The following is a 50,779-nucleotide window of genomic DNA, read 5'->3' as shown; positions in this document are numbered from 1 at the left end:
GCTCGGCGACGACGAAGTCGTAGTCGCCGAGCCGCAGCGCCCGCCGCCACGCGGCGCACGACGTGAAGTTCGTGAACTCGTGGTGCGCCCGGAATTGTCCGAGATACTCGACGCGTGTTTCGAAGTGCGGTCCGGTGAACGGATACTGGAGCGCGAGCCCGACGAGCGCCACCCGCGTGTGCGGCGGGACGAACCGTCCCCATGCGAACAGCTTCGCCCGCGGCGTCGACACGTCGGCGAAGCGGTTGCGCTCGAAGGCGTGTATCACGGGAAGACCCGCGATTAGCGCGACGACGGCGAGCCCGGCCAGGGCGCCGCGCCGCATCGCCGCCGGCAGCGAGACCGCCAGCAGCACGACGGCGACCAGTAGCGCGGCGACGGCGAGGGCGCGCAGTTCCACTCGCGGCGTGCTCAGCAACGCCGCGGCCACGAGGGCCACGCCGACGGCGGCGACGGCGTCCTGCTTGTCCCGCAGGAGCGGGAGCCCGGGCAAGAGGACGAACGCGGCGATAAACGCCGGCAGCGCGTAACGCAGGTTGTAGGCGAACAAGAACGCGTGCCCGGTGGTGTCGCCCGCAGTCGTCGGCGTAACCACATACGCCGCCACCGACGCCGCGATCGTCAGCGTGACCCCGACGAGCAACGCGCGGTGCGGGGTCGCGGCGTCGCTTCGGAGCGCGACCAGCCACGCCACGATCGCGAACCCGACGAGCAGGAGCACCACCGGCCACGCGACGCCGAAGAAGCGCAGGAGTCCTTGGGGTGCGCTGTGGAACACGAAGGCGTGCCGGCTCAGATTGTCGGCCACCGACGGGGCGGTGAGCTGCAGCAGCGTCATCGGCGGCGCGGGCAGGATGCCGGTGTGCAGCGTCGGCACGGGATTGCCGACCTGCACGAGATTGCGGACGAACCAGAACGCCCCACCGACGACGAGGCCACCGGTGAAGAGCGACGCGTCGACCAGGCGACGCCGGGTGAGCCACCAGATGGTCACCGCGAGACCGCCCACGGGGGCGACCATCGTCAGCTTGGTGCCGAGCGCGAAACCCGCCGCCAATCCGGCGAGCGCCAGTGCGGCGGGTGCCTCGGGCTCGTCGAGTCGGAACGCGAACGCGAGCGCGGCGACGAACAGCGTGATCGCCGTGAAGTCGCTGAAGGCCGACCCACCGATGCCGGCGGCGAAGAGCGGCGCCAGGAGGAGGATGCTGTAGCCGATGACCGCAGTCGCTCCGGCGGCGACGCGGCGGCCGGCGCAGTACGCGGCCAGGAGGCCGAGCACCATGGAGAAGAACGTGATGAAGGGCGATAGCACGTCGCTGCGCAGCGTCACCATGGCGATGGCGTGCAGCAGCTCGGAGTTGGCCGGGTAGTAGGCGGTGCCGGCGTTGGCGCTGGCGTAGGCGAGCGACGTCGTGCGATGGTCCTGGACGAACCGCACCGCCTGCGGGAGGTGGTACGACACCGAGTCGACGTCGAGGATCCCGTGACGGAGTGCGGTCCAGGAGCCGAGCGACCATTGCGCCGCGGCGAGGCAACCGGCGACGACCGCCAGTTTGGCGGCGAGGGGCAGGCCTTGCCACACGACGGTGCGCGGGCGCGCCGCTACGGGCCGCGCCGGCGCGGCGAAGCGGCGCGCGAGCACCACCGTCGCCGCCGCGGCCGCGACGCACGCGAGCGCCAGCGGTACGCGGCGGAACTGCCCGACGCAACCCACGGCTTCAGCGGTCACGACGAGGCCCGCGAGGGCGACAACGCACGCCGCGAGCGCGCGGTCCGCCGTCGGCCACCGCCCGCCGACCGTGCGCGCCACCGTCCGGCCTGCCCACGCCCACGGGCCAACGACGAGGAGGAACGAGGCGACCCCGGCGGCGTAGGCGGCGACGCTCACGCGGCGGCGTCCGCAGCGGTGGGCGTGGCGACGACGAGCATCCGATCACGGAAGTCGGGAGCGACGAGCCGTTCCGCCCAGCCGAAGCGCGTCACCGCGCCGACCGCGGCGCGGGCGACGGCGTCGGAGTAGCCGCCGAGACGCTCGACGTAGTAACGCAGCGAGAAGACCTTGGCGTGAGTGGTGACGAGCCGCACGTCGAAGCCGTGGCGCCTCAGGAGTTCGGTGAGCGAGGCGCGGCTGAAGTACTGCACGTGCATCGGCAACACCGACCACCAGCGGCGGCCGAGCACGCGCGCGACGCGGCTGCCGGCGTCGGGCAGCGTCAGCAGCAACGCGCCCTGCGGATCGAGCAGTTCCCTGACGGTGGCCAGCGCCGCGCCGGGGTCGACGAGGTGTTCGATCACGTCGCACATCGCCACGAGCCGGAACACGCCGCGGGGGAGTGCGAGGTCGTGCAGGTCCGCGGTGACGACGTCGAGCCCGCGGGCGCGCGCCCGCTCCGACGCCCAGCGCGACGGCTCGACGCCGGTCACGTCCCACCCGCGGGCGCGGGCCGCCACGAGCAGGGAGCCGGTCCAGCATCCGAGGTCGGCGAGCCGACCCGGCGTCACAAACCGCTCGGCGACGGCGAGGGCGCGCCGTGCGGTTTCCACCTGGCCGGCTTCCTCGCGCAGCGACACCGGGTCGGCGGTGTCGCCGTACGACTCGGCGAGCACCTCCTCGGCGGGCGCGGCCGCGAGACTCACGTGCCCGCACGACCCGCACCGCAGTGTCGCTGCGAGCGTGGCGCCGAACTGCTCCGAACTCGGGCGCAGGTCGTCGGCGGCCGCAGTAGGTAGGCCGGTCCAGCGCGTCGCTGCGTCGGTCCCGTGACACACGGGGCACGCCCACGTCATGCCGGGCGCGGCGCGTGGGCGCGGGCGCGCGCGATACCGGCGGCCACCAAGCCGGTGCGGATCGCCTCGCTCATGCCGCGATCCTGCGGGTAGATCTGCGCGGTCGTGCTGATCGTCAGGCCGTCGAGGTGCGTCGCCGCCGGCGGGATCTTCGACGCGTATCCGCGCGTGACGACGGGCGCAGCGTACGGCGTCTTGAACGGGTGCGCGGCGAGTACGTCGCGGCGATCGAAGCCGGGGAACGTCGCGGCGAGCGCGTCGATCCAGCGCTGTGTCTCTTGCGCCGGGTCCGCGTGAGCCAACGGCTCTTCGGCCGTGAAGTAGCGACTCAGGTACACGACGTGGCGCCCGCCGTAGTCCGCCGCCGGGATCATGTTCGTGTGTTCGATGATGCCGCCGAACGGAAGGCGGGCGTCGCAGACGTTGGTCCAGTAGGCGTCGGTCAACGGCCGCGCGAGCTCGAGCACGACGCACTGCACGCCGAGCGCGTCGATCGCCGTCCATCGCGCGTCGTGATGCTGCGCCGGCACCAGAGACGCGAGCCCGTTGAGCGTCCCCGCGAAGACAACGTGATCGAACGCGAGCGTCTCGCCGCTGACGCGCACGCCGACCACGCGCGTGCCCTCGACCACGATCGACTCCACCGCGCAGCCGAGACGGACGTCGACGCCGCGCGCCCGCAGATCGGTGTCGAGTGCGTCGAAGAGGCGACGAAAACCCCCGCGGAGGTATCCGAGCTTCTCGCGGCCGGCGCTGCGCGCCGCGGCGCGTTGCTGGAAGCGTCCCCACATCCACGCTGCCGGGACCGCGGGCGCGGCGGAACCGAACTTGGCGCGCAGCAGCGGATCCCACACGAGTGTGCCGGCGCGCGGGCTGGTGTAGGCGGTGAGCCAGTCGCGCGCTGCTACGTCGTCGAGCGCTTGCCAGTCCTTGACGCGCCCGAGCCGGAGCGCGCCGACGCCGGTGCGCAGGCGGTCGACAAACGGCAGCGGCCGGAAGCGCAGGAGGTCGAGCGGCGACGTGAAGGGCCACGGCTTCCCGTCGACGAATACGCCCATGTTCGTGGCGTGCCAGTCGAGGTCCGCGCCGAGCCCGAGTTCGTCGATAAGGCCAATCACGTGGTGCTCGTGCGGGAACACGTGGTGGTAGAAGCATTCGAGCGGCGTGCCGCCGACGGCGAAGCTCACGACGAGCCCGCCGAGCGTGGGCGAGCGCTCGAGCAAGGTGACTTCCGCTCCGTCTCCTGCGAGCCGGCGCGCCGCCGCGGCACCGCCGATGCCGCCGCCGACCACCGCCACGCGCCACGTCACGAATCGGGTCTCGGCTGCATGAGGTCGCCCGCGCGACCCGGTCCGACGCCGCGCAGGCGGCCCCGCATGCGCACCAGTTCGTACAGGGCCCGCGCCACAACCTTGGGGTGGGCGCCGCGGGGCGATCCGGCCAGGCGGGGGTAGTGCCGCACACCGAGTTCCACGATGCTGCGCCCGGAGCGCCCGACCTTCACCATCAGCTCGGTGTTGACCATGGCACCGACGCTCTCGAGGTCGATGTCTTCGAACACGTCGCGGCGGAACAGCTTGAAGGCGCAGTCGATGTCGCGCACGGGGACGTAGAACACCACCCGGACCAGGTGATTCCAGGCCCACGCCGCGAGGCGCCGCAGCGGCGGATCCTGACGGTTGATGCGGTAGCCCGCGACCACGTCGACGGTGGCGGCGAAGGGCAGGAACGCCTCCAGCTCGTTCAGGTCGAACTGGTTGTCGGCGTCGGTGAAGAACACCAGATCCATTGTGGCGGCGCGGAACCCGGTTCGCAGTGCTTCGCCGTACCCACGGTTGAACGGATGAGAGAGCAACTTGACGCGGGTATCGGCCGCAGCCGCGGCGCGCACGACCGTCGCCGTGCCGTCGGTCGACCCGTCGTCGACGACGAGGATCTCGTGGTCGCGGCAGAGGCGGTCCGCCACGGTGGTGGCCGACTTCAGCGCTTGTTCGATGTTTGCCTCCTCGTTGAGGGCGGGCAGCACAATCGAAATCGAGAACGAGGAGGGCCCCGGCGTCGTGTTCGCCACCGGTAGGACACTAAACGGCTGGTGTGCCCAGTTGCGCGTCCTCTGGCTCTGTGGTGAGAGCGTCCGCCCGCGTCACACATTCGTCACGCTAAGTTCACGACAAAACCAAACGGGCTGGGGCGACAGGAGAGAGCAACTATGAGTGCTACGTCCCGAGCAAGAACCGTCGCGAAGGCGATGGCCGCGATCCTCGCTCTTTCGCTCCTCGCTGCCGGGTGCGGCTCGGACAACAAATCCAGCAGCGACGGCGGAGGTGCTTCGGTCTCGACCGAAACGCCCAAAGCGGGCGGCAAGCTCGTGATGGGTGTCGAGGCGGAAGTCGACGGTTTCGATCCGACGCAGAACCGCATGGACGTCACCGGTCTGACCTACGCGTCGATCGTCTACGACTCGCTCGGGACCTTCGGCAAAGACGGCAAGGTGCACCCGTACCTCGCCGAGTCGATTGACCACAACGCCGACTACTCGGTGTGGACCGTCAAGCTGCGCCCGAACGTGAAGTTCAGCAACGGTGACCCGCTCACGGCCGACGACGTCGTGGCCGACTGGACCGCCCACCTCAAGTCGCCGCTCACCAGTCCCGCGATCGCGGGCTACCTGAAGTCCGTCACCAAGGTCGACGACCTGACGGCGCAGTTCACCATGGCGGGCCCGTGGGTGCCGTTCCCGAGCTACCTCACCGGCCAGTTGGGCTTCGTGTTCTCGCACAAGATGCTCGACGACCCCAAGAACGCGCCCCGCAACCCGATCGGGACGGGCCCGTTCATCCTCAAGGAGTGGGTCCCGGGCAATCACATGATCGCCACCAAGAACCCGAACTACTGGCAGAAGGGCCTGCCGTACCTCGACTCCGTCGAGTTGCGCCCGATCGTCGAGACCCAGTCGCGTGAATCCAGTCTCAAGGCCGGCACCATCGACCTCATGCACTCGTCCGACGTGCAGACGATCAAGGACCTCAAGGGCAACGGGTCGATCGCCTCGATCACCGACGAGAAGGTCGCCGGCGAAGGCGAAGAGCACTTCATCATGCTCAACACCGCCAAGGCGCCGCTCGACGACGTGCGGGTGCGCCAAGCGCTGGCCTACGCCACCGACCGCAAGCGGGTGAACGACACCATCGACTTCGGTCTCACCCCCGACTCGACGGGCCCCTTCGGCAACGTCGGCTCGGCGTTCCACGGCGACACCGGCTACCCGAGCTTCAGCCTCCAGAAGGCCAAGGATCTCGTGGCGGCGTACGAGAAGGACAAGGGCGTCAACACGATTTCGTTCGAACTCGGTACGACCAACACGGGCCGCAACCTCCAGGACATGTCGCTCATCCAGTCGATGTGGAAGGACGCCGGCATCAACGTCACCATCAAGCAGGTCCAGCAGAGCGAGTACATCCTGAACGCGCTCAACGGCGCCTACGACGCCTACGACTGGCGGCAGTTCGGCGAGCCGGATCCTGACGCCGACTTCGTGTGGTGGACGTCCAAGACGGCGTCGCCGATCGGTCAGCTGGCGCTCAACTTCGCCCGCAACAAGGACCCGCAGGTCGACGCTGACCTGCTGAAGGGCCGCACGTCGCCCAACGACGCCGACCGTAAGGCGGCGTACGAGGACATCGCCAAGCAGTTCGGCACGAAGGACTTCCCGTACCTGTGGCTCGGCGAGACGGCGTGGCAGATCGCCTTCAAGCCGAAGGTGAAGGGCGTGACCAACTGGACGTTGCCCGACGGCGCCGCGGGCGTCGACCACACCATCGGCGGCTTCTTCCTGCTGACGCACGTGGGCGTCAACTAACCAGCCTTCGTGCTGCGCTCATTCGCCGGGAAGGTCCTGTACCTCATCCCGGTACTGATCGCGGTGACCGCGCTGTCGTTCCTGCTGCTCAAGCTGCTGCCGGGCGACCCGGCGGTCAACATTCTCGGACCCAGTGCAACGCCCGCCGCCGTGCGGGCGTTGCACAAGTCCCTGGGTCTCGACAAGCCGGTGCTCTCGCAGTACTGGCACTTCGTGTGGAACGCGCTGCACGGTGACTTCGGTCGCTCGTACCAGAACAACCAACCGACGCTCGAGGCGCTGCGCCAGCGCTTGCCCGTCACCCTTGAACTGCTGGTGCTCTCGCAATTTTTGGCGCTCGTCGTGTCGATTCCGCTGGCGATCCGGGCGGCAACTCGGCCCGACGGCTTGCTCGACCGCATCTCGACGGGCGTGTCCTTCGGGTTCCTGGCGTTGCCGTCCTACGTCGTGGGCGTCGTGCTCGTGCTGGTGTTCGCCGTGCAGTTCCACCTCTTCCCGGCGACGGGGTACGTGCCGCTGACGCAGAACCCGGTCGAGAACCTGCGATCGCTCACCCTGCCCTCGATCACGCTGGCGGTCGCAGAGTTGGCCACGTACATGCGGCTGTTGCGCGCCGACATGATCATGACGCTGCAAGAGGACTTCATCACCATGGCGCGGGCCAAGGGCATGCCACCGTGGCGGATCTTGTGGCTCCACGCGTTCCGCCCGTCGAGCTTCTCGCTGGTGACCGTCGCCGGTTTGAACTTCGGCCGCCTCATCGGCGGCACCTTCATCGTCGAGATCCTCTTCGCGCTGCCCGGCATCGGCGAGTTGACGGTGCAATCGATCTTCAGCGCCGACTACCTCGTCGTGCAGGGGACGGTGCTACTCGTGGCGGTGGGCTACGTGATGGTCAACTTCCTCGTCGACTTGCTGTACGTCGTCATCGACCCGAGGGTGCGTCATGCTGCCAGCGCCAGTTGACACCGACGCCACCGGCGTCGAGGCGTCGGCCAAGAAGCGGGTCCGCCTCGGCGTCATGTTCTGGCTGTCGATCGGATGGGTCGTCCTCATCATCTTCCTGGCGGTGTTCGCCGGGGTGCTGCCGCTGCCCGATCCGAATGCGCAGAAGGCGGCGATCAACCTCAACCCGTCGATCCATCACCTGCTCGGTACCGACTCGTTGGGTCGCGACATGCTGTCGCGGGTCATCTACGCGTCGCGGGTGTCGCTCACCGTCGGCTTCGCGTCGATCTTCCTCGGGCTCCTGGTCGGCGGTTCGATGGGTGTCATCGCCGGCTACTACCGCGGGCGCGTCGACCGGTTGCTCATGGGCATCGCCGACGTGATGCTGGCGTTTCCGGCGCTGGTGTTCGCCCTCGCCATCGTCACGTTCCTCGGTCAGAACCTGCGCAACGTGACCATCGCCATTGCCGTGATCTCGATCGCGCCAATCGCGCGGATCGTGCGCGCCAGCACCCTCACCTTCGCCCAGCGTGAGTTCGTGACGGCGGCGCGCACGCTCGGCGCCACCAACTGGCGCATCATCGTGCGCGAGATCCTGCCCAACGTCGCGATTCCGGTGGCGTCGTTCTCGTTCATTGCCGTCGCCCTGGCCATCGTGGGTGAGGGCGGGCTCGCGTTCCTCGGGTTGTCGGTCCACGCCCCGACGCCGACGTGGGGCGGCATGATCAACGACGGCCGCAGCTTCTTGCAGGATCACCCCAACCTCAGCCTTATCCCATCGACGGTGCTGTTCGTGACCGTGCTGGCGCTCAACTTCGCCGGTGACGCGCTGCGAGCCCGCTTCGACACCAAGGACGTGAGCGTGTGACCGAACCGCTGCTCGTCGTCGAGGATTTGTACACGCACTTCCGGACCGACCGCGGCATGGTGCGCGCCGTCGACGGCGTGTCGTTCACGCTCGAACGCGGCCAGACGCTCGGCATCGTCGGCGAGTCCGGTTCCGGCAAGACGGTGTTGTCTCGCTCGGTGATGCGGCTGCTGCCGCCCAAGAACGTCGAACACGGCGGGTCGGTGCGCTTCGAAGGTCGTGACTTGACGACGCTGTCGACGGAGCAGATGCGCGAGGTGTGGGGCGCGGAGATCGGCATGGTGTTCCAGGACCCGATGACGTCGCTCAACCCGGTCATGAAGATTGGCAAGCAGGTGACCGAAGGGCTGCGTGTCCACCTCGACATGGACAAGGACCGCGCCAACGAAACCGCCGTGGCGCTGCTGCGCAGCGTCGGTATCCCGGAGCCCGACCGGCGCATGAAGCAGTTCCCCTTCGAGTTGTCCGGCGGCATGCGCCAGCGCGTGACGATCGCCATCGCGATCGCGTGCGGCCCGAAGCTGCTCATGGCTGACGAACCCACCACCGCCCTCGACGTCACCGTGCAAGCGCAGATCCTGAATCTGCTCCAGGACAAGCAGCGCGAGCGTCACATGGCGATGATCCTCGTGACGCACGACCTCGGCGTCGTGGCCGGCCGCACCGATCACATCGCCGTCATGTACGCCGGCAAGATCGTCGAGAAGGCGCCGACAGCCAAGCTGTTCACCGAGATGCGCATGCCCTACACCGAGGCGCTCATCACCTCGATCCCGAAGACGGATCAGCCGAGCCACACCCGGCTGCCGGCGATCGGCGGTCGCCCGCCGGACCTCGTCAACCCGCCGCCGGGCTGCAACTTCGCGCCGCGCTGCCCGTACGCGCAGGACAAGTGCCGCGAGGAGGAGCCGCCGCTGGCGTCCGACGACACCGTGGGCGACGACCACGTCTTCGCCTGCTGGTTCCCGGTCGGCACGAAGAAGCAGAAGGCGCGTACGAAGTGACGTCGCTGCTCGAAGTCCGCGACCTCACCGTCGAGTTCCCGGCCGGACCGGGACGCAAGGTGCACGCCGTGTCGGGCGTGAGCTTCGACGTGCACCAAGGCGAAACGCTTGGCTTGGTGGGCGAGTCGGGCTGCGGCAAGTCGACGACGGGACGCGCCATCCTGCAGCTTCCCAAGCCGACGGGCGGATCGGTGCGCTACGACGGGCGGGAGCTGACCGACCTGCACGGCAACGACCTGCGGGCGGTGCGCCGCGAGCTGCAGATGATCTTCCAGGACCCGATCTCATCGCTCAATCCGCGCCGGCGCGTCCGCGACATCATCGCCGAGCCGCTCAACATCTGGAACATCGGCACCAAGGAAGAGCGCGAGGCCAAAGTGCTCGAACTGCTCGACGCCGTCGGCCTCGATCCCCGCGCCGCCGAGCGCCGGCCGCACGAGTTCTCCGGCGGCCAGTGCCAGCGCATCAGCATCGCCCGCGCCCTGGCGCTCGACCCGAACCTCATCATCTGCGACGAGCCCGTCTCCGCCCTCGACGTGTCGGTCCAGGCGCAGATCCTCAACCTGCTCGAGGACATGAAGCAGCGCTACAAGCTGACGCTCGTCTTCGTGTCGCACAACCTCGCCGTCGTGAAGAACGTCAGTGACCGCGTCGCCGTGATGTACCTCGGCAAGCTCGTCGAGCTGGCGCCGGCCGACGAGCTCTACAACCAGCCGATGCATCACTACACCGCCGCGCTGCTCGAGTCGATACCGGTCCCCGACCCGACGGTGCGTCCCGGCGCCGCGCCCGACGTCGTCGTGGGCGACCCGCCGTCGCCGATCGACCCGCCGTCGGGCTGCCGGTTCCGGACGCGCTGCCCGCGTGCCGAAGCGAAATGCGCCGAGGTGGAACCGCCCCTCGAAGAGTTGCGGCCCGGACATTTCGTCGCCTGTCACTTCCCGCTAGGAGTCACCGATGGCACCTGACAAAGCAACCGTCGAGCGCCTCGGCGCCATCGACCTGTTCCGTCGCTGCAGCAAGAAGGACCTCGAAGCGCTCGCCGCCATCGTCGAGGAAGTCGACGTTCCCGCCGGCACCGTGCTGTGCGACCAAGGGCGAGTGGCCGACGCCTGCTACGTCATCGTCGAGGGCGAGGCTGACGTGGCCGTCGGCGGCAGCGTCGTGTCGAGCGCCGGGCCCGGGCGCCCGATCGGCGAGATGGGCCTCGTCGACCACCTGCCGCGCTCGGCGACCGTGACGGCGCGCACGCCGATGCACCTCTACAAGATCAGCGCCGACCGGTTCGAAGACGTCTTGCGGACTTCGACGGTCGCCCGCGGTCTACTCGAGCACCTGAGTCGACTGGTGCGCGACCTGCAGGCCGGTCGCGGCAGCGTCGACATCTGAGTCGCCCCGGCCGCTCGCGGCGGCCACGATGATCTCGACGATCTCGTCGCCGATCAGTTCGTCGCGCTGGAGCAGCGCGTCGCGCAGGCCTTCGACGAGATGGCGATGGCTCTCGAGCGTGGCGCGCGCATCGTCGTGCAGTTGGCGCAGCAGCGCCTCGATGCGCTCGCGGCCATCCTCGGTCGACGACACCTTGGCCACGATGTTGGCCTGCGGCGTCTGGATGGCTTCGTAGGAGAAGAGGCTGCCGTCCATGCCGAGGCTGCCGATCATCATCGCCGCATAGGTGGTGGCGGCCTTGAGGTCGCTGCTCGGGCCTGACGTGATCTCACCGAAGAAGATTTCCTCGGCGACGAGGCCGCCCATGGCGATCATGATGAGCGAGCGCAGTTCGGACTCCGACTTCAAGAAACGCTCTTCCACGTCGGAGTGGGCGAGCAGGCCGAGCGCTTCCTTCCGCTTGATAATCGAGAGCACCTCGAGCTTGCGGCCCTTGCCCGCCAGCCAGGCGACGACCGCGTGGCCGGCCTCGTGGGTGGCGATCGTGCGCCGCTCGGCCTCGGTGTACTCGACGGGCTGGGCGAGGCCGATCTCCTCGGCCATCTTCGCCCGCTGCACGTCGGCCCACGACAAGCGATCGGCGCCGCGGCGCAGGGCCCACACCAGTGCCTCGTCGAGGATGTGCTCGATCATGACGGGGGAGTAGTGCGATGTCATGGCGGCGAGCGTGTCGCGCCGCGCCGGATCGTCGAGTTCGGCGTCGTGCTGCTTCTTCGACAGGTAGTAGTCGATGATCTCGCGCCGGCCGGTGCGGTTGGGCAGGTCGAAGTAGATGGAACGGTCGAAGCGGCCGGGCCGCAGGAGCGCGGGGTCAAGGTCGGCGGCGCGGTTGGTCGCGCCGATGACGAGGATGTTGGCGGGGACCGACCTGCGCTTGGCCATCTGTCGGTGTGGCGGCAGGAAGCGGTTGAGCCGCTCGACGAACCAGTTGTGGATGCGCACGCCGTTGGGCGGCGTGTCGAAGGACTGGAGCTGGATCAGCAGTTCGTTGACAACGCCCGTGACGCCTTCGCCACGGCCCTGGCCCATCCCAGCGCGGGATCCACCGACGGCGTCGATCTCTTCGATGAAGCCGATGGCGCCGCCCTCGCGCCGCGCCATCTCGCGCAACGCCTTGAAGTAGGAGCGGATCTTACGGTTCGTCTGGCCGTAATACATCGACTGGAACGCGGACGACGACACGAACAGGAACGGCACGCCGGCTTCCTTCGCCATCGCCTTGGCCATGTACGTCTTGCCGGTGCCGGGCGGGCCCTCGAAGAGGATGGCGCGGCGGGGCGTGCCGCCCATCGTCTCCTTGAAGGTCTTGTGGGCGAGGAACAGGTTGAGCGTCTTGACGACTTCTTCGACGAGGACGCCGGCGCCCTTGACGTCGTCGAAGGACGTCTCGATTTCGGTCGAGCGGAACAGCACGTGGGGCGAGCGCCCGGCGGTCAACAGGGGCGCCAACACGGCGACGCCGAGGATGACGACGAGCAGCAGCAGCGGCAGCGCCGCGCCGATCGTGGGTGGCAGGTGGAAGCGCGGCCACGGCGGGTTGCCCTCGACGATGCGCGACCACAACCAGACCAGGACGATGCCCCCGATGAAGGCGACCTTGCCGAGACGGCGGCCGCGGGTGCGCTCGCGGGCGACGGCCACGTCGGCTGTCCCGTCGGCGATGACGCTGCTGTTCGAGAGCAACTGAAGATCCACCGTTAGCCCCTTTCCGCGTGACGTGCGCGCCGCGCTACAAGAACCCGTCGGTGTGGTGCCCACTCAATTTAGGCGTCAGTCATCACATTTCGTGTTCCGGCGTCGATAGGACGGAATGGACAGATTGCGGGTCCGTCTGATTGTCGCGCTCGCCGTGATGGCGCCCATCCAGGTCGTCGGCCTGGGCCGAGCGGTTTCGGGTCGGGTTGCGCAGGGTCCCGCCTCCGAACTGGCGACGGTCAAAGCGGCGCCCGCCCAGCCGGTCGCGAAGCTCCTGCCGACGAGTCTGCCTCCCGGTTTCCGCGCGGTCGGGGCCGTACAGCCCCTGACAGTCCGGGACATAACGGCCAACACGGCCGATCCAAAGGCTGCCAGCGCCGAGTTGGCGCGCCTGGGCTTTCGCGCCGCGTCAGCGGCCACGTGGCTCGACAAGAACTCGCATCAGTTCGTCATCGTCGGCGTCACCGAGTTCAAGACGCCGGCCGGAGCGGCGGCGCACAAGTCGGCCGTCGCCCGGTCGTGGACGCAGGAGAAGCGTGCGCGGGTGCCCATCGCCGGCGTGACCGGCGCCGTCGCCGCCGAATACCACCCGGCGCAGCTGCCGGGGAAGTACCCGCAAGCCGGCTACTCGGTCGAGTTCCGGATCGAGCGCTGGGAGTTCAACCTCATCGTGGGCACGAACGTCGGTGCCTCCGGGGCCGTCGCCACGACGTCTGCGTTCGTGCAGGACATCGTGAACCGAGAGGTGGCCGCCCTGCGCCCGCGTCTGGGCCCTTACTTCCCAGCTCCGGTGACGGCGTCAGGCCTCGTGCTGCGCGATCGCATCTGCGCGTGTGGATTCATCGCCCCGGCGACGTTCGAACCACTCGCGCTCGACAAGAACCTGGCGGCCTCACTCGTCGACGACAAACTCGGCCTGATCTTTTCTGTCGCCGACACCGCGACCGACGGGGCCACGACTTTCAGTCTGTTCCGCACGCCGCGCACCGCGAGCGCCCGCACCACTGTGACGCAGGTGGCGACGCGCGCGGGGACGCCCGCGTCCGCCGTGCAAACCGTGCGTCTGTCGGTGGGCACGGCGTACCAAGTAGCGCACCGTCCCAACGCCGCCGGCCTCGGCAAGAACGCCGTCGAGACGTTCACCGCGTTCGACCGCAGCGGCTGGACGTACTTCGCCGTCGCGCTCTCGCTGCACCCGGCGGCCGACCAGGCGACGCTCGACGCGATCTTGCGGTCGGTGCGCGTGTCCTAGCGGCGGAAGGCCGCCAGATGCGGCCACAGTGCGTCGCCGGTCGTGCGGTAGTCGTACACCGAGCCGCCGATGGCGTTGCGTTCCGTCGCGGCGCGGCGGAACCCGTCCACGTCGGCTTCCGTCGTCGCGTCACCGATGCCGCCCACCGGATGCACGTAGGCGTTGGCGTTGCCCAAGTCGGCGCGGAGGCGATCGATGTTCTCGGCGGTGTAGCGGTAGCCATCGTGGTAGCCCGACGCCACGGTGCGCGACGTCCAGTAGTCCATCGGCATCCACGCGTCGAAGGCGGGCGCGAGATCGCGGTACGGGAAGCCCGGCCAGAACGCGGGGTTCACGACTTCCATCTGGACCGCCGGCATGACGACCGCCGCGAGCGGCACCTGCGGGAGGTGCTGGCGTAACGCGACACTGAGGTCGACAAGACGACGATTGCGTTCCGCGGTGTCGCTCACGACTCGGCTCTCGATGTCGACGCCGATGCCCTCGACGCCAAGCGCGTGCATGGCGAGCATTTTGCGCAGGTCGAGCAGCGGATCTTCGAAGGACGGCGCATACCAGGCGATCACGCCCATGCCGTCGGCGTGGGCGCGGTCGATGAGCGGGTGGAGGAGCTGCGGGTCCACGATCAGCGTCTGCGACTTGGTCTTGGTCGCCTGGATGTAGAGCGTCTGCACGCCCAGCTTCGCCATGCGGTCGACATCGTCCGGACCGACCGTCGGCTTGCCGCCCGTGTACTCGTTGCTCCAGTCGTAGACGTCGACCCACGCACCGAAGCCGGCGAAGGCCATGGGGTTGCCGGGGACCAGGGGTGCATTCGTACGCAGGATCGGCGGCAGGGTCGTGGGTGGCGTCGTTACGGCGGCGGCTTGGACGGGCGCGGGCGGCGGAGGAGGTGCGGTGGTGGTCGTCGTGGGCGGCAGCGTGGTGGACGTCGTCGAGGTGCTGGTCGTGGTCGTGCGCCCGGGTGGGGCGGCCACGACCGGAGTCGAACGATCAGCGTGGAAAACGGCCCCGGTCACGCCGATCAACGTCAACGCGACGGACGCGGCCAACAGTCGCGTCTTCACGGCATGGCAGGGTGCCATGTTCGCGTCAGGTTGTCGTCGCGGGTGGGCGAACTTTTGCCAGAGATTGCTCGATCCAGCGGCGATCTTCGTCGTGCAGCGGTGTGGCGGACCACGCTTCGAGTTCCAAAGCGCGCACGATGGGCGTAAATGCATCACGTTGCACGCTGGGCAACGTCGCCAGCCAGCCCGGCAGCGTCGCGGCGCGGTCGATGGGCACACCGGCGCACGCTTCGAGGCGCGCCAGTTGCACTTCGAGCCACGAGCGGCGTCGGCGACGACTGGTGCGGCGTAGTAGCAGGGCAACGCCGATGACGGCCACCATCACAGCGGTCGCCGCCGCTGTCGCGGTGGTGCTCGGCAGCGCGTGCGCCACGAACGTCGCCAGTCCGCTGCCGGCGAAGCGCGGGAACGCGCCGCTGTCGCCGGCGAACGGGACGTTGGCGGTCGGGTCGAAGGCCTGCCATCCGATACCCGGAAACAAGACTTCGGTGTACGCGTGCGCGTCCGACGCCCGCACCTCGTACATGCCGGTGAAAGGATTGCGATGCCCCGGAGCGTAGCCCACAGTCGCGCCGGTACGCCCACCGACCGCAGCATCACGACGAGGGACGACGCGATCTGCTCGCAGAAGCCTTTGCGATCCGCGAAGAGGAATCGATCGACCGCGTCGTCTCCACGATGCAAGCGCGGCGGGTCGAGCGAGTACCGCGTATGCGCGGCGATCCATTGGATCATCGACTGCACGGCGTCGTAGGTCGTCGGTGCGGCGTCGTTCAGCTGCTCGGCGAGGGCGCGGACCCGCGTCGGGATCGGCGGCAAAGACGTGTAGCGCGCCGCCGTGTCGGCGTTGACGAAGCCGCGCCGCGGATCGGCGTTGCGCAGCGCCTGGGCCGTGATCGGTAGGCGCCGGCTGATGACGGAGTACACCGTGCCCGGCGCCATGGTGTCGCCGGCGCGCAGTGTGCCGTCGGAGAGTTCGTACGCTTGGTCGAAGGGCCAGAACACTTCCGACGGCGTGGCCGCGGCGAACACGACGTTGGGTGCCATCTTGGCGATGTAGAAGGTTTGGATGAACTCCTCGCCACCTTGGGTGGGGCGGTCCTCGGGCGTCAGCACGGGGCGGAGTCCGTCGCTCGTGGCGAGGCGGTGCAGCCTCGTGTCGCTGTTGGACCAGTGCTGCCCGTCGTAGGTGTCGAAGCTCTGGGCGCGCCAGAAGGCGGGGCCCGGAGCGCGCACCCGCATGACGATTGTGTTGTCCGGCCGACCGCGGAACCCCAGGTCAAGGTCGTCGGTGTAGCCGAAGTATCCGAACGTGCCGGTGGTGTTCGAGCCGGTCTTGCCGCGAGCGGTAGGCAGACTGTTGAACCCCGGGTTGAGCAGTTGCCCGCCAGTGCTGATCCCCCCGCTGCCGGCGCGCGACGGCAAGCCGAAGGCGAACACCCTTGCCGGCGGCAAGACGGAGAAGACCAGGACACCGACGGCGAGGGACGCCACCATCGTCGTCGGGATCGAGCGGGCGTAGCGCACGCGGCCCAAGACGACACCGGCGTCGTCGAGGTTGGCGATCACGATCGCCACGAGGGCGGCGGCGAACCACAGCGCCACCGTGACCCCGAAGTCGGTGGTGGTGGCGAGCGTGGCGCTGACGATCAGCAACGCGCCGCTCGTGCCGAGGGAGAACAGCACGTCGCGGCGCCCCGGCAGGTCGAGCGAGTGCAGCACTTGGACCCACAGCAACAGCTCGATCAGGCCGGCCTGGAGGCCGAACACCTGGCCGCCGAGCGCCGGCGCCAGCAACGCCAGGAACTGCACGAAGGCTGCGACCGCACCGACGGCGAGCAACGCCTTGAGCCAGCCGCGGCTGCGCTGACGCAGCCGATGCGACAGCACGTAGCCGGCTGGGATGCCGATGACGCACGCCAGCTGCAGCGGGACGCCACCGATGCCGAGACGCAACGCGCCCTGCGTTGCGATCATCACGGCGACGAAGACCGCGACCCGCAGCGGCACCGAGTCTTCCACCACGGGCGTGCGGTTGGCCTCGCGGATCCGCCCCAGCAACGTGGCCGTCACGTCACGTCCACGACGCGCACGCGGTCGCCGGCGCGTCCCGCCGGCAGTGGACCGGGGACGGCGGCGGCGAGGCAGCGGCCGACGTCGCGCCGCGTGCTGACGGCCGTGCGCTGGGGCCCCCGAGCGTCACGCGTGTCGAGCCGGACGCGTAGGCCAGCGTCGAGCGCGACGCAGGCAAGGCCGGCGGCGCGGCTGGCGATCGCTTCCGCGTTGTCGGCATCGTCCCCGAGAGCGACGCGGAACACCAGCAAAGTCCCGCGCACCTGGTCGGCGGCCTCGAGTTCGCGCACCATCAACTCGCCGCGCCGCGCCGTGCTGCGCCAGTGCACGAGCCGCACCGGATCGCCGGCGACGTAGGAACGGACCGAACGCACGTCGGCGGCGGCATCGAAGCCGATGGCGTCGGACAGGGTGGCGGGTGTCGGGCGCGGCGCGATCGCCAACGGCGTGGGCAGTTCGATCGTCCGGCGGGCGACTGGTCGCAAGAGGCCGAGTGTCACGCCGCTTGACACCTCGACCACGACCGCATCTACCAAGCCCCGTCGCCGCGCCTCCGCATGAATCGTCGCGTGTCCTCGCGCGACGGGATAGGTGGAGCCGTCGAGATTCCAGAATGTGAGCGTTCGCAGCTGCCGCACCGCTGCGTGCAAGTGGACCTCGATCGGGATCCGCTCGCCCACGGTGGCGTCGGTCGGCACCAAGAGCTCGACGCGCACGTCGGCCAGGCCGACGACGGCCGTGACGACGCCGATCACGAACACGCCGATGAAGGCCGCGGCAATCACGACGAGCCAACCCGAGCCGGCGCCGCGTGACAGGAGCATGGCGATGCCGGCCAGGCCAACGGCCGCGACCGCGTACGGCGTGGCGCCGACGCGACGCAGCAACTCGCGCACTACTGGCGCGGAACTGGGACGCGGCCGACGAGTTCGTTCACGATCGCCGCTGCAGCATCGACGCCGGCGCCGTCGCGCAGCACCAGCCGGTGCGCCAGGACGGGCACCGCCAGAGCTTGGACGTCGTGGGGCGTCACGTGGTCGTGTCCGTCCATGGCGGCGTGTGCCTGCGCGGCGCGCAGGAGGGCCGTCGCGGCGCGGGGGCTCGCACCGAGCGAGATTGCGGGGTGCGCCCGCGACGCCGCCACGAGGGCGACGACATACTCCGCCACCGCCCGCTCGACGTGGAGGCGGCGCACCGCGTCGATGGCGTCGGCCAGCCGGTCGACGGTGACGACCTGCGTCACGGAGTCGAGGGCGGTGACCCCGCCCTGGCCCAGCAGCACGTCGGCCTCGTGGGCCGGCGCCGGATACCCCATGCTCGTGGTGAGGGCGAAGCGATCGAGCTGGCCGTCGGGGAGCGGGAACGTGCCGGCGTGCTCGCGCGGGTTCTGCGTGGCGATCAAGAAAAACGGTTCGGGCAGGGCGCGGCTCACGCCGTCCACGGTCACCTGGCGTTCTTCCATCGCCTCGAGCACCGCCGCCTGCGTGCGCGGCGTGGCGCGGTTGACCTCGTCGACGACGACGACGTTGGCGAAGATCGGCCCGGGGTGGAACTCCCAGATTCCGTCGACCGGCTGGTACACCGAACTGCCGGTGATGTCAGAGGGCAACAGGTCGGGCGTCGCCTGCACGCGGTTGAACTTGCCGCCCACGGCGGTGGCGAGCGACTTGGCCAGCAGCGTCTTGCCGACGCCCGGCACGTCTTCGATCAGCAGGTGCCCGCCGCTGAGCAGCGCCACCAGCGTGAGCGCCACCACCTCTTCGCGGCCGCGCACGACCGCGTTGACCGCCGACTCGACGTCGCGGGCCAGTTCACGTACTGCCGCCCCGGCAGCCCCTCGCGCCATCTCCGCACGATACAAAGTGCGGATGGCCGAACCGCTGAGCCTCTACGACGGACTGGTGACGACTCGGGCGATTCGCCGCTATTTGCCCGACGACATCCCGCCCGATGACCTGAACGCGATCATGTTTGCCGCCACCCGCGGCCCGTCGGGCCACAACAGCCAACCGTTTCGTTTCGTCGTATTGCGCCGCACACCCGAGGCGGCGGCAGCGCGGGCGTTGCTGGCCAAGGGATTCGCGTTGTCGTGGCAGGGCGAGCGGCAGGACCCGCCGGCGGACGACACCAGCCGCCGCGCCCGCATGGCGCGCACGATGAACGCGTTCGTCGACTCGATCGAGGATGCACCCGTCATCGTCATCGCCTGTAACCGCGATCGCCACGGTCGCACCGACATCACCGCCGGCGCGTCGGTGTACCCGGCGTGCCAGAACCTGCTCCTGGCGGCGCGGGCGCTGGGCTACGGCGGGGTCATGACGCAGTGGCATCACCCGGTGCGCGACGAACTCGCGCGCGTCCTCGAGCTGCCCGACGGCGTGCTCATCGCCGGAGTCATCCCGCTGGGCAAGCCGGCGGGCGGGCACGGACCGGTGCGGCGACGGCCGCTGCCCGAACTCGTCTACGAGAACACCTACGAAGCGCCGGCGCTCTGGGCAGTGGACCCGGAGGGTACGCGCTACACCGGCGGCTGATCTCTACATTGACGGGCGATGTTCGACTGTCCCCGCTGCGGTGCGCCCGAGATCGACACGCCGTTCTACGGCCCGTGCCCGACGTGTCGCGAGGCGCTCAACGCCGCCATGTTCCGCGAACCAACCGAGCGTGGTGAGGCCGAGGTCTACGTGCCGAAGATGAACGTCACTCCGAATGCGGTCGCCCTCAAAGCCGACGACTAAACCGTTGCCGTGCCGCCGCTGCCGCTGCGCTTCGTGCTGTCCGCGCCGCGGCTGCAGGACCTCGCGCCGGCGGCCGCCGAAGTAGCGATCATCGGGCGCTCCAACGTCGGCAAGTCGTCGCTCGTCAACGCCCTCGGCGGTAGCGCCAAGCTCGCAATGGTGTCCAAGACTCCGGGTCGCACGCGCCTGCTCAACCAGTTCAGCGTGGACGACGGGCGTGGCGGGGGCCGAATGGTGGTGGATTGCCCGGGTTACGGCTACGCGAAGGCGTCGGCGACGCTGCGCCATGCCTGGCAGCACATGGCCGAGGAGTACCTGCTCGAGCGCGACGAGCTGCGCAATATCCTGGCGCTCGTCGACGGCGAGATCGGGCCGACGAAGCTCGACGTGCAGCTCTTCGAGTGGCTCCGGGCGCACGAGCGCCCCTTCACCGTGATCGCGACGAAGCACGACAAGGTGAAGTCGTCCCAGCGCGAGAAGCGCAAGCGCGAGCTCGCTGCCGGGTGCGGAGTGGCGCCATCCGAGGTCGTGTGGGTCAGCGCCGCCAAGGGAGTTGGCATCGACCGGTTGCGCGGCTTGATTCTCGAATGGCTAGCCGCATGAGCGTGGCCATCGTCACCGGCGGCAGTCGTGGCATCGGCGCCGCCACCTGCGAGCTGCTGGCCGCCGCCGGCCACGACGTCGTGGTGGGCTACCAACGCGACGCGGCGCGCGCCGACGACGTCGTGCGCGCCTGCCTCATGCATGGCGTGCGCGCTCTCGCGGTGGCGGGCGACGTGTCCACTGACGAAGCCGTCGCCGCCCTGTTCGCGGCCGCCGACGGCCTGGGCGCGCTGGGCGTCCTCGTCAACAACGTCGGGATCGTCGACGTTGCCCAGCGAGTCGACGAGATGTCGACGGAGCGGGTGCGGCGGATGTTCGAGGTCAACGTGCTGAGCGCGTTCATGTGCGCCCGGGAGGCGTCACGGCGGATGGCGCACAGCCACGGCGGGGCCGGGGGCGCCATCGTCAACGTCGGTTCGGTGGCCGCCAGTGTCGGCAGCCCGAACAACTACGTCGACTACGCGGCGTCGAAGGCGGCGATCGACACGCTGACGCTCGGGCTCGCCAAGGAGTTGGCCGCCGACGGCGTGCGGGTGAACTGCGTGCGCCCGGGCATCACCGATACGGAAATCCACGCCAGCGGCGGCCAGCCCGACCGCGCCCAGCGCCTTGCCGCCCAGATCCCGATGCAGCGCGCCGGCGAGCCCGTCGAGATCGCGCGCGCCATCGTGTGGATGTGTTCGGATGAAGCGTCGTACGTGACAGGCGCAATCCTCGATGTGAGCGGAGGTCGGTGATGGCGCGATGACCGCCCGCCAGAGCAAGGCCAGCCAGCGGCGCAACCGGATGCACAACGCCGCGCCCGGCCCGGTGAAGCGGAAGCAGCCGGCACACGTGTCGCTCCTCACCCGCCTGCGTTACCGCTTCGACAACGCCATGGCGCGCGGGCCCCTCGTCGTGATCTTGTACCTCGCGGCGTTGAGCATCCTCGTCATCGTCGTCGCCGCGGCCATTGCCACCGTGGCGAACCTGGCGTTCGCCGGCGGAGCGCAGCACACCTTCGGTGAGGAGTTGTGGCAGGCGATGCTGCGCACGCTCGATTCCGGCTCGTTCGCCTCCGACACCGCGTGGCCCACCCGCATCGTTGCGCTGATCGTCACGCTCGCCGGCATCTTCCTCGCCGGCTCATTGATCGGTCTTATCGCCAATGCGGTCGACCAAAAGGTCGAAGACTTGCGCAAGGGGCGCAGCACCGTCGTCGAAGCGCGCCACACGCTCATCCTCGGCTGGTCCGATCAGGTCCCGCGCATCGTTGCCGAATTGGTGGAGGCGAACGCCAGCGAGCGCGACGTGGCCATCGTCGTGCTGTCCGACGTCGACAAGACCGAGATGGAAGAGACGCTGCACGATCGGGTGCGCGACGCACGCACGACGCGCCTCGTCTGCCGTAGTGGCAGCACCAGCTCGCCCGCCGATCTCGAGCGCGCCGCGGTGCACCACGCGCGCGCCATCATCGTGGTGCGCGGGACCGACGGCGACGCCGGCGTGGTCAAGGCCATCCTGGCGGTGCGCGCCGTCGATCCAGGTCTGCTCGACACCCACGTCGTTGCCGAACTGGCCCAAGGCGACACGGCGCGCATCATTCGTGATGCCACCGACGGGCGGGTGCTTACGGTGTGCAGCGACGAAGTCGTCGCCGAGGTCACGGCGCAGGCGTGCCTGCAACCGGGCCTCGCCGCCGTGTTCAGCGACTTGCTCGACTTCGCCGGCGACGAGATCTACTTCACGCCCGTGCCGCAGCTGGCGGGCCGCACGTACGCCGAGGCGCTCGTGGCTTTCGAGGCGTCGAGCGTCATCGGGCGCATGCGGGCGACGGGGGAGGTGGAGTTGAACCCGGCGCCCGACACGGTTCTGGCCGTCGACGACCAGCTGATCCTGGTCGCGGCCGACGACTCGGCGGTGGCCTTCACCGGGGTGCAGGCATACGACGCCCCGGCGGTGCCGGCTACGGGTGCACGGCCTCGGCCGCCGCTCGACGTGGTGCTCGTCGGCTGGAGCCGGTTCGGTCACACCGTTTTGCGCGAGCTCGACGAGTTCCTGCCACCGGAGTCCCGGGTGACGGTCGTGGTCGACGGCGAACTGGTCGACGGCGCCGAGCTCGACACGGTGGCGCTGACCAACGCCACCCTGACCGTCACGGTCGGCGATGGCGGGCCCGACGACTTCCACGCCCTCGCCGACGGCGCACCCAAGCGCGTCATCGTGCTCGGCTACCGCGATGCGTTGTCGGTCGACGACGCCGACGCCCGCACCCTCGTGACGCTGCTGGCGCTGCGATCGCAGTGGCCGGCCAACGGCGATCACGGTGTGCGGATCGTCGCCGAGCTGCTCGACCAGCAGAACCTCGCGCTCGCCGTGCCCGTCGGTGTGGACGACCTCATCGTCAGCAACGCCCTCGCGAGCCTGCTGATGGCGCAGCTGTCGGAGAACCCGGCGTTGCTCCCGGTCTTCGACGACTTCTTCGACGCCGAGGGCGCGGTGATCGAGATGCGCCCGGCTAACGCCCTGGTGCCCGCCGAGGCGTTGCCGTTCGGGGCAGTCGTCGCCGCGGGTGGGCGACAGGCGATGTCGGTGTTCGGTTACCGCGTCGCCGCCAGTGGCGAGGTGGTGCTCAACCCGCCGAAGTCGACGGTGGTGACCCTTGGCGCCGAAGATTCCGTCGCGGTGGTCGTGAACGCGTAAAGCTGCGCCCGTGGGCGACGGTCTGACTCTCTGGTACCGCGCCTGACGTGACCGCGCTCAGTGTCCCGACGCCGTGCCTGGTCGTGCTCGTCGGCGTATCGGGTTCGGGCAAGTCGACGTGGGCGGCGCAGAACTGCGAGCCGGGCGAAATCGTCTCGAGCGACGCGCTGCGGGCGCAGGTCGGGGAGTCGGCCTTCGACCAACAAGCCAGCGCCGACGCCTTCGCCGTCCTCGAAGACATCGTGCAGCGTCGATTGGCCCGCGGACTCTTCACCGTGATCGACGCCACTTCGCTGGAGGACGCCAGCCGGCAGCGTTACCGCGACTTCGCCCGGGCCGCTGGCGTGACGTGCGTGGCCATCGCCTTCCCTACCGACGCGGCGACGTGCAAAAGCCGCAACCGCGCTCGCGCCACGCCCGTGCCCGCGCCGATCCTGAACAAGCAGCTGAAGGACTTCGCCCGCGTGCTGCCGTTGCTCGACGCCGAAGGCTACGACTCGGTATTCCACGAGCCGGCGCCGCTGCGGCGACGGGCCGCGAACGAGACAGCGCTGCGCTTTGGACTGCAACTGCCGCGTCACGGCTGGGAGGGGAGCCGCGCCGGGGCGCTGCGAGACGTCGCGGTGGCCGCCGAGGACGCCGGCTTTTCCAGCATGTTCTTGATGGATCACTTCATCCAGATCCCACAAGCCGGCCGCGAGTGGGACGACATCCTCGAGTGCTACACGACCCTCGGCTTCCTCGCCGGGGTGACGACGCGGGTGCGCCTCGGTGCGCTCGTCACCGGCATCACGTACCGCAACGTCGCCCTGCTCGGCAAGATGATCGCGACCCTCGACGTGCTCTCCGAAGGCCGGGCGATCGCGGGTCTCGGCGCCGCCTGGTACGAGCGCGAGCACGCGGCGTACGGCTTCGCGTTCCCACCGCTGCGGGAGCGCTACGCGCTGCTCGAAGACGCCCTCCAACTGCTGCCGCTCATGTGGGGCAAGGGCGCGCCGGCATTCACCGGGCGGGTCATCGAGGTGCCCGAAGCGATGAGCTACCCACGTCCGGTGCAGGAGCGCATCCCGATCCTCGTCGGTGGGTCCGGCGAGCGAAAGACCCTGCGACTGGTGGCGCAGTACGCCGACGCGTGCAATCTCTTCGGCAACGCTGCGACGCTGCGGCGCAAGCTCGCGGTGTTGCACTCCCACTGCGCGGCGGTCGGGCGCGACCCATCGACGATCGAGGTGACGCACCTCGGCACCGTGGCACCCACAGCCGATCCGATTCCGCACTACGCCGGTCTCGCGGATGCGGGCGTGCACACCGCCATCGTCAACTTCCGCGGCGAGCCGACAGCCGCTGACGTGGCGGCGTTCGGCCGCGTGATCGGCGCCTTCAACCACTAGGTTTCCGGCCCATGTTCGAGTGGTCCGATGAGCAGAAGATGATCAAGGACGCGGTGCGTCAGTTCGTGGAGAAGGAGATCGCGCCGCGCCGCGACGAACTCGAACACGGCGACACGCCGCCCTACGACGTGCTGCGTCTCATGTTCAAGACCTTCGGCATGGATGCCATGGCCGCCGCCGGCTTCGACCGCCGCATCGCCAAGGAGGAAGCGGGCGAAGCGCCCAAGCCGCTCACGCTGGAAGACGACGAGGAGTCCGGCGGCGGCGGCGGGGGCAACGCCATGATGATGCTGCCGATCATTGAGATCTGCCGCTACTGCCCCGGCATGATCACCGCTATGGGCGTGTCGGTGGGCCTCACCGGCTCGGCGATCATGTCGAAGGGCACGACGGCGCAGAAGAAGCGCTGGGCCCGCGACCTGCTGACGCTCGAAAAGGTCGGTGCGTGGGCGATCACCGAACCGGGCTCGGGTTCGGATGCGTTCGGTTCGATGCGTTCGACGGCGCGGCGCGACGGCGACGAGTACGTCCTCAACGGTTCGAAGACCTTCATCACCAATGGCCCTTACGCCGACACGATCGTGTTCATCTGCAAGCTCGACGAAGGCAACCCGCCGGAAGAGCGCAAGGTGCTGACTTTCGTGCTCGACAAGGGGATGCCGGGCCTCACGCAGTCCAAGCCGCTGCGCAAGATGGGTATGCATTCGTCGCCGACCGGGGAGTTGTTCCTCGACGACGTGCGCTGCGGCAAGGACCGTCTGTTGGGCGAGACCGAGGACATTCCCGGTGGTGGCCGTTCGGGCGCCAAGGACACGTTCTCGATGGAGCGCTCCGGCGTCGCTGCCATGTCGCTCGGCATCATCGAAATGTGCCTCGAGAAGTGCATCGACTACGCCAAGAACCGCGTGCAGTTCGGCCAGCCCATCGGGGAGTTCCAGCTGATCCAGGAGAAGCTGGCCAAGATGGAGGTTGCGCGCCTCAACGTGCAGAACCTCGTGTTCCGCTTCATGGAGATGGGCGCGGCGGGTCGCGGTCTCACGCTGGCCGAGGCGAGCGCGATGAAGCTGTATTCGGCGCGCGCCGCGGTCGAAGTGGCGATGGAGGCCGTCCAGCTGCACGGCGGCAACGGCTACATGTCCGAGTTCCACGTCGAGCAGCTCGCCCGCGACGCCAAGGTGCTGCAGATTTACGCGGGCACCGACGAAATCCAGATCACTCACATCGCCAAGGACCTCCTGCGCCGCTGACGCTGGAATCACGCATCGGCGGGGCTTGTCGCCTTACGCTTGGCTGAACGACGAGCATGGGGAGCAAGGACGACGTGGGCCGAAGGGGCGCCCTGCACGTGGCAAGGGCAACGGTGGCGATCGGCGCCATCGCGCTGTTGTGGCCGGTGGCGCCGGCGCACGCGTCGGCGATGCGCGTCACCGTGAACGGCAAGCGCATCCAGCTGGCGACGACGAACGCCACGGTGCAGGACGCCATCGAGGCCGCCGGCCTCCAGCTGCGCGTCGGGTTCATGCGCTCAGTCGCCACGGGCGATCCCGTCCCGCATCAGGTCCGCGAGCCGCGCATCCTGATCGACAACGAGAACGTGCCGGTGACGCGGCCTCTCGGCAACGGCGACCACATCACCGTTATCAACGGGCGCGACTTCGTCGAACCCGTGGTGGAACAGCTGAAGCCGCTCAGGCCGGCCGGCTTGCCCGACGTGGAGATGCAGGTGTGGCAGCCGGGTTCCATCGGCACGGCGCGCGAGTTGGTAGGACGGTATTCCGGCCAGGTCGCCGGTCCCGAGCAGGTGATCAAGCCGGCGCTCCCGGCCGAGCCGACGCACCGACCCGTCGTCCTGCTCAGTTTCGACGACGGTCCCGACGGGCGCTGGACGCCCCAGGTCCTCGACATCCTCAAGGCCAAGAACGTCAAGGCCGTCTTTTGCCTCATCGGCATCCAGATCCAGCGCTTCCCCCAACTCGTGCAGCGCATCCATGCCGAAGGCCACACGCTGTGCGACCACTCGATGCACCACGACATGAAGGCGAGCCTGAAACCGATCCCGTATCAGCTCGCCGAGGTCGACGGCCCGTTCAACCTCATCATGCAGATCACCGGTACGCCGCCGCGCTTCTACCGCGGCCCGGGCGGCGACACGTCGCCGTCGATCATCGCCGAGGCGCACCGGCTCGGCATGCGGGTGCTGGCGTGGAACGTCGACCCGGGCGACTACACCAAGCCGGGCGCCGAGATGATCCAGAACCGCATCGCGCTGTCGATCAAGAACGGCGGCGTGGCGCTGATGCACGACGGCGGCGGCGATCGCAGCCAGACCGTCGCCCAGTTGCCCGGTCTGATCGACCGGCTGCGCGCCGAGGGCTACTCGTTCACGATTCCGTAGAGGCTCATCGCGTCCGCAAGTGAGGCCTCCTGCACACCCGGCTGGTCGACGATGGCCTCGAGCCACTCGGGGCGCGCGATGGCGGCCACGGTGATCGGCGTGTCGAGGGACGACAGCGCGAGCACCTGGCGCAGGAAGTTGGCGACGTAGTCGGGCGGGCGCACGTCGCGGGACAGCTCGGCCAGCGCGAACGGGTCGGGCGCACCCTTGGGCGCGTCGTTGGTCTTGGGCTGGACGACGACGGGCGACGCCGGATTCGAACCGCCACCGTTGAGCCCCGGCCCGTCACACAGCACCGCACCGCGGACGAGATCGGGCCGCGCCCCGGCGATGAGGACCGCCACGTAGGCGCCGAGGCCGCGACCGATCACCGTCGCCGGGCCGATGTGGCGCAGGGCGGCGTCGGCGTCGGCCATCAGCGTCTCGGCGGTGTAGCCGCCGCCGGGAGGACGGGTCGACTCGCCGTGGCCGAGGAAGTCGAGCGCCCACACCGCGCCGCCGGGCCAGCCTTCGACGACTTGGCGAGTCAGCACGCACCCGAGGGCGTTCTCGGCGAGTCCGTGCAGCACGAGCGCGGTGGGACCCTCACCGGGGCGCACGCAGTGCAGCGCCAGTTCGCTCTTGCCGTGGCGGACGATGACGGGGACGGTCACTGGAGCCGTCACGCCGCGAGGAATTCGAGGACGAGATCGGCGGTGCGCTGCGGCTGCTCGATGTGGATGAAGTGGCCGCAGCCCTCGAACTCGTACACGGTCGACTCCGGCGGTAGGTACGGCGCCACGTCGACCAGGCGCGTGCCGAAGCCCATGCGTTCCGGTTCGGTGGCGAGAATGCCGAGCAGCGGCACGCCGACGTTCGCCAGGCGGTACAGCGACCACTCGGGGCGCCACGGGCCGAAGCCGCCGAAGCGCATCACCGGGTCGATCTTCCAGCGCCAGCCGTCGGGATCCTTGCGGGCGCCGATGGTGACGAGGTACTCGAGCCACTCGATCGGAAGTCGGGGGTTCATCACCGCCCGGCGCTGCGCCAGTTCCTCGAGCGTACCCGGCTTGCGCTGGGACTCGACGCTGCGAGCGCGATGGTCGAGCCAGTTCGTCAGTTCGGTCGACATCATGCGGGTGCGTTCGTGGTCGGACAGGTCGGGCATGTTGCGCTTGCCCGGCATGCCGTCGATGTTCACCAGCTTCGTCACGCGGTGCGGGCACGCATCGGCGAGCTGCAGCATGAGGCCGCCGCCCTTCGAGTGGCCCACGATCGGGATGGCGCCGGGAGTCACGCTGTCGATGACGGCGAGGGTGTCGCGCACATCCGCGTCCCAGCTGTAGCAGACGGCGTGTTCGGAGTCACCGTGGCCGCGCTGGTCGAAGGCCACGACGCGCCAGCCGGCGTCGGCGAGCAGAGGAGCGAACAGGTCGTAGGTGCCGGCGAAGTCCATGCCGCCGTGGACGAGCAGCACCGGCGGCGCGTCCTCGTCGCCCCACTCGTAGGCCGCGATCGACAAGCCGTTGCTGTCGACGCGCCGGAAGCGGTCGGGTCGCCGGGCGCCCGGAAACGTTCTCTCATCACCAGCCATCGACGGGACGATAACGTCCGGCTTCGTTATGGGGGGAAGTGAGTACGCCGACTACGCCGCGGCGGCGGAAGACGGCATGTCCGTCGCGCACGCGGCGGCGCGCACGCCCGAGCGTGTCGCCGTGTACGCCGAGACCGGCAACCGCACCTTCGCCGAATTGAACGCCAACGCCAACCGCCTGGTGCGGGTGCTGCGGGACAACGGCGTCGGCTACGGCGATCGCATCGCGCTGCTGTGCCGCAACCGCGCCGAGTTCGTCGACGTCGTCGCGGCCGCCTTTCGCGGCGGCTTCTGGCTCACCACAATCAACTGGCACCTCACGGCCGACGAGGTCGAGTACGTCGCCGAGGACTGCGGCGCCAAGGCGCTGTTCGTCGACGCCACCGTGCCGTGCGCCGAAGCCGTGGCCGACATCGCCACCGCGCCGCTGATCGTCAGCATCGCCGGCAAGTTGCCCCGCGCCACGCCCTATGACGACTTCATCGCCGGCGTCGACGGTTCCGACATCGAGGACCCCCAGCGCGGCTCGACGATGCTGTACACGTCGGGGACCACCGGTCGTCCCAAAGGAGTGTTCCGCGCCCATCCGGGCGCCGTCGGGCCCAACACGTCGCTGTACGACGAGGACTGCGTGCACCTCTGCACCGGGCCGCTGTACCACGCCGCGCCGCTGGGGGTCTCGCTGACGACGCCTCTCACGTGGGGCGCGTCGGTGGTCCTGATGGACGGCTGGTCACCCGACGACACGCTGCGGCTCATCGCCCAGCACCGCGTCACCCACACCCACATGGTCCCCACCATGTTCAACCGCCTGCTCAACCTGCCCGACGCCGTGCGCGCTCGCGCCGACACGTCGTCGTTGCGCATCGTGGTGCACGGCGCCGCGCCATGTCCCGTCGTCGTGAAGCAGCGCATGATCGAGTGGTGGGGGCCGATCCTGTGGGAGTACTACGCCGCCACTGAAGGTGGTGCCACCCTCGTCGACTCGCACACGTGGCTCGAGCATCCGGGCACCGTCGGGCGTCACCTGCGCGAGGACGGGATCGTCATCCGTGACGACGACGGCAACGAATGCCCACCGGGCGTACCGGGCACCGTGTGGATTCGCACCGCGCGCGGCGCCGAGTTCGAATACTTCGGCGACGAGGCCAAAACGGCCAAGACCGTCGTGGGGCGGTACTTCAGTCTCGGTGACGTCGGCTACCTCGACGAGGACCGATGGTTGTTCCTCACCGACCGCTCGGCCAACCTGATCATCAGCGGCGGCGTCAACATCTATCCCGCAGAGGTCGACGCCGTCGTGCTGGCGCACCCGGCGGTGGGCGACGTCGCCGTCATCGGCGTGCCCAACGACGACATGGGCGAAGAGGTCAAGGCGGTGGTGGAGTTGCGCGACGGGTACGCGCCGTCGCCCGAACTGGCGGCGGACATCATCGCGTTCGCCCGCGAGCGCATCGCGCACTTCAAGTGCCCGCGCACGCTTGACTTCGTCGACCGCCTGCCGCGGGAAGACAACGGCAAGATATACAAGAGACGATTGCGCGAGGAGTATCGAAGCGCGATCGCAGATCGCTAAGGAGATACCGTGCCAATCAATCCTGATGCTGTCGGCTCGAAGGGCGAGGGCGAACGGTCGTGGACGTCGAAGGACGCGCTGCTCTACGCCGTCGGCGTCGGCGCTGGTTCCGAAGACCCGTTGAAGGAGCTCCAGTTCACGACGGAGAACAGCAAGGGCATCGAGCAGCAGGTGCTGCCCACGATGGCCGTCATCCTCGGCGGCGCCGGCGGCGCCATGCGCAACGTCGGCACCTTCAACCCGGCGATGCTGCTCCACGGTGAGCAGGAGATCATCCTGCACCGGCCGATCCCGGTCGAAGGCAAGGTGAAGTCAGTGTCCACGCTCACCGGCGTGTACGACAAGGGCTCGGGCGCGGTGCTCGAGACCACGAGCGAATCGGTCGACGCCGAAACCGGCGAGCCGATGTTCACGACGCGCAGCCAGGCGTTCATCCGCGGTGAAGGCGGCTTCGGTGGCGAGCGCGGGCCGTCGGGCAACCCGAACGCCGCGCCCGAGCGCGAACCCGACTTGGTGCTGCGCGCCCAGACGCGTCCCGATCAGGCGCTCACGTATCGGCTGTCGGGCGACCGCAACCCGCTGCATTCCGATCCCGCGTTCGCCGCCGCCGGCGGCTTCGACCGCCCGATCCTGCACGGCCTGTGCACCTACGGCTTCACCGGTCGACTCCTGCTGAATGCTCTATGCGACGGCGACCCCGCGAAGTTCGGCGGCATGGTCGGACGCTTCAAGAAGCCTGTTCTGCCTGGTGAAGAGCTGACCGTGTCGGTGTGGAAGGAAGACGGCTCGGCCATCTTCCAAACTTCCACCGTTCAGGGAGTTGTCATCGACGGAGGCAGGGTTACCCTGAAGGCGTGAGTTCAGCTCTGGAAAAGGCAGACAATGCGCTGCTGATCGTGGTGCTGGCGGTCGGGGCCTTCTTCCTCCTCGGGATCTTCGGCTTCGTGCTGCACCTGATCCGCCTCGCGATCATGGTCATCGTGTTGGCGGCGGCCGTCGGTGTCGGGGTGCGGGTGTACGGCGCGGTGAGCGGTGGCAGCCGCCGCCGCGAGCTCAACCGCTAACGCAGCGACAGCACGATCAGCGCCAGCGCGGCGTGGTACGTCATCATCGTCGCGAGTTGCCCGTGCTTCAGTGGCGCAACGAAACGGTTGCGCGCCAGGATCGAATCGCTGAGGACGAACGTCGCCGCGCCCGCGATCGCCAGCCGGTTCGGCGGTAGCGCGGAAGCGGCGAGCATCACCCCGATCACGGCCATGTAGGCGACGACGGGAATGCGCAGGCGCGCGTCCTGGGCGACGGCGCCGCGCAACACCGGTCGCGCCGAGATGCTCAGGGCGAGCGCGGCGAGCGGCACGGTGAGTTGCCACCACGGGCCGTGGCCGCGCCCGAGGACGAACCCGACGACGAAGACCACGTGGCCCACGAGAAAGCTGGCGAGGCCGGCGACGAACAAGTCCTCGTTCGGCAGCATCAAGAACACATCGCCGGCGAGGCACAGCGCGAGCGCGATGACGACGGCGAAACGTTCGCTGCCGCACGCCGGGTGCAACGTTGCCGCGGCGCACGCGAGGAGCAACGTGGTGGCCGGTTTCGCGACGTACTCGAGGGCGCGGCTGTCGCGTTCGACGGCGTACCAGTTCACCAGCGCCGCGACGGCGGCGAGTGCGAAGAGGGCGAGGGTGAAGTTGCTGATCGGCGGACGTTAGCCAGCCGTACACTGCGCGCCGCGGGAGCTTCGTTCAATCTCATTCGTGTTCAAGCGGTCGATTCCCTCGATCAGCGGTCTGCTCTTCCTCGTCCTCGCCGTCGGCTTCGTCGCCGCGGCGTACATGGGGTTGCCGATGTGGTTCCCGGTGGCCTTCGCCGTTGCCGTCATCGGGCTGCAGTACCTGATCAATCCGTTCATCATCCAGAAGCCGACGCCATGTCGGCCGCGTTCGCCAGCGGCATCGACCCCCAGCGCGCCGTCGCCGCCATCCGCTGGGACCCGGTGAACCCGTGGGGCGCGCTGCTCGAGAAACTGTCGTCGCACCCCCTGGTCGCTCGGCGCATCGCCGCCCTGGAGACCTCGGGACTGCCGGGCCGGCCCCAGGTGTGGAGCGTGTTGCGCGCCGGAGCGACGGCGACCTCCGCGGAGGAAGCCAAGGCGCGCGCGGGCTTCGGCGGCGAACTGGCGCTGGCGTGCTGTTCGCCGCCCGTCACAACCCATGCCACTTTGTGGTGGTCAACTGGATCCATTCCCGGGAATTCACCACCAAGAAGTGGCATGAGTTCCGTCTGCGAGCCGGCGATAGGCGGACGGTAACTTGGCGGGGTGGATCCGGCGGATGCGCTCGACGCGATTGCGGAGATTCTCGAGACCAACCGGGAGCCGACCTACCGCGTGCGCGCCTTCCGCAATGCCGCCAAGACCGTGCGCGCCGCCAGCGCCGACGAGATCGAGGCGTTGGTCTCCGCGGGCAAGATCACCGATCTGCCCGGCATCGGCGACAAGACGGCGCTGGTCATCCGCCAAGCCGTCGAGGGCCAGACCCCCGACTACCTGCTGCGCCTCGAAGAGCGGCAGCCGAAACAGGCGGAGGGGCCGGGCGCGGCGCTGCGCGTCCTGCTGAAGGGCGACCTGCACCTGCATTCCGACTGGTCCGACGGCGGCAGCCCGATCAAGCAGATGGCCGAGACCGCCATCGCGCTCGGGCACGAGTACATGGCGCTGACGGACCATTCGCCGCGGCTCACCGTGGCCAACGGGCTGAGTCCGGAGCGGTTGCGTGAGCAGTTGCGCGTCCTCGACGAACTCAACGCGGAGCTGGCGCCGTTTCGCATCTTGCGCGGCATCGAAGTCGACATCCTCGACGACGGCGCCCTCGACCAGGATCCGAAGCTGCTCGCCGAACTCGACGTCGTCGTGGCGAGCGTGCACTCGAAGCTGCGCATGGACGCACCGGAGATGACCAAGCGCATGGTCGCCGCGCTCGCCAACCCGCACGTCGACATCCTTGGTCACTGCACCGGGCGCCTCGTCGTCGGCAAGGGCCGTCCGGAGTCGACCTTCGACGAGGAGATCGTGGTCGCGGCCGCCCATCGCTTCGACAAGGCGATCGAGATCAACTCGCGGCCCGAGCGTCTCGATCCGCCGCGCCGCATCCTGCGCCTGATGGTCGACTCCGGCGTCAAGACGTCGGTCGACTCCGACGCCCACGCGCCCGGCCAACTGCACTGGCAGCCCTACGGCTGCGACCGCGCCGTCGAAGAGAACGTCGACCCCGATCTCGTCGTCAACACCTGGTCGGCGGACGATCTACTCGCCTGGACCGCCTCGCACGCCGCGTCCTAGTAGCCGGCGATGCCGCCGCTGCGCGAGCGCGGGTCCGCGCCGCCGACGAGAACGTCGGCCTGCACGTCGACCACGTGAGCGTGGCCGAAGCCGGAGTCGAACGCCGGTGACGGATCGATGACGTGGCCACGCCGCGCGAGCCCGTCGACCCACCCCGCCGGCGCGTTCGCCTCGACCCGCACCTTGACCCGGCCGCGGTTGTTCCACGTGTCGAACCCCGTCGACGGGACGTCCTGGGAAGCGAGGGCGAAGCGCCCCTGGGCCACCGCGCGCCCGGCGGACTCGCCGTGGTGCAGCAGGCGGACGAGCAACTGCAGCAGCACCTGCGGCTGGCTGTCGCCGCCCATGGTGGCGAGGCTGGTGCGCAACGACCCGTCGGGCCGCGTGACCATGAGCGGGCTGAGGGTGTGGGGCGGACGCCGGCCCGGGGCGAACTCGGCGGGGTGGCCGGGAACGAGCGAGAAGCCGGTGCCGCGGTTCTGCAGGAAGATCCGCGTGTTCGGCTCGACGAGGTTCGAGCCCCACCCACTGGCGTTGGACTGGATGAGGGTCACGCCCATCCGGTCCGCGTCGACCACCGAGAGACACATGGTTCCGCCGCTGGCGTAGGCGTCGCCGAGGACGGCCGCCCGTTCCGGGTCGATGGCGTCGCGGCGCGGGGCAAGCCGCGACGGCGCCACCAACGCCGCGCCGTCGGCCGCGTCGTGCAGCACGTCGAGGCGGTCGAACGCCGCCTGGCGCGCCGCCTCGACGAGGAGGTGGGCCCAGCGCGGATCGTCGGGATCCGCCGGCAGGTCGAGGCCCTCGGCGATCCAGGCGGCGGCGAGAGCGAGGTATGCCTGCGAGTTCGGCGGCGCCGCCCAGATGCGGTGACCGAACGCGTCGACGCTGATCGGGTCGACCCACTCCGCTTGCGACTGCGCCAGGTCGTCCTTGGAGTACAGCCCGTCGCCCAGGGCCAGTAGACCCTCGCCGAAGGCGCCTTCGTAGAACGCGTCGCGTCCGTCGGCGGCGATCGCTTCGAGCGCATCAGCCACCAGCGGGCGGCGCATGGTGGCGCCGGGCGCGGCGTAGTCGTCGCCACCCGGGAGTTGCCCCATGAAGGCGCGCGTCATGGCGCCGGTCCACGACGGCGGGAAGCCGTGGCGGGCGTAGTCGATCGCCGGCGCCAGCACGTCGGCGAGAGGCAGGCGGCCGAAACGGGCGTGGGTCGTCACCCAGCCGTCGACGCAGCCGGGGATCGGCACCGACCGGATGTCGTCGCGGAACGGCATCACGGTGTGGCCCTCGTCGCGCAGCTGCTGCGCCGAGGCGCCGCTGCCGGCCCGTCCCGATGCGTTCAAGACCACCGGCGCGCGGTTGCCAGTCGCTATGACCATGAACAAGTCGCCGCCCAGCCCGCACATGTGCTGCTCGATCACGGCCAGCACCGCGTTGGCCGCGATCGCCCCGTCGACCGCCGACCCACCGGCCCGCAGCATTGCCACGCCTGCCTCGGCCGCGAGGTAGTTGACCGCCGCCACCATCCCGTGGGGTGCGGTGCGTTCAGGGACGGGGATCATCGGCGCCGGCTACGACGACGCGTCGGCCCAGTAGCGGTCGCGCAGGAGGCGCTTGTACAGCTTGCCCGTGGGGTGACGGGGGAGTTCCGGCTCGAAGTCGATCGAGCGCGGGCATTTGATAGCTGACAGGTGCTCCTTGCAGAACGCAATCAGCTCGCGTTCCAACGCGGGGCCGGCCTCGTCCCACTCCATCGGCTGGACGACCGCCTTCACTTCCTCGCCGAAGTCGGCGTTGGGGATGCCGAAGACGGCGACGTCCATCACCTTCGGATGCGTCACCAGCAGGTTCTCGGCTTCCTGCGGATAGATGTTCACGCCGCCGCTGATGATCATGTATGCCTTGCGGTCGGTGAGGTACAAGAAGCCGTCCTCGTCGAGGCGACCGATGTCACCGAGCGTCGACCAGCCGTTCTTCAGCCGGGAACCGGCGGTCTTCTCCGGGTCGTTGTGGTACTCGAAGGTCGAGCCGCCTTCGAAGTACACCGTGCCCGTCTCGCCGACGGGCACCTCCTCACCCGATTCCTCGTCGACGATGTGCACGATGCCGGTCAAGGACTTGCCGACCGTGCCGGGATGGGCCAGCCACTCCTCGGAGTTGCAGGCGACGAAGCCGTTGCCTTCGGTACCGGCGTAGTACTCGTAGATGATCGGGCCCCACCACTCGATCATCTTGCGCTTCACCTCGACAGGACACGGCGCCGCGGCGTGGATCACCGTCCGCAGCGACGACACGTCGGCGCGACGCTCTTCTTCGGGCAGCTTGAGCATGCGCACGAACATCGTGGGGACGACCTGGGTGTGGGTGACCTTGTACTGCTCGACGAGCTTCAGGAACTCCGCCGGATCGAAGTGCTCCATGACGACGACCGTGCCGCCCACGCGCTGCACCGCCATCGAGAAGCGCAGCGGCGCCGCGTGGTACAGCGGCGCCGGCGACAGGTACACCATGTCGTCGGTGAAGCCGTAGAGCATCTGGCCGAGCAGCTGCACCGAGCTCGGGGTGCCGGCGTCCGCGTTCGGCAGCGGCACCTTGACCCCCTTGGGTCGGCCGGTCGTGCCCGACGAATACAGCATGTCGGCGCCCTCGCGTTCGTGGGCGATCGGCGTCGAGGGCTGTGCCGCAGTGACGGCTTCGTAGCTCTCGTAACCGTCGACGACGCCGTCGATCATCAGCGCCACCTTCACGTTCGGCATCTGCCCGACGAGCTGGGCGGCGACCGGCGCGAGGTAGTGGCTGGTGATGAACACCTTGGCGCCGCAGTCGTTGACGATGTAGCTCGCCTCCTCGGCCGTCAGGCGCGACGAGATGGCGGTGTAGTACAGCCCCGCGCGCTGCGCCGCCCACGTCACCTCGAAGAAGTGGACGTTGTTTTCGAGCATGAGGGCGATGCTGTCGCCCTCGACGAGGCCCGCATCAACGAGGACGTTCGCCAAGCGGTTCGAGGCTTCGTCGAGTTGCTTGTAGGTGACGACTTCGCCGGTGCTCGCCATGATGTAGGCGGCCTTGTCGGGCGTGGTTTGGGCGTGGGCTCCCGGATACATGAGAGTTGAGACTATGCCGGACGTCCGCGAGATCAGCGCGCTCGATGCGCACCCGCTGCGCCGTGACGTGTTGCGCCGCGGCGTCGGTACGCCGAACGTCCACTACCCCCAGGACGACGATGCCCGTTCGTTCCACCTAGGTGTGTTCGAGGGACCGGCGCTGGTGGCCGTCGCCAGCTTCAGCCCGGCGTCCACACACCACCGCCCCGGCGCCGACGCCTGGCAGCTGCGGGGCATGGCCGTCGCCGATGTTCAGCAGCGGCGCGGCGTCGGCGCCGCGATCATCGCCGAAGCCAAGGCGCGCGTCGCGGCGGCCGGTGCGACGGTGCTGTGGTGCAATGCTCGCGACACCGCGATCGGGTTCTACGAACGCCTCGGGTTCAGCGTGTACGGCGACGGGTTCGCGACCGCCGATACGGGCCTGCCGCATCACGTGATGGTCTGTGACTTGTGACCAGCGGCAAGTGATCGGGGATCGTCGTCTTCGCTCCGTAGCGCGGCGCCCGCACCCCGGCGAGTTCGAGCAGCCGTAGCACCCGGGCGCGGTGGGGCCGGTACGGCTCGAGCAGCGCCACCATCTCCTCGTCGGTGCTGCGCGCCGCGCCCGTCAGTGCGAATCCCACGATGTTCTTCAGGTGGTAGTCACCGACCCACACGGCGTCAGGGTCGCCGTGGGAGACGAACGTGACGCGGTTGGCCGTCCACGCACCGATGCCGGGGATGGCAGTCAAGGTCGCCTGCGCTTCGGCCGGCGACTTCGTGGCGAGCGCGTCGAGATGCCCGGCGATGTTGGCGACCTCGCGCAACGCTGCCGTGCGTGACGCGTCGATGCCGAGTGTCGCCGCGCCGTGGCCGGACAGCGCGGTGAGGACCTCGTCGGGCGTCGGAGGCAGGAACAGCGGCCGGCGCGACACGTGGGGGAGCGGGGCGCGCCGGCGCACCCGCCGCACGAGCATCTGGTACGACCGCAGCGCCTGGGCGCCGGTGACCTTTTGTCCGAGGATCGTCGGCACCAACGCGTCGAACACGTGGCCGGTACGTCCGAGGCGGACGCCGAGGTGCCCGGCCGCGGTGTCGCGCAGCAACGGATGACGCGATGGGTCGAACCCGGTGGCGTCGTCGTCGAGGCCGACGAGCCCCGGCGCCGCCGCCAACGCGTCGCCGGCACCGTCACCCCACGCCTCGGCGCGCAACACCCCGTCGCGGCTCCACAGGGCGACCACCGCGGGACCGGACGGGTAGTGGGCGGCGCGCCAGACGCGCCCGTCGCGCATAAAACCGGTCGGATCGGCCCGCCCGACGCGGCTGGCACCGGTGTTCCCGACGAGGTCGAGCGGCCCGTCGAGGGCCCACGACGCGTCAATCGGGTTCACGTCGCCCGCCGGTCCGTGCGACACTGCGCGGCATGGCGCGCCAATCGTTGTGGGAAGACCTGAACTGGCGCGGGCTCGTGCATCAGACGACGTCGCCCGAGCTCGCCGACAAGCTCGACTCGGACTTCCTCACGGCGTACATCGGCTTCGATCCGACCGCCGACAGCCTCCACATCGGCAGCTTGCTCCAACTCACGACCATGCGACGACTCCAGCTCGCCGGCCACCGCGTCGTCGGCGTGATCGGAGGTGGTACCGGCATGGTGGGCGACCCGAGCGGCCGCGACGACGAGCGCCAGCTGCTCGACGACGGCACCCTCGAGCGCAACGCCGCCGCCATACGCGCCCAGGTCGAGCGCTTCTTCGCCGGGCCGTCCGAGGGCCTCGGTTCGGTCGTGCTGCTCGACAACAAGGACTGGTTGCGCGATCTTCGGGTCGTCGAGTTCCTGCGCGACATCGGCAAGCTCTTCTCGGTCAACGAGATGATCCGCAAGGAGTCAGTGCGCGCCCGCCTCGAAGGCCGCGACCAGGGCATCAGCTACACCGAGTTCAGCTACATGCTCCTCCAGGCCTACGACTTCTTGCACCTCTACGACGCCGAGGGCTGCACCCTTCAGCTCGGCGGCAGCGACCAGTGGGGCAACATCATCGAGGGCATCGACCTGATCCGGCGGCTCCGCGGCGGCGTCGCCTTCGGGCTCACCTCGCCGCTCGTCACGCTGCCCTCGGGGGCCAAGGTCGGCAAGACGTCGGCCGGCGGCCAGATCTGGCTCGACCCGGCGCGCACGAGTCCGTACGCCTTCTACCAATCGTGGTACCGGGCGACCGACGACCTCGTCGGTACGTACCTGCGCTTCTTCACGTTCCTCGCCCACGACGAGATCGAAGAACTCGACCGCGCCACGGAGACGGCGCCCGAGCAACGCGCCGCCCAGCGGGCGCTCGCCGAGCACCTCACCGCGCTCGTCCACGGCGAGGACGAGATGCGCCGCGCCGTGCGCGCCAGCGAAGTGCTCTTCACCGAGGACATCGCCAGCCTCGACGAGAAGCTGCTGCTCGACGTCTTCGCCGACGCGCCGTCGGGCCGCATGCCCGATTCCATGCTCGTGCGCGACGCGCTGGTGGCGGGCGGCCTCGCCAAGTCCCAGGGCGACGCCCGCCGCACGCTCGAGCAGGGCGGCGCCTACGTCAACAACGCCCGCGTCAGCGACGTCGATGCCACCATCGACACGGCGACGCTGCTGCACGGGCGCTACGCCGTCGTGCGCCGCGGCAAGCGCGACCACGCGCTCCTCAGCATCGACTAACCAATAGCGACGATGTCAAACGTCAACTTCTCCTCGGGGCTGCCCGAGACCGTCCTGCCACCCGACGTGCTGGCCGAGGCGTTGGCCCACGCCCCCGACATGGAGTACGCGGACGTGGCGGCGCTCGTCGCCGCCCACCCGCGGTCGCTGCTGGGGTGGGCGACGCTCGGCGGGCTCGCCCAGGACCGCATGGCGCGCTACGCCTTCTTCCGCGTCGGCTACCACCGCGGCCTCGACGCGCTGCGCGCCGCCGGCTGGCGCGGCTCGGGCTACGTGCGGGCCGCGCAGGCCACCAACCTCGGCTTCCTACGCTGCCTCGACGGCCTGCGGATTACCGCGGGCGAGATCGGCGAGACGGACGAAGCCGAGCGGTGCGCCCAATTCCTCGCGCAACTCGATCCCGGGTGGACGCCGTCGTAAGCCGTCGCCGCTGGGCGGTCGGTCTCGCACTCGCGCTCCTCCCCGGAGCGTGCGCTGCTCACGGAGGCGCCACGAACGGCCTGACCGCCACCACGCGGGCCGCGGACGGGACCACGTCGAGCACGTCCGGCACGAGCGGCGCGCCGCCGGCGCCACCCTCCACGGACGCGGCGCACCACTCCGGTGCCTCGACGCCGACGACGATGAGCCCGTCGGCCCACGCCAACGCCATCGCCGATACCGCCGCCGGCGCTCCAGGCATGTTCGGCGGAGTCCTCCTGGCGCCCGGCCCAGCGCGCGCCATCGCCCTCGACGTGCTCGTGCAGCCCGGGACGACACCCAATACTTCTGTCCTGAATACCCTGCGCCAGATCCTGGCGGCGTCGTCGGGCAAACCGGTGGCGGTGCACGGTCCCGCCGCGCTGCGGGCGTCGACGACGACCCACGACGCCGACGAGATTCGCCGCCTCGCCGATGAGCAGGGGATGACACAGGCCACCAACGGCACCGCCGTCGTCCATCTTCTCTACCTCAAGGGCGGGTTCACCGACGACGGCGTCCTCGGCATCACGGTGCGCGCCGACACGATCGCCGTATTTCCCGACCAGATCGGCGCAGCGTCGTCGCCGCTGGTGCCGCCCGCGCGACTCGAGCAGGCCGTCGACACCCACGAACTCGGCCACGTGCTCGGTCTCGTCGACCTCTACCTCGACGACAACCGCGACGACCCGAAGCACCCCGGCCACTCGACCAATCCGCACTCGGTCATGTACTGGGCCGTCGAGACCGACCTCGTTTCGCAGGTGCTGGGCGGCCCGCCGCCGGTTGACTTCGACGCCGCCGACCAGTCCGACCTTCAGCGGATCCACGCTGGCGCGGCGGCGGCTCATTAGGCGGCACTTCCTTGCGCCATTCCTCGAACAGCCCGATGGCGACGCTGGTGGCGAACAGCGCGAACAGCGCGCCGCCGAGGCCGTAGAGCTCGAGCCCGGCGCTCGCCACCACGAGCGTGAGAAACGGCCCGACATGAACGGTGCGGCGCTCGAGGCTCTTCTGGATGACGACGGCTTCGAACGCTTCGTAAACCAGGAAGAACAACAGGATCAGCACGCCGGTTGTCGGCGACGTCGCGGCCGAGAGGAGGGCGACGGGCAGCGCGCCCGCCACCGCACCGATCAGCGGCACGACGTCCCACAACGCCGCCCACAGGCCAAGGGGCACGGCGCCGGGCACGTGCACGAGCTTGGCGGTGACGCCCACGAGCATCCCGGCCGACGCCGACATCGCCAGCGTGCCGGTGGCGTACTGCACGGCCCGGCGGCCGCCGTTGCCGATGATCGAGCGCACGGTCGCGCGGAGGTCGTCGTCCTCGATCTGGTCAATCCCCGCCAGCACGAGCTTGCGGCCGTTGAGGACGAGAAACACCGTGAGCACCGTCGTGGCGAGGTAGGCGACGCCGCGCGTGCCGGCCGAGCGCAGCGCGTCGGCGCTGGACCCGCCGCGCAGCCGCTGCGGGATGTCTTTCACGGCCGCACGCGTGCGCTGCTCGAGCTTGAACGACCGCGCCGCTGATCCGAAGCGCTTCGACTTCTCGAGGGCGTGGGCGCGCTCGGGCGCAACCCGTTCGAGAACACGTACTTCGCGCACGACGTCGTTGATGGTGAAGAACGCGATGCCGCCGACGAGACCGAACAGGAGCAAGAACGTGAGGAGCACGGCGACGCCGCGGCGCATGAAACGTGACAGCCCGACGACGAGCGGCTCGATCAGCGCCGCGATCGACGCCGCGGCGGCCATCCAGCCGAGCACGCGCGCTGAGGCGCGGGTGACGCCGAGAACCGCACCCGTCACCGCGATCGTGAGGACGATGAGGGCGATGGAGCGGCCGGAGAGCGCGAGGCGCGTGTGCGGGGGATCCGGCGACGCGTCGGACATGCGCCGGTAGCGTACGTCCATGCCAGCGCGCGGAGCCGGGATGCGCAACCGGCGCGATCGCACCGTCGTCGACATCGATCCGGCCACGCTCGTCAAGATGGCGGCCGCACTGGTGCTGCTCGCCGGTGTCCTGGCGTTGATCGGCTCCGCCCCTCGCACCGTGACCGCCCTCGGGATCGCGCTGATCCTCTCGATCGCGCTGGACCCGGTCGTGACGCGCATATCGATCCGGCTGCGCGTCCGTCGCGGCTTCGCCGTGTTCGTCCTGGCGCTCGGCGCCGCGCTCGCCGCCAGCGCCGCCGCGGCACTGATCGCGCCGCCCACGTACCGGCAAGCCGATCACCTCCGCAGCGACGTGCCCCACGTGGTCCAGAGCCTCACGAAGCTGCCCATCGTCGGGCACCGCTTGGAGAAGGCGGGCGTGCCGGACAAGGCGCGCAAGTGGATCGAGGATCTGCCCAAGCGCCTCTCGGGTGATACGACGCCGCTGCGCAACGCCGCGGGCACCGCATTCCACGGCGTCACGGCGTTGTTGCTGGTGCTCCTCTTCACCGCCGGCCTCCTGATCGACGGGCCGTTCCTCGTCGATCATGTCCGCCGCGCCCTGCCGTTCCAGGCGCGGGCGCCCGCGGCGCAAGCCGCAACGGCAGCACGCGACGTCGTAGGTCGCTACGTCGCCGGATCGCTGGCGGTCGCCGGCATCGCGGGGTTGTTCACCCTCGTCGTCGGACTCGTGCTGCGGGTGCCGCTGGCGCCGCTGCTCGGCGTGTGGGTGGCGCTGTGGGACCTCGTGCCCCAAATCGGCGGCGCCGCCGGCGGCGTTCCCTTCGTCCTGCTCGCCTTCACCCACAGTCCGCTCACCGGCGTCGTCTGCGCCCTGCTGTTCATGCTGTACCTCCAGTTCGAGAACAACATCGTGCAGCCGCTGCTGGTAGGCCGGGCCGTCCAGCTGTCACCGCCGGCGACGATGGCCGCCGCCCTCATCGGTGTCTCGGCCGGCGGTGTCGTGGGCGCGCTGCTCGCCGTGCCGCTGACGGGCGCAGCCAAGGCGATTTATCTCGAGCGCCGCGGGGCCACCGCTCCGGCGCAGCCGGCCTGACGTGGCGGACGGCACGATCGTCGTCGTCGAAGACGAGCCGGCTATCGCCGATCTGCTCGACGTCTACCTGCGGCGCGAGGGCTTCCGCGTGTTGCTGGCCGACAACACCGACCGCGGCGCCGAGTTGGTGACCGCCGAGCAGCCGCGGTTGGTGATCCTCGACGTCGGCTTGCCCGGCAGCACCGACGGCCTCGGCCTGTGCCGCCAGATCCGCGAGATGAGCAACACGCCGGTGATGATCCTCACGGCGCGCGACACCGAGGTCGACCGCATTCTCGGGCTCGAACTGGGCGCCGACGACTACGTCACCAAACCGTTCTCACCGCGCGAAGTCGTGGCCCGCGTGAAGGCGATCCTGCGCCGCGCCGACGGGCCGGCGCCGGCATCCACCCTCACCCACGGCGCGATCGCCGTCGACCTCGCCCGCCGGGAGGTACGCGTCGGCGCCGACGCCGTCGGCTTGACCACGCGCGAGTTCGACCTCCTGGCGTACCTGATGCAACACGCCGGCATCGTGCTGAGCCGCCAGCAACTCCTCGACGGCGTGTGGGGCCCGGGCTGGTTCGGCGACGAACGGACCGTGGACGTTCACGTGCGCCAGTTGCGGCGCAAGCTGGGCGTCGCTCTCGACCTGTCGACGGTGTGGTCCGTCGGGTACCGACTGGGCTGACGTGCGCCGTCGCATCGCCGTCACGCTGCTGCTCGTCGTCGCCGGCGCCTTGACCGTCGCCGGCGTCGGCAGCCAGGCGCTGGTGCGCCGCGCCACCCTCGAAGACGCCCGTCGCGACCTGGCGCTCCAGGCGCGCGAGTTCGCCCAAGCCAGCGAAGACCTGCGCCAGCCGGCGACGCTGCAGGCGCTACGAGTCGCGCTTCGGCTGCGCGGCGCCGACATCGTCCGCGTGAGCGCCACGGGCGAGATCCTCACCGCGGTGCCCTCCGGCGTGTCGGCCGGCGACCTGCGGCCGCAAGATCTGCTGGCCGGCTCGACGGTCTCGGGGACCCGCGGCACGCTCGTCTACGCGGCGTCACCCGTCACGCTGCCGGTGGTCCGCAACGGCACCGTCGCGGTGGTGTTCACCCGCGAGCTCAAGTCGCTCAACCGCGGCATCGCCTTCTTCGCCCTGGCGGCGCTCGTAAGCCTCGTGCTCGCCGCGCTGATCGGCAGCCGCCTCGGACGCCGCATCGCCCGACCGCTCGAAGAGGCCGAGCGGACGACCCGCAAGCTGGCGGCGGGCGACTTGTCGGCGCGCATCGCCGTGCCGGCGAACGCCGATCCCGAAGTGGCGTCGCTGGCGGCGTCGATCACGTCGCTCGCCACCAACCTCGAACGCAGCCAGGCCGCCGAACGCGAGTTCTTCCTTTCGGTCTCGCACGACCTGCGCACGCCGCTGACGGCGATCCGCGGCTACGGCGAAGCGCTGGCCGACAGCGCCATCGATCCCGGCGACACCGCCCGGGTCGGCAACGTGCTCACCGGCGAGGCGCGGCGCCTCGAGCGCCTCGTCGGCGATCTGCTCGAACTCGGGCGCCTCGGGGCGGGCACCTTCACGCTCGAAGTGCAGTCCGTGCGCCTCGACGACGTGCTGCACGGTGCCGTTGACGCACTGGGCCTCGCGGCGGCGGACGCCGGCGTCGAGCTGCACGCCCCGCCGGCCACCGACCTCGTGGTGCGGGCCGATCCGGACCGGCTGGCACAGGTCGTGGCCAATCTCGTGGAGAACGCGTTGTCCTACGCCGCCCACACCGTCGACATCACCGTGGTCGACGACGCCGACCGCGCCGGCTTCACCGTGGACGACGACGGCCCGGGCATCTCAGCCGACGAGCAGGAGGCGGTGTTCGCCCGGCACTACCGATCCGACCGCGCACCCGGCCGGCGCATCGGCACCGGCCTCGGCCTCGCCATCGTCACCGAATTGGTCGCCGCCATGGGCGGCCGGGTAACGGTGGCGTCGCCGCGTCCGGGCGGCGCCACCGGCACCCGCTTCACCGTCACGCTGCCGAAGACGAGCCCTTGAGGTCGGCGACGGCGGCGTGGCCCGCCTTGGCCGCGCTGCGTACCGCGTCGCGACCGGCCTGGAGATCGCTGCGTCCCGCGCTCAGCACGCCCTGGGTGTAGGTCTGAGGCGTGATGTGGATGACCTCGTCGTAGACGGCGCCGGCGTGCTGCGACGCCGTGGCGATGGCGGACTTCATCGTCGCCAGGTCGGCCTCGGCTTTGGACGTGTCCTTGCCGTCGGCCTTCTGCTTGTCGATCGCCGTCTGGATGCGGCCCGCGGCGTCGGTGAGCTTGTCGATGGCGGCAAGTTCGCGGTCGCCGGTGACGACGATGCGCGCCCGCGGCCGGACCAGGACGAAGACGCGGTAGTCGTCGACGATGGCGCGGCAGTCCGTCCGCAGCTGCTCGCCGGTCGTATCGCCCTGGATGGTGTTGGCCAGCGCCGTGAGGCCGGCCGACGTCTGGTCGTCGATCTGCTTGAGGGCGCTGCGGTGGGCGTCCTGGAGGTTGCTGCGGTTGTCGAGCCGGTTGTTCAGCTCGACGATCGCCTGCTGGCGCCGGTCGATGGCGGCGAGGCAGCGGGTCTTCACCCGATCGACGGTGGCGTCACGCCGGGCGCCGGTGCCCGTCTGGGCCATCGCCGCGGCCGGCGTGAGCGCCAGCGCGGCGGTGAGGGCAGTGCCGGTGAGGATGGTGGTGAGCTTCATTGGGTGGGGTCTCCTTCGGGAGTGGCGGCGTCCTGGTCGACGGCGCTCAGGTCCCCTTCGATGTCCTTCACCAGCTGGTCCACCTGCGTCAGCTCGGCATCCGCGCCGTCCGTGGGGTCGCTGGCGGCCCCGTTGCTGCTGGACTGCACGGACGCCGAGGTCGTCGGCGGCGCGCTGGTAACGGTCTTGTTCCCGCAGGCGCCGGCGCCAAAGGCGAGCACCGCCGTGAGAACTGTGATTGGGAGGGCTTTGCGCACACTCACACGATCGACCCCTTCTGTGATGTCCCCGTGAGTCAAGTGTTAGAGAACTGTTAGCCACTAGCTTCGTCGGTAGTGGGTAGCGGTTCGACAACTTATGAGTGGCTCGACGACGACGCTGCGTTCGCCGATGCCTGTCGCGCCGCCGCTGCCGAAGCCGTCTACGCCGTCGACACGGAGTTCCACCGCGAACGCACCTATTACCCGCACGTCGCCCTGCTCCAGCTGCGCTGGGCCGACACGACGGTGCTCGTCGACACGCTGGTGGTCGACATGGCGCCTCTCGCCGGGCTGCTCAAGAGCGACGCCCTCCCCATCCTCCACGCCGCTGACCAGGACCTGGAGGTCTTCCGGCGCGCGTGCGGCACGCTGCCGTCGCGCATGTTCGACACCCAGATCGTGGCCAACTTCGCCGGGTTTTCGACACCGTCGCTGGCGAGCCTGACCGAACGGGTCGTCGGCGTCCGCCTGCCCAAGGGCGACCGGATGACGGACTGGACGCGCCGGCCCCTCACCGAGAGCCAGCGCACCTACGCCGCGTCCGACGTCGCCCACCTCGACGCCATCCGGATCCACCTGAGCGAGGACTTGGCGGCCCGCGGCCGGCTCGAATGGGCCGAAGCCGAGTGCGCCGCCGCCCTGGCACGTGCGGCCACTCCCAACGATCCCGACGTCGCCTGGTGGCGCATCAAGGAGGCGCGGCAATGCCGCGGCCAAGCCCGGGCGATCGTGCAGGAGTTGGCGGCGTGGCGCGAGCGCCGAGCCCAGGCCACCGACGTGCCGGTTCGCTTCGTGCTCGCCGACCTGGCGGTGGCGGCGATCGCCCAGGCGGCGCCCGCCACCGTGCAGCAACTCAACGCCGTTCGGGGCCTGAGCGGCCGCGGTGTGCGGGGCGACGTCGCCGAGGAAATCCTCGCGGCCGTTGCCCGGGGCAAAGAGCTGAAGCCCGAACAGCTTCGGGTGCCGGCGTCGGACGACATCGAGCGCGAGCAGCGTCCGGCCGCCGCGCTGGCCGCCGCCTGGGTGGCCCAGCTGGCCCGCCAGGAGCGCATCGACGCCACCATGCTCGCCACCCGGGCTGATCTGACGGCCTTCCTCGCCGGCAACGCGGACGCCAAGCTGCGCCACGGCTGGCGCGCCCAACTCGTCGGGGCGCCGCTCAAGCGGCTGGTCGACGGCGACGCCGCCCTCGTCTTCGACGGCAACGGCGGCCTGCTGCTCGAAGAACGCAGCCGCCGGCCGCTCAACGGCAAGCTTTAGGCCTCCTGGGGCGGCGGCCGCAGGTCGACCCGCAGCGTCAGGATCCCGTCTTCGAGCGTGGCGGTGGCGTCGCCGAGCATGGCGAAATCGGCGTAGTCGACCCGCGCCTGCTCCATGAATCGGGTCCGCTCCGGGCCTTCGACCGGGGGCACGCCGCGGCGGCGCACCGCCTCCGCCCGCTCCCGAAACCGCGCCACCATTGCCTCCGGATCAAATCCAGCCATGCCGCAAACCTATTGCCGCGCGGAGGTCTAGAATGGATCCCGCACAAGTCGTCAGTAGGTTCGGGGAGCCCAGTGAAAAAGGGTCGGCACCGCCGTTTTGAAGAAGCGCGAGCGCTCAAGCACACCCGTGAGCACCGGGCTGAGCCTTGCCCCGAGTGCCACGCCGAGCCGGGCGACGAGCACGCGTCCTGGTGCATGTACGAGGACGAAGAGGACGATCTGGGCCTGAAGGGCCTGCTCGACTAGGGCGTTTCTACCCTTTGCGGACCGGGTGGGGTAGTGGCGTGCCCGGGCCCGCCAGCCTCGTGTCGAGGTACGCCGCCAGCTGGTCGTAAACCTCACCGCCCGCGATCCCGATGAGTTCGTCGCGGAGTTCCTTGTACACGGGCTGGTGGCCGACGAACGCCTCGGGAGCCTCGGTACACCACCAGGCGAATTCCTCGCCGCCTTCGCCCCAGTGCGCCCGCGACCACTCCGTCACCGTGGAGGTGACCTTGCCCGTGGTCTCCTCGACCTCGTCGTAGCGGCGCAGCGGTAGCTGCCAGCACACGTCGGGCTTCAGTTCGGCGTGGGGGATGCCCCGTTCCATCGCGGCCACGTGGAAGGCGCACCCGGCGCCCTTGGCGAACCCCGGGCGGTTCAAGAAGATGCAGGCGTCGTCCACGAGGCGACTCACGACCTCGCCGCTCTTCTTGCGCTTGATGATGCCCTTCTTGCCCTCTTCGATGAACTGCCACTGCTCGGCGGTCAGCGTCTTGGCCGCGGCCTTGACGCGGGCAATGTCGTCTTCGTCGGTGAAATGGGCGCCGTAGGAGCAGCAGCCCTGCACCAGTTCAGGTGCGGGCGCAGTAAGCACCCCTTGGCAGCCCTGCCCGAAAATGCACGTCCACCGACTCGTCAGGAAGGTGACGTCGAACATCCACACGCGTTCTTCGACGGGGTCCTCGATGCTGACCCATTCACGAGCTTGCGTCACAACGTTCGACGGTAGCGTGTGTCGTGATCAATTCTGAGCTTCGCGATCGGCTGGCGGCGATCGAGCAAGAGCTCGCCGACGCGGCCATGGATCGTCTGCGCGCCGCGGTCGACGGTGACGAGGACGCCGTCGTCGACGAACGGCGGATCACGCGGGCGCGTCGCGCCGTTGCCAAGGCCATGCAATTACTCGATGGCGTCGGCGACGGCGATCTCGAAGAATTCTGATGTGACGCTCGTTCTCGACGCGACCGGCCTGGTCAAGGAGTACCGGCGCGTGCGCGCCGTCGACGGCGTCTCGCTGCAGGTGCACGCCGGCGAGCGGGTGGCGCTGCTCGGCCCAAACGGCGCCGGCAAGACCACGACGCTCCTGATGCTGCTCGGCGTGCTGACGCCCGATGCCGGCTCGATCACGATCTTCGGCCATCCGCTGCCCAAGCAGCGCCAGCGGGCGATGGAGAACGTCGGCTTCGTCGCCGGTTACCTGCCGCTGGCCGAGCGGCTCAAGGTGCACGAGTTCCTAGGCCTCTACGCGCGGCTCTACAGCGCGACGGACCTGCGCGACACGATCCAGTCGTCGCTCGACCGCTTCGGGATCGGCCATCTCGCCGACGCCATGGGCGGCGAGTTGAGCTCGGGCCAGAAGACGCTGGTGGGCATCGTGAAGGCGACGCTGCACTCGCCGCGGCTGCTCGTCCTCGACGAGCCAACCGCGTCACTCGACCCGGACGTCGCGGCGCGCGTGCGCGACGGCCTGCTCGACTACGCCGAGTCGACCGGCGCGGCGCTCCTCATCACGTCGCACAACATGGACGAGGTGCAGCGCCTGGCGCATCGGGTCGTGTTCGTGCGCGCCGGGAAAGTGGCGGCTGACGACACCCCGGCGGCGGTGGCCGCGCAGTTCGGCCGCGAAGACCTCGAAGAGGTCTTCATCCACTTGGCGCGGGAGCGGCAATGACGCCCGGAGCGATGCGGCGCATTCGTGCCATCGCGTGGCGGCACTACATCGCGCTCAAGCGCAGCCCGCACCGGCTCTTCGACGTGACGTTGTGGCCCCTCGTCGACATCATGCTGTTCGGCACGCTGGCGGTGTACGCGTCGCGCCTCGCCAACGCCGGCGCCATCGTGGTGGGTTACGTCCTCGGCGGCGCCGTCCTGTGGCACGTCGTGTACCAGTCGGGCATCGGGCTCGCCACGGGCTTCATGGAAGAGACCTGGACGCGCAATCTGATCAACGTCATGGTCACGCCCATCAGCGAGCTCGAATACTTCGCCGGGGTGGCGCTGTTCACCGCCATCAAGATTGTGATGGGCGTCGGCGTCGCAGCGTTGGGGGCCGCGCTGGCGTTCTCGTTCTCGATCGGCACCGCCGGCTGGGCCGTCGTACCCATCGCGGCGGTCTTGCTCACCGTGGGCTGGGCCATCGGCCTGTTCGTGATCGGACTCGTCCTGCGCTTCGGTACCGGCGCCGAAGCGTTGGCGTGGGGTCTCCTGTTCGCCATGATGCCGCTGTCGGGCGTGTTCACGCCGGTGGCGAATCTGCCCGTGGCGTTCCAGCCCGTCGCCAAGTCGCTGCCCACGACGCACGCGTTCATCGCGTTGCGGGCCTCGATCGGCGGCAACGGGATCGCCTGGGGCGAACTCGGCCTCGCCTTCGTGCTGGCGCTCGTGATGCTGGCCATCGCCGGCGCCTTCGTGGTGTCGATGCTGCGCGTGTTCCGCCGGCGGGGCTACGTCACCCGCTACGCCTGATCGAGCTGGTTGAGCGCGTCGATGAGCTGACGGAGACGGTGGTAGCTCAACTTGTCGAAACGAAACGCGATGCGGGCGAGATCGGGGACGTCGTTGTCGTTGCGCTCGGACCGGCTGGCTTCGGTGATGCCGATCGCGCCTTCTTGCAACAGGTCGTGGAACTCGAGGTTGAGCTTGGTGAGCTGCTCGTCCGTCGGCGCCGTGCGGAGGCGCAGCACCAGGTCCTTGCCGACGAAGCGCAGCGAGTGATAGTTGCGGTAGAAGCCGAGGATCTCCTCGGTGGCGACGGCCACGTCGCTCGTGCGCTTCCACAGGCACTCGTCGCCCTTGGTGATGAAGCCGCCGCCGTCGACGTGCTCGACGACGAAACGCTCCCAGCCCTCCCAGTAGGTGCCGCCGTCCATGTCGAGCAGGACGACGGGCGCCGGCTCGGCCTTGCCGGTCTGGATCAGCGTGAGCAGCTCGAAGCACTCGTCCAGCGTGCCGAAGCCGCCCGGGAGGCAGACGTAGGCGTCGCTCTCCTTGATCAGCATCAGCTTGCGGGTGAAGAAGTACTTCATCTCCACGAGCTTGGGATCCTTGGCGATGAAGGCGTTCGCCGACTGCTCGAAGGGCAGGCGGATGTTGACCCCGAACGAGTTGGCGCGCCCGGCGCCCTCCATGCCGGCGGCCATGATCCCCGGCCCGGCGCCGGTCACGACCATCCAGTCCGCCGCCGACAGCGCGGTCGCCATCTCGCGAGCGTGCGTGTAGAGCGGCGAGTCGGGCTTGGTACGGGCGCTGCCGAACATCGTGACCTTGCGCCGGTCGCGGTAGGGCGCGAAGGCGCGGTAGGCGGCGCGCATCTCGCGCAGGGCCGTCGCGGTGATCTTGAGGTCCAGCCGGTTGGCGTTGTCGGTGGCGAGCCGCAGCGCGGTGTTGACGATGTCGGCGAGCACGTCGCGATTGGCGATGTCGCCCATCTCGGTCAGGAGCGCGTCGACGTCCTCTTTGATCTTGGCGCTGTCGATCGTTGCCATGGGGTTCCCACGATCCCACGCCCGGCATCGTTAAGCGCGGCACCGCCG

General features: G+C 69.6%; 54 protein-coding genes. 32 read left to right on the top strand and 22 right to left on the bottom strand.

Annotated features, from left to right (window positions below; all coding sequences use genetic code 11):
- The 4 genes from VHC63_17640 to VHC63_17625 all read right to left on the bottom strand — a co-directional run.
- A partial coding sequence (locus tag VHC63_17640) for a hypothetical protein (GenBank protein HVV38437.1) occupies positions 1–1,888 on the bottom strand: 1,888 nt, incomplete at its 3' end.
- Complete coding sequence (locus VHC63_17635) at positions 1,885–2,637, bottom strand: class I SAM-dependent methyltransferase (GenBank protein HVV38436.1); 753 nt, start codon at positions 2,635–2,637, stop codon at positions 1,885–1,887. The genes VHC63_17635 and VHC63_17640, both read right to left, overlap by 4 nt.
- 146 nt (positions 2,638–2,783) lie before the next feature.
- On the bottom strand, positions 2,784–4,097 hold the full coding sequence (locus tag VHC63_17630; GenBank protein HVV38435.1) for an NAD(P)/FAD-dependent oxidoreductase: 1,314 nt from the start codon (positions 4,095–4,097) through the stop codon (positions 2,784–2,786).
- The gene (locus VHC63_17625; GenBank protein ID HVV38434.1) at positions 4,094–4,858 is read right to left on the bottom strand and encodes a glycosyltransferase family 2 protein; all 765 of its coding nucleotides are present in this window, start codon (positions 4,856–4,858) and stop codon (positions 4,094–4,096) included. Before VHC63_17625 ends, VHC63_17630 begins: the two co-directional genes overlap by 4 nt.
- 177 nt (positions 4,859–5,035) lie before the next feature.
- Between VHC63_17625 and VHC63_17620 the strand changes: the two genes are divergently transcribed.
- Genes VHC63_17620 through VHC63_17595 form a run of 6 tightly spaced genes read left to right on the top strand, consistent with a single transcriptional unit; the run spans position 5,036 to position 10,855 of the window.
- Entirely contained in the window at positions 5,036–6,646 is a 1,611-nt protein-coding gene (locus VHC63_17620; GenBank protein HVV38433.1) for an ABC transporter substrate-binding protein, read from the top strand.
- A gap of 9 nt (positions 6,647–6,655) precedes the next feature.
- Positions 6,656–7,612 (top strand): ABC transporter permease, encoded by a 957-nt coding sequence (locus VHC63_17615; protein HVV38432.1) that lies wholly within the window; start codon positions 6,656–6,658, stop codon positions 7,610–7,612.
- On the top strand, positions 7,593–8,462 hold the full coding sequence (locus tag VHC63_17610; GenBank protein HVV38431.1) for an ABC transporter permease: 870 nt from the start codon (positions 7,593–7,595) through the stop codon (positions 8,460–8,462). Before VHC63_17615 ends, VHC63_17610 begins: the two co-directional genes overlap by 20 nt.
- Positions 8,459–9,466, top strand: a complete 1,008-nt coding sequence (locus VHC63_17605) for an ABC transporter ATP-binding protein (protein HVV38430.1) — start codon at positions 8,459–8,461, stop codon at positions 9,464–9,466. The genes VHC63_17610 and VHC63_17605 overlap by 4 nt, the downstream gene beginning before the upstream one ends.
- Positions 9,463–10,434 carry an ABC transporter ATP-binding protein gene (locus VHC63_17600; protein ID HVV38429.1) on the top strand — a complete coding sequence of 324 codons (972 nt, stop codon included), beginning with the start codon at positions 9,463–9,465 and terminating at the stop codon, positions 10,432–10,434. The genes VHC63_17605 and VHC63_17600 overlap by 4 nt, the downstream gene beginning before the upstream one ends.
- Entirely contained in the window at positions 10,424–10,855 is a 432-nt protein-coding gene (locus VHC63_17595) for a cyclic nucleotide-binding domain-containing protein (protein ID HVV38428.1), read from the top strand. The genes VHC63_17600 and VHC63_17595 overlap by 11 nt, the downstream gene beginning before the upstream one ends.
- On the opposite strand, the gene VHC63_17590 is transcribed toward VHC63_17595, so the two are convergent.
- Complete coding sequence (locus tag VHC63_17590) at positions 10,790–12,610, bottom strand: AAA family ATPase (GenBank protein HVV38427.1); 1,821 nt, start codon at positions 12,608–12,610, stop codon at positions 10,790–10,792. The two genes, VHC63_17595 and VHC63_17590, sit on opposite strands and share 66 nt — an antisense overlap.
- Before the next feature lie 382 nt (positions 12,611–12,992).
- Here VHC63_17590 and VHC63_17585 point away from each other — a divergent pair, with 382 nt between their 5' ends.
- A complete protein-coding gene (locus VHC63_17585) occupies positions 12,993–13,862 on the top strand; it encodes a hypothetical protein (GenBank protein ID HVV38426.1) in 870 nt (289 codons plus the stop codon).
- Here VHC63_17585 and VHC63_17580 read toward each other — a convergent pair.
- Genes VHC63_17580 through VHC63_17560 form a run of 5 tightly spaced genes read right to left on the bottom strand, consistent with a single transcriptional unit; the run spans position 13,859 to position 18,848 of the window.
- Positions 13,859–14,929, bottom strand: coding sequence for a hypothetical protein (locus VHC63_17580; protein HVV38425.1), 1,071 nt, complete (start codon positions 14,927–14,929; stop codon positions 13,859–13,861). The two genes, VHC63_17585 and VHC63_17580, sit on opposite strands and share 4 nt — an antisense overlap.
- A 25-nt stretch (positions 14,930–14,954) precedes the next feature.
- Positions 14,955–15,302, bottom strand: a complete 348-nt coding sequence (locus VHC63_17575) for a hypothetical protein (GenBank protein ID HVV38424.1) — start codon at positions 15,300–15,302, stop codon at positions 14,955–14,957.
- A complete protein-coding gene (locus VHC63_17570) occupies positions 15,251–17,002 on the bottom strand; it encodes a DUF3488 and transglutaminase-like domain-containing protein (protein ID HVV38423.1) in 1,752 nt (583 codons plus the stop codon). The genes VHC63_17575 and VHC63_17570 overlap by 52 nt, the downstream gene beginning before the upstream one ends.
- Positions 16,999–17,898 (bottom strand): DUF58 domain-containing protein, encoded by a 900-nt coding sequence (locus tag VHC63_17565; protein ID HVV38422.1) that lies wholly within the window; start codon positions 17,896–17,898, stop codon positions 16,999–17,001. Before VHC63_17565 ends, VHC63_17570 begins: the two co-directional genes overlap by 4 nt.
- Positions 17,898–18,848, bottom strand: a complete 951-nt coding sequence (locus VHC63_17560) for a MoxR family ATPase (protein HVV38421.1) — start codon at positions 18,846–18,848, stop codon at positions 17,898–17,900. The genes VHC63_17565 and VHC63_17560 overlap by 1 nt, the downstream gene beginning before the upstream one ends.
- Positions 18,849–18,870: 22 nt before the next feature.
- Here VHC63_17560 and VHC63_17555 point away from each other — a divergent pair, with 22 nt between their 5' ends.
- From VHC63_17555 to VHC63_17520, 8 genes are all read left to right on the top strand, one after another.
- On the top strand, positions 18,871–19,536 hold the full coding sequence (locus tag VHC63_17555; protein HVV38420.1) for a nitroreductase family protein: 666 nt from the start codon (positions 18,871–18,873) through the stop codon (positions 19,534–19,536).
- An 18-nt stretch (positions 19,537–19,554) separates the two neighbouring features.
- Positions 19,555–19,740: a hypothetical protein gene (locus tag VHC63_17550; protein HVV38419.1), complete on the top strand. Its 186-nt coding sequence runs from the start codon at positions 19,555–19,557 to the stop codon at positions 19,738–19,740.
- A gap of 9 nt (positions 19,741–19,749) precedes the next feature.
- Positions 19,750–20,343 (top strand): ribosome biogenesis GTP-binding protein YihA/YsxC, encoded by a 594-nt coding sequence (yihA, locus tag VHC63_17545; protein HVV38418.1) that lies wholly within the window; start codon positions 19,750–19,752, stop codon positions 20,341–20,343.
- Positions 20,340–21,080 (top strand): SDR family oxidoreductase, encoded by a 741-nt coding sequence (locus VHC63_17540; GenBank protein HVV38417.1) that lies wholly within the window; start codon positions 20,340–20,342, stop codon positions 21,078–21,080. The genes yihA and VHC63_17540 overlap by 4 nt, the downstream gene beginning before the upstream one ends.
- Before the next feature lie 7 nt (positions 21,081–21,087).
- Positions 21,088–23,025, top strand: a complete 1,938-nt coding sequence (locus VHC63_17535) for a hypothetical protein (protein HVV38416.1) — start codon at positions 21,088–21,090, stop codon at positions 23,023–23,025.
- 47 nt (positions 23,026–23,072) lie between these two features.
- Positions 23,073–24,416 carry a TIGR03560 family F420-dependent LLM class oxidoreductase gene (locus VHC63_17530; GenBank protein HVV38415.1) on the top strand — a complete coding sequence of 448 codons (1,344 nt, stop codon included), beginning with the start codon at positions 23,073–23,075 and terminating at the stop codon, positions 24,414–24,416.
- Between the two features lie 11 nt (positions 24,417–24,427).
- A complete protein-coding gene (locus VHC63_17525) occupies positions 24,428–25,663 on the top strand; it encodes an acyl-CoA dehydrogenase family protein (GenBank protein ID HVV38414.1) in 1,236 nt (411 codons plus the stop codon).
- A 98-nt stretch (positions 25,664–25,761) separates the two neighbouring features.
- Entirely contained in the window at positions 25,762–26,811 is a 1,050-nt protein-coding gene (locus tag VHC63_17520; GenBank protein ID HVV38413.1) for a polysaccharide deacetylase family protein, read from the top strand.
- On the opposite strand, the gene VHC63_17515 is transcribed toward VHC63_17520, so the two are convergent.
- Together VHC63_17515 and VHC63_17510 are read right to left on the bottom strand one after the other, a co-directional pair.
- On the bottom strand, positions 26,790–27,476 hold the full coding sequence (locus VHC63_17515; GenBank protein ID HVV38412.1) for an alpha/beta fold hydrolase: 687 nt from the start codon (positions 27,474–27,476) through the stop codon (positions 26,790–26,792). The genes VHC63_17520 and VHC63_17515 overlap by 22 nt on opposite strands.
- A complete protein-coding gene (locus tag VHC63_17510; protein HVV38411.1) occupies positions 27,473–28,384 on the bottom strand; it encodes an alpha/beta hydrolase in 912 nt (303 codons plus the stop codon). Before VHC63_17510 ends, VHC63_17515 begins: the two co-directional genes overlap by 4 nt.
- A 28-nt stretch (positions 28,385–28,412) precedes the next feature.
- Between VHC63_17510 and VHC63_17505 the strand changes: the two genes are divergently transcribed.
- The 3 genes from VHC63_17505 to VHC63_17495 are packed head-to-tail and all read left to right on the top strand — an operon-like array spanning position 28,413 to position 31,024.
- Positions 28,413–29,960, top strand: coding sequence for an AMP-binding protein (locus tag VHC63_17505; GenBank protein ID HVV38410.1), 1,548 nt, complete (start codon positions 28,413–28,415; stop codon positions 29,958–29,960).
- Between the two features lie 9 nt (positions 29,961–29,969).
- Positions 29,970–30,818, top strand: a complete 849-nt coding sequence (locus VHC63_17500) for a MaoC/PaaZ C-terminal domain-containing protein (GenBank protein HVV38409.1) — start codon at positions 29,970–29,972, stop codon at positions 30,816–30,818.
- The gene (locus VHC63_17495) at positions 30,815–31,024 is read left to right on the top strand and encodes a hypothetical protein (GenBank protein HVV38408.1); all 210 of its coding nucleotides are present in this window, start codon (positions 30,815–30,817) and stop codon (positions 31,022–31,024) included. The genes VHC63_17500 and VHC63_17495 overlap by 4 nt, the downstream gene beginning before the upstream one ends.
- On the opposite strand, the gene VHC63_17490 is transcribed toward VHC63_17495, so the two are convergent.
- The gene (locus VHC63_17490; protein HVV38407.1) at positions 31,021–31,605 is read right to left on the bottom strand and encodes a lysoplasmalogenase; all 585 of its coding nucleotides are present in this window, start codon (positions 31,603–31,605) and stop codon (positions 31,021–31,023) included. The genes VHC63_17495 and VHC63_17490 overlap by 4 nt on opposite strands.
- 109 nt (positions 31,606–31,714) lie before the next feature.
- Between VHC63_17490 and VHC63_17485 the strand changes: the two genes are divergently transcribed.
- The 3 genes from VHC63_17485 to VHC63_17475 are packed head-to-tail and all read left to right on the top strand — an operon-like array spanning position 31,715 to position 33,297.
- Positions 31,715–31,957 (top strand): hypothetical protein, encoded by a 243-nt coding sequence (locus VHC63_17485; GenBank protein ID HVV38406.1) that lies wholly within the window; start codon positions 31,715–31,717, stop codon positions 31,955–31,957.
- Complete coding sequence (locus VHC63_17480; protein HVV38405.1) at positions 31,888–32,268, top strand: hypothetical protein; 381 nt, start codon at positions 31,888–31,890, stop codon at positions 32,266–32,268. The genes VHC63_17485 and VHC63_17480 overlap by 70 nt, the downstream gene beginning before the upstream one ends.
- A 9-nt stretch (positions 32,269–32,277) precedes the next feature.
- A complete protein-coding gene (locus VHC63_17475; protein HVV38404.1) occupies positions 32,278–33,297 on the top strand; it encodes a PHP domain-containing protein in 1,020 nt (339 codons plus the stop codon).
- Here VHC63_17475 and VHC63_17470 read toward each other — a convergent pair.
- Together VHC63_17470 and VHC63_17465 are read right to left on the bottom strand one after the other, a co-directional pair.
- Positions 33,294–34,859 (bottom strand): gamma-glutamyltransferase, encoded by a 1,566-nt coding sequence (locus tag VHC63_17470; GenBank protein ID HVV38403.1) that lies wholly within the window; start codon positions 34,857–34,859, stop codon positions 33,294–33,296. The two genes, VHC63_17475 and VHC63_17470, sit on opposite strands and share 4 nt — an antisense overlap.
- A 9-nt stretch (positions 34,860–34,868) precedes the next feature.
- Entirely contained in the window at positions 34,869–36,401 is a 1,533-nt protein-coding gene (locus tag VHC63_17465) for an AMP-binding protein (GenBank protein ID HVV38402.1), read from the bottom strand.
- Between the two features lie 13 nt (positions 36,402–36,414).
- On the opposite strand from VHC63_17465, the gene VHC63_17460 reads away from it, so the two are divergent.
- Positions 36,415–36,855: a GNAT family N-acetyltransferase gene (locus VHC63_17460; GenBank protein HVV38401.1), complete on the top strand. Its 441-nt coding sequence runs from the start codon at positions 36,415–36,417 to the stop codon at positions 36,853–36,855.
- Here VHC63_17460 and VHC63_17455 read toward each other — a convergent pair.
- The gene (locus tag VHC63_17455; protein HVV38400.1) at positions 36,782–37,774 is read right to left on the bottom strand and encodes a hypothetical protein; all 993 of its coding nucleotides are present in this window, start codon (positions 37,772–37,774) and stop codon (positions 36,782–36,784) included. The genes VHC63_17460 and VHC63_17455 overlap by 74 nt on opposite strands.
- A gap of 32 nt (positions 37,775–37,806) precedes the next feature.
- Between VHC63_17455 and tyrS the strand changes: the two genes are divergently transcribed.
- Both tyrS and VHC63_17445 read left to right on the top strand, forming a co-directional pair.
- Complete coding sequence (tyrS, locus tag VHC63_17450) at positions 37,807–39,081, top strand: tyrosine--tRNA ligase (protein ID HVV38399.1); 1,275 nt, start codon at positions 37,807–37,809, stop codon at positions 39,079–39,081.
- 12 nt (positions 39,082–39,093) lie between these two features.
- The gene (locus tag VHC63_17445; protein ID HVV38398.1) at positions 39,094–39,501 is read left to right on the top strand and encodes a DUF3151 family protein; all 408 of its coding nucleotides are present in this window, start codon (positions 39,094–39,096) and stop codon (positions 39,499–39,501) included.
- 765 nt (positions 39,502–40,266) lie between these two features.
- Here VHC63_17445 and VHC63_17440 read toward each other — a convergent pair.
- Complete coding sequence (locus tag VHC63_17440) at positions 40,267–41,436, bottom strand: AI-2E family transporter (GenBank protein HVV38397.1); 1,170 nt, start codon at positions 41,434–41,436, stop codon at positions 40,267–40,269.
- Positions 41,437–41,455: 19 nt separating this feature from the next.
- Between VHC63_17440 and VHC63_17435 the strand changes: the two genes are divergently transcribed.
- From VHC63_17435 to VHC63_17425, 3 genes are read left to right on the top strand one after another with little or no spacing between them, the layout of a single operon-like run.
- On the top strand, positions 41,456–42,535 hold the full coding sequence (locus VHC63_17435; protein ID HVV38396.1) for an AI-2E family transporter: 1,080 nt from the start codon (positions 41,456–41,458) through the stop codon (positions 42,533–42,535).
- A gap of 1 nt (position 42,536) precedes the next feature.
- A complete protein-coding gene (locus tag VHC63_17430) occupies positions 42,537–43,205 on the top strand; it encodes a response regulator transcription factor (protein ID HVV38395.1) in 669 nt (222 codons plus the stop codon).
- 1 nt (position 43,206) lies between these two features.
- Positions 43,207–44,553, top strand: coding sequence for a HAMP domain-containing sensor histidine kinase (locus tag VHC63_17425; protein HVV38394.1), 1,347 nt, complete (start codon positions 43,207–43,209; stop codon positions 44,551–44,553).
- Here VHC63_17425 and VHC63_17420 read toward each other — a convergent pair.
- Together VHC63_17420 and VHC63_17415 are read right to left on the bottom strand one after the other, a co-directional pair.
- Positions 44,528–45,241: a hypothetical protein gene (locus VHC63_17420; GenBank protein HVV38393.1), complete on the bottom strand. Its 714-nt coding sequence runs from the start codon at positions 45,239–45,241 to the stop codon at positions 44,528–44,530. The two genes, VHC63_17425 and VHC63_17420, sit on opposite strands and share 26 nt — an antisense overlap.
- Positions 45,238–45,498: a hypothetical protein gene (locus VHC63_17415; protein ID HVV38392.1), complete on the bottom strand. Its 261-nt coding sequence runs from the start codon at positions 45,496–45,498 to the stop codon at positions 45,238–45,240. Before VHC63_17415 ends, VHC63_17420 begins: the two co-directional genes overlap by 4 nt.
- A gap of 78 nt (positions 45,499–45,576) precedes the next feature.
- On the opposite strand from VHC63_17415, the gene VHC63_17410 reads away from it, so the two are divergent.
- Positions 45,577–46,761, top strand: coding sequence for an HRDC domain-containing protein (locus tag VHC63_17410; protein ID HVV38391.1), 1,185 nt, complete (start codon positions 45,577–45,579; stop codon positions 46,759–46,761).
- On the opposite strand, the gene VHC63_17405 is transcribed toward VHC63_17410, so the two are convergent.
- Positions 46,758–46,985 (bottom strand): hypothetical protein, encoded by a 228-nt coding sequence (locus VHC63_17405; protein HVV38390.1) that lies wholly within the window; start codon positions 46,983–46,985, stop codon positions 46,758–46,760. The two genes, VHC63_17410 and VHC63_17405, sit on opposite strands and share 4 nt — an antisense overlap.
- Positions 46,986–47,057: 72 nt before the next feature.
- Here VHC63_17405 and VHC63_17400 point away from each other — a divergent pair, with 72 nt between their 5' ends.
- Positions 47,058–47,231 (top strand): hypothetical protein, encoded by a 174-nt coding sequence (locus tag VHC63_17400; protein ID HVV38389.1) that lies wholly within the window; start codon positions 47,058–47,060, stop codon positions 47,229–47,231.
- Between the two features lie 7 nt (positions 47,232–47,238).
- On the opposite strand, the gene VHC63_17395 is transcribed toward VHC63_17400, so the two are convergent.
- On the bottom strand, positions 47,239–47,961 hold the full coding sequence (locus VHC63_17395; GenBank protein ID HVV38388.1) for a hypothetical protein: 723 nt from the start codon (positions 47,959–47,961) through the stop codon (positions 47,239–47,241).
- Positions 47,962–47,984: 23 nt separating this feature from the next.
- On the opposite strand from VHC63_17395, the gene VHC63_17390 reads away from it, so the two are divergent.
- Genes VHC63_17390 through VHC63_17380 form a run of 3 tightly spaced genes read left to right on the top strand, consistent with a single transcriptional unit; the run spans position 47,985 to position 49,712 of the window.
- The gene (locus VHC63_17390) at positions 47,985–48,188 is read left to right on the top strand and encodes a hypothetical protein (GenBank protein ID HVV38387.1); all 204 of its coding nucleotides are present in this window, start codon (positions 47,985–47,987) and stop codon (positions 48,186–48,188) included.
- Position 48,189: 1 nt separating this feature from the next.
- On the top strand, positions 48,190–48,918 hold the full coding sequence (locus VHC63_17385) for an ABC transporter ATP-binding protein (GenBank protein ID HVV38386.1): 729 nt from the start codon (positions 48,190–48,192) through the stop codon (positions 48,916–48,918).
- A complete protein-coding gene (locus VHC63_17380; GenBank protein HVV38385.1) occupies positions 48,915–49,712 on the top strand; it encodes an ABC transporter permease in 798 nt (265 codons plus the stop codon). The genes VHC63_17385 and VHC63_17380 overlap by 4 nt, the downstream gene beginning before the upstream one ends.
- Here the strand turns inward: VHC63_17380 and VHC63_17375 are convergent.
- Positions 49,703–50,731, bottom strand: a complete 1,029-nt coding sequence (locus VHC63_17375) for an LOG family protein (protein ID HVV38384.1) — start codon at positions 50,729–50,731, stop codon at positions 49,703–49,705. The two genes, VHC63_17380 and VHC63_17375, sit on opposite strands and share 10 nt — an antisense overlap.
- Positions 50,732–50,779: the final 48 nt, after the last annotated feature.

This window comes from Acidimicrobiales bacterium, assembly GCA_035546775.1.
Lineage (GTDB): Bacteria > Actinomycetota > Acidimicrobiia > Acidimicrobiales > JACCXE01 > JACCXE01.
The sequence above is the reverse complement of the archived record's forward strand: the minus strand, read 5'-3'. Positions and strand labels throughout refer to the sequence as shown.

Coding starts and splice junctions, on each gene's coding strand:
- VHC63_17620 (HVV38433.1), top strand. CDS start 5,036: ATGGCCGCGATCCTCGCTCTTTCGCTCCTCGCTGCCGGGTGCGGCTCG.
- VHC63_17540 (HVV38417.1), top strand. CDS start 20,340: ATGAGCGTGGCCATCGTCACCGGCGGCAGTCGTGGCATCGGCGCCGCC.
- VHC63_17510 (HVV38411.1), bottom strand. CDS start 28,384: ATGGCTGGTGATGAGAGAACGTTTCCGGGCGCCCGGCGACCCGACCGC.
- VHC63_17555 (HVV38420.1), top strand. CDS start 18,871: ATGGCCGAACCGCTGAGCCTCTACGACGGACTGGTGACGACTCGGGCG.
- VHC63_17440 (HVV38397.1), bottom strand. CDS start 41,436: ATGTCCGACGCGTCGCCGGATCCCCCGCACACGCGCCTCGCGCTCTCC.
- VHC63_17550 (HVV38419.1), top strand. CDS start 19,555: ATGTTCGACTGTCCCCGCTGCGGTGCGCCCGAGATCGACACGCCGTTC.
- VHC63_17445 (HVV38398.1), top strand. CDS start 39,094: ATGTCAAACGTCAACTTCTCCTCGGGGCTGCCCGAGACCGTCCTGCCA.
- VHC63_17420 (HVV38393.1), bottom strand. CDS start 45,241: ATGAAGCTCACCACCATCCTCACCGGCACTGCCCTCACCGCCGCGCTG.
- VHC63_17405 (HVV38390.1), bottom strand. CDS start 46,985: ATGGCTGGATTTGATCCGGAGGCAATGGTGGCGCGGTTTCGGGAGCGG.
- VHC63_17435 (HVV38396.1), top strand. CDS start 41,456: ATGCCAGCGCGCGGAGCCGGGATGCGCAACCGGCGCGATCGCACCGTC.
- VHC63_17460 (HVV38401.1), top strand. CDS start 36,415: ATGCCGGACGTCCGCGAGATCAGCGCGCTCGATGCGCACCCGCTGCGC.
- VHC63_17505 (HVV38410.1), top strand. CDS start 28,413: ATGGGGGGAAGTGAGTACGCCGACTACGCCGCGGCGGCGGAAGACGGC.
- VHC63_17470 (HVV38403.1), bottom strand. CDS start 34,859: ATGATCCCCGTCCCTGAACGCACCGCACCCCACGGGATGGTGGCGGCG.
- VHC63_17480 (HVV38405.1), top strand. CDS start 31,888: ATGTCGGCCGCGTTCGCCAGCGGCATCGACCCCCAGCGCGCCGTCGCC.
- VHC63_17465 (HVV38402.1), bottom strand. CDS start 36,401: ATGTATCCGGGAGCCCACGCCCAAACCACGCCCGACAAGGCCGCCTAC.
- VHC63_17560 (HVV38421.1), bottom strand. CDS start 18,848: ATGGCGCGAGGGGCTGCCGGGGCGGCAGTACGTGAACTGGCCCGCGAC.
- VHC63_17380 (HVV38385.1), top strand. CDS start 48,915: ATGACGCCCGGAGCGATGCGGCGCATTCGTGCCATCGCGTGGCGGCAC.
- VHC63_17525 (HVV38414.1), top strand. CDS start 24,428: ATGTTCGAGTGGTCCGATGAGCAGAAGATGATCAAGGACGCGGTGCGT.
- VHC63_17610 (HVV38431.1), top strand. CDS start 7,593: ATGCTGCCAGCGCCAGTTGACACCGACGCCACCGGCGTCGAGGCGTCG.
- VHC63_17595 (HVV38428.1), top strand. CDS start 10,424: ATGGCACCTGACAAAGCAACCGTCGAGCGCCTCGGCGCCATCGACCTG.
- VHC63_17535 (HVV38416.1), top strand. CDS start 21,088: ATGACCGCCCGCCAGAGCAAGGCCAGCCAGCGGCGCAACCGGATGCAC.
- tyrS (HVV38399.1), top strand. CDS start 37,807: ATGGCGCGCCAATCGTTGTGGGAAGACCTGAACTGGCGCGGGCTCGTG.
- VHC63_17375 (HVV38384.1), bottom strand. CDS start 50,731: ATGGCAACGATCGACAGCGCCAAGATCAAAGAGGACGTCGACGCGCTC.